The organism is Pantoea sp. X-Soil-OKNW-713 (genome assembly GCF_059730685.1).
Genome location: NZ_AP035996.1, coordinates 1 through 57,671, shown reverse-complemented (window position 1 = coordinate 57,671; position 57,671 = coordinate 1). Strand labels below are relative to the sequence as shown.

The 57,671-nt window shown below is 54.3% G+C and carries 49 protein-coding genes (1 of these 49 running past the window's edge); 17 read left to right on the top strand and 32 right to left on the bottom strand.

From position 1 onward, the window contains the following. Positions 1–556, bottom strand: the 5' portion of a protein-coding gene (locus tag AC6I8R_RS20750; RefSeq protein WP_415173536.1) for a helix-turn-helix transcriptional regulator. Its footprint begins 269 nt before the window's first position; only the first 556 of its 825 coding nucleotides appear in the window; it begins with the start codon at positions 554–556; its stop codon lies beyond the left edge, outside the window. A gap of 104 nt (positions 557–660) precedes the next feature. On the opposite strand from AC6I8R_RS20750, the gene AC6I8R_RS20745 reads away from it, so the two are divergent. Further along, positions 661–1,548, top strand: a complete 888-nt coding sequence (locus AC6I8R_RS20745) for an SDR family oxidoreductase (RefSeq protein WP_497832800.1) — start codon at positions 661–663, stop codon at positions 1,546–1,548. 272 nt (positions 1,549–1,820) lie between these two features. Beyond that, entirely contained in the window at positions 1,821–2,804 is a 984-nt protein-coding gene (locus AC6I8R_RS20740; protein ID WP_497831829.1) for an IS110 family RNA-guided transposase, read from the top strand. A gap of 28 nt (positions 2,805–2,832) precedes the next feature. On the opposite strand, the gene AC6I8R_RS20735 is transcribed toward AC6I8R_RS20740, so the two are convergent. From AC6I8R_RS20735 to AC6I8R_RS20715, 5 genes are all read right to left on the bottom strand, one after another. Next, positions 2,833–3,654 (bottom strand): Cof-type HAD-IIB family hydrolase, encoded by an 822-nt coding sequence (locus tag AC6I8R_RS20735; RefSeq protein ID WP_208725964.1) that lies wholly within the window; start codon positions 3,652–3,654, stop codon positions 2,833–2,835. Positions 3,655–3,991: 337 nt separating this feature from the next. After that, positions 3,992–4,693, bottom strand: a complete 702-nt coding sequence (gene biuH / locus AC6I8R_RS20730) for a biuret amidohydrolase (protein ID WP_415173538.1) — start codon at positions 4,691–4,693, stop codon at positions 3,992–3,994. Beyond that, positions 4,686–5,996, bottom strand: coding sequence for a purine-cytosine permease family protein (locus AC6I8R_RS20725; RefSeq protein WP_208725966.1), 1,311 nt, complete (start codon positions 5,994–5,996; stop codon positions 4,686–4,688). The genes biuH and AC6I8R_RS20725 overlap by 8 nt, the downstream gene beginning before the upstream one ends. After that, the gene (locus AC6I8R_RS20720) at positions 5,989–7,437 is read right to left on the bottom strand and encodes an amidase (RefSeq protein ID WP_497832799.1); all 1,449 of its coding nucleotides are present in this window, start codon (positions 7,435–7,437) and stop codon (positions 5,989–5,991) included. The genes AC6I8R_RS20725 and AC6I8R_RS20720 overlap by 8 nt, the downstream gene beginning before the upstream one ends. Before the next feature lie 218 nt (positions 7,438–7,655). Then, positions 7,656–8,576 (bottom strand): LysR family transcriptional regulator, encoded by a 921-nt coding sequence (locus AC6I8R_RS20715; protein WP_208725968.1) that lies wholly within the window; start codon positions 8,574–8,576, stop codon positions 7,656–7,658. A 112-nt stretch (positions 8,577–8,688) separates the two neighbouring features. On the opposite strand from AC6I8R_RS20715, the gene AC6I8R_RS20710 reads away from it, so the two are divergent. The 5 genes from AC6I8R_RS20710 (at position 8,689) to AC6I8R_RS20690 (ending at position 14,736) form a co-directional block, all read left to right on the top strand. Next, entirely contained in the window at positions 8,689–9,834 is a 1,146-nt protein-coding gene (locus tag AC6I8R_RS20710; RefSeq protein ID WP_497832798.1) for a M20 family metallopeptidase, read from the top strand. Next, the gene (locus tag AC6I8R_RS20705; protein ID WP_497832797.1) at positions 9,831–11,228 is read left to right on the top strand and encodes a YfcC family protein; all 1,398 of its coding nucleotides are present in this window, start codon (positions 9,831–9,833) and stop codon (positions 11,226–11,228) included. Before AC6I8R_RS20710 ends, AC6I8R_RS20705 begins: the two co-directional genes overlap by 4 nt. A 233-nt stretch (positions 11,229–11,461) precedes the next feature. Further along, positions 11,462–12,724 (top strand): DUF1479 domain-containing protein, encoded by a 1,263-nt coding sequence (locus AC6I8R_RS20700; RefSeq protein ID WP_208725971.1) that lies wholly within the window; start codon positions 11,462–11,464, stop codon positions 12,722–12,724. Positions 12,725–12,802: 78 nt separating this feature from the next. Beyond that, positions 12,803–13,555 (top strand): DeoR family transcriptional regulator, encoded by a 753-nt coding sequence (locus AC6I8R_RS20695; RefSeq protein ID WP_415173244.1) that lies wholly within the window; start codon positions 12,803–12,805, stop codon positions 13,553–13,555. An 83-nt stretch (positions 13,556–13,638) separates the two neighbouring features. Beyond that, positions 13,639–14,736, top strand: a complete 1,098-nt coding sequence (locus AC6I8R_RS20690; RefSeq protein ID WP_415173245.1) for an NADH:flavin oxidoreductase/NADH oxidase — start codon at positions 13,639–13,641, stop codon at positions 14,734–14,736. An 81-nt stretch (positions 14,737–14,817) separates the two neighbouring features. On the opposite strand, the gene AC6I8R_RS20685 is transcribed toward AC6I8R_RS20690, so the two are convergent. Then, a complete protein-coding gene (locus AC6I8R_RS20685; protein ID WP_497832796.1) occupies positions 14,818–16,203 on the bottom strand; it encodes an aminotransferase-like domain-containing protein in 1,386 nt (461 codons plus the stop codon). A 116-nt stretch (positions 16,204–16,319) separates the two neighbouring features. On the opposite strand from AC6I8R_RS20685, the gene AC6I8R_RS20680 reads away from it, so the two are divergent. Next, complete coding sequence (locus AC6I8R_RS20680) at positions 16,320–17,183, top strand: DMT family transporter (RefSeq protein ID WP_497832795.1); 864 nt, start codon at positions 16,320–16,322, stop codon at positions 17,181–17,183. A gap of 60 nt (positions 17,184–17,243) precedes the next feature. On the opposite strand, the gene AC6I8R_RS20675 is transcribed toward AC6I8R_RS20680, so the two are convergent. Both AC6I8R_RS20675 and AC6I8R_RS20670 read right to left on the bottom strand, forming a co-directional pair. Further along, the gene (locus AC6I8R_RS20675) at positions 17,244–18,350 is read right to left on the bottom strand and encodes an ABC transporter substrate-binding protein (protein ID WP_497832794.1); all 1,107 of its coding nucleotides are present in this window, start codon (positions 18,348–18,350) and stop codon (positions 17,244–17,246) included. A gap of 119 nt (positions 18,351–18,469) precedes the next feature. Beyond that, on the bottom strand, positions 18,470–19,222 hold the full coding sequence (locus AC6I8R_RS20670) for an IclR family transcriptional regulator (RefSeq protein WP_415173249.1): 753 nt from the start codon (positions 19,220–19,222) through the stop codon (positions 18,470–18,472). 404 nt (positions 19,223–19,626) lie between these two features. Here AC6I8R_RS20670 and AC6I8R_RS20665 point away from each other — a divergent pair, with 404 nt between their 5' ends. The 6 genes from AC6I8R_RS20665 to AC6I8R_RS20640 all read left to right on the top strand — a co-directional run bounded on the left by AC6I8R_RS20665 (position 19,627) and on the right by AC6I8R_RS20640 (position 24,399). Further along, positions 19,627–20,019, top strand: a complete 393-nt coding sequence (locus AC6I8R_RS20665) for a RidA family protein (protein ID WP_497832793.1) — start codon at positions 19,627–19,629, stop codon at positions 20,017–20,019. Between the two features lie 110 nt (positions 20,020–20,129). Continuing rightward, a complete protein-coding gene (locus AC6I8R_RS20660) occupies positions 20,130–20,954 on the top strand; it encodes an ABC transporter substrate-binding protein (protein WP_415173250.1) in 825 nt (274 codons plus the stop codon). A gap of 49 nt (positions 20,955–21,003) precedes the next feature. Further along, positions 21,004–21,741, top strand: coding sequence for an amino acid ABC transporter permease (locus AC6I8R_RS20655; RefSeq protein WP_497832792.1), 738 nt, complete (start codon positions 21,004–21,006; stop codon positions 21,739–21,741). Continuing rightward, positions 21,738–22,382, top strand: a complete 645-nt coding sequence (locus AC6I8R_RS20650; RefSeq protein WP_208725981.1) for an amino acid ABC transporter permease — start codon at positions 21,738–21,740, stop codon at positions 22,380–22,382. Before AC6I8R_RS20655 ends, AC6I8R_RS20650 begins: the two co-directional genes overlap by 4 nt. After that, positions 22,379–23,116 (top strand): amino acid ABC transporter ATP-binding protein, encoded by a 738-nt coding sequence (locus AC6I8R_RS20645; RefSeq protein WP_208725982.1) that lies wholly within the window; start codon positions 22,379–22,381, stop codon positions 23,114–23,116. The genes AC6I8R_RS20650 and AC6I8R_RS20645 overlap by 4 nt, the downstream gene beginning before the upstream one ends. A gap of 11 nt (positions 23,117–23,127) precedes the next feature. Then, on the top strand, positions 23,128–24,399 hold the full coding sequence (locus AC6I8R_RS20640; protein ID WP_497832791.1) for an alanine racemase: 1,272 nt from the start codon (positions 23,128–23,130) through the stop codon (positions 24,397–24,399). A 149-nt stretch (positions 24,400–24,548) separates the two neighbouring features. Here AC6I8R_RS20640 and AC6I8R_RS20635 read toward each other — a convergent pair whose 3' ends face one another. The 3 genes from AC6I8R_RS20635 to AC6I8R_RS20625 form a co-directional block, all read right to left on the bottom strand. Then, a complete protein-coding gene (locus AC6I8R_RS20635) occupies positions 24,549–24,779 on the bottom strand; it encodes a hypothetical protein (protein ID WP_415173254.1) in 231 nt (76 codons plus the stop codon). Positions 24,780–24,880: 101 nt separating this feature from the next. Then, positions 24,881–25,933 (bottom strand): NAD(P)-dependent alcohol dehydrogenase, encoded by a 1,053-nt coding sequence (locus AC6I8R_RS20630; protein ID WP_497833052.1) that lies wholly within the window; start codon positions 25,931–25,933, stop codon positions 24,881–24,883. A gap of 109 nt (positions 25,934–26,042) precedes the next feature. Then, a complete protein-coding gene (locus tag AC6I8R_RS20625; RefSeq protein WP_497832790.1) occupies positions 26,043–26,876 on the bottom strand; it encodes an SDR family oxidoreductase in 834 nt (277 codons plus the stop codon). Positions 26,877–27,008: 132 nt separating this feature from the next. On the opposite strand from AC6I8R_RS20625, the gene AC6I8R_RS20620 reads away from it, so the two are divergent. After that, positions 27,009–27,950 carry a LysR family transcriptional regulator gene (locus tag AC6I8R_RS20620; RefSeq protein WP_497832789.1) on the top strand — a complete coding sequence of 314 codons (942 nt, stop codon included), beginning with the start codon at positions 27,009–27,011 and terminating at the stop codon, positions 27,948–27,950. Here AC6I8R_RS20620 and AC6I8R_RS20615 read toward each other — a convergent pair. The 7 genes from AC6I8R_RS20615 to AC6I8R_RS20585 form a co-directional block, all read right to left on the bottom strand. After that, positions 27,928–29,325: a hypothetical protein gene (locus AC6I8R_RS20615; protein WP_497832788.1), complete on the bottom strand. Its 1,398-nt coding sequence runs from the start codon at positions 29,323–29,325 to the stop codon at positions 27,928–27,930. The genes AC6I8R_RS20620 and AC6I8R_RS20615 overlap by 23 nt on opposite strands. Beyond that, a complete protein-coding gene (locus AC6I8R_RS20610; protein WP_415173259.1) occupies positions 29,322–29,585 on the bottom strand; it encodes a PAAR domain-containing protein in 264 nt (87 codons plus the stop codon). The genes AC6I8R_RS20615 and AC6I8R_RS20610 overlap by 4 nt, the downstream gene beginning before the upstream one ends. 48 nt (positions 29,586–29,633) lie before the next feature. Further along, on the bottom strand, positions 29,634–30,380 hold the full coding sequence (locus tag AC6I8R_RS20605; RefSeq protein ID WP_497833051.1) for a T6SS immunity protein Tli3 family protein: 747 nt from the start codon (positions 30,378–30,380) through the stop codon (positions 29,634–29,636). Positions 30,381–30,433: 53 nt separating this feature from the next. Next, complete coding sequence (locus tag AC6I8R_RS20600; RefSeq protein ID WP_497832787.1) at positions 30,434–32,527, bottom strand: T6SS effector phospholipase Tle3 domain-containing protein; 2,094 nt, start codon at positions 32,525–32,527, stop codon at positions 30,434–30,436. After that, positions 32,524–35,049 (bottom strand): type VI secretion system Vgr family protein, encoded by a 2,526-nt coding sequence (locus AC6I8R_RS20595; protein WP_497832786.1) that lies wholly within the window; start codon positions 35,047–35,049, stop codon positions 32,524–32,526. Before AC6I8R_RS20595 ends, AC6I8R_RS20600 begins: the two co-directional genes overlap by 4 nt. A gap of 125 nt (positions 35,050–35,174) precedes the next feature. Continuing rightward, positions 35,175–35,867, bottom strand: coding sequence for an aspartate/glutamate racemase family protein (locus tag AC6I8R_RS20590; protein WP_497832785.1), 693 nt, complete (start codon positions 35,865–35,867; stop codon positions 35,175–35,177). Then, positions 35,864–37,915, bottom strand: coding sequence for an FUSC family protein (locus tag AC6I8R_RS20585; protein WP_497832784.1), 2,052 nt, complete (start codon positions 37,913–37,915; stop codon positions 35,864–35,866). The genes AC6I8R_RS20590 and AC6I8R_RS20585 overlap by 4 nt, the downstream gene beginning before the upstream one ends. A gap of 262 nt (positions 37,916–38,177) precedes the next feature. On the opposite strand from AC6I8R_RS20585, the gene AC6I8R_RS20580 reads away from it, so the two are divergent. Then, positions 38,178–39,125, top strand: a complete 948-nt coding sequence (locus AC6I8R_RS20580; RefSeq protein ID WP_497833050.1) for a sulfonate ABC transporter substrate-binding protein — start codon at positions 38,178–38,180, stop codon at positions 39,123–39,125. Positions 39,126–39,235: 110 nt separating this feature from the next. Here the strand turns inward: AC6I8R_RS20580 and AC6I8R_RS20575 are convergent, their stop codons facing one another. The 8 genes from AC6I8R_RS20575 to ssuD form a co-directional block, all read right to left on the bottom strand. Beyond that, on the bottom strand, positions 39,236–40,447 hold the full coding sequence (locus AC6I8R_RS20575) for an acyl-CoA dehydrogenase family protein (RefSeq protein WP_497832783.1): 1,212 nt from the start codon (positions 40,445–40,447) through the stop codon (positions 39,236–39,238). A 3-nt stretch (positions 40,448–40,450) separates the two neighbouring features. Continuing rightward, on the bottom strand, positions 40,451–41,884 hold the full coding sequence (locus tag AC6I8R_RS20570; protein WP_208726097.1) for an MFS transporter: 1,434 nt from the start codon (positions 41,882–41,884) through the stop codon (positions 40,451–40,453). A gap of 175 nt (positions 41,885–42,059) precedes the next feature. Continuing rightward, the gene (locus tag AC6I8R_RS20565; protein ID WP_497832782.1) at positions 42,060–42,935 is read right to left on the bottom strand and encodes a MetQ/NlpA family ABC transporter substrate-binding protein; all 876 of its coding nucleotides are present in this window, start codon (positions 42,933–42,935) and stop codon (positions 42,060–42,062) included. Further along, on the bottom strand, positions 42,932–43,630 hold the full coding sequence (locus AC6I8R_RS20560; RefSeq protein ID WP_208726093.1) for a methionine ABC transporter permease: 699 nt from the start codon (positions 43,628–43,630) through the stop codon (positions 42,932–42,934). The genes AC6I8R_RS20565 and AC6I8R_RS20560 overlap by 4 nt, the downstream gene beginning before the upstream one ends. Next, positions 43,627–44,646, bottom strand: coding sequence for a methionine ABC transporter ATP-binding protein (locus AC6I8R_RS20555; RefSeq protein WP_497832781.1), 1,020 nt, complete (start codon positions 44,644–44,646; stop codon positions 43,627–43,629). The genes AC6I8R_RS20560 and AC6I8R_RS20555 overlap by 4 nt, the downstream gene beginning before the upstream one ends. After that, complete coding sequence (locus AC6I8R_RS20550) at positions 44,643–46,034, bottom strand: LLM class flavin-dependent oxidoreductase (protein ID WP_497832780.1); 1,392 nt, start codon at positions 46,032–46,034, stop codon at positions 44,643–44,645. Before AC6I8R_RS20550 ends, AC6I8R_RS20555 begins: the two co-directional genes overlap by 4 nt. A 77-nt stretch (positions 46,035–46,111) precedes the next feature. Next, a complete protein-coding gene (locus tag AC6I8R_RS20545) occupies positions 46,112–47,548 on the bottom strand; it encodes an FAD/NAD(P)-binding protein (protein ID WP_415173270.1) in 1,437 nt (478 codons plus the stop codon). Continuing rightward, positions 47,548–48,720: an FMNH2-dependent alkanesulfonate monooxygenase gene (gene ssuD, locus AC6I8R_RS20540; RefSeq protein ID WP_208726087.1), complete on the bottom strand. Its 1,173-nt coding sequence runs from the start codon at positions 48,718–48,720 to the stop codon at positions 47,548–47,550. The genes AC6I8R_RS20545 and ssuD overlap by 1 nt, the downstream gene beginning before the upstream one ends. Positions 48,721–48,993: 273 nt before the next feature. Between ssuD and AC6I8R_RS20535 the strand changes: the two genes are divergently transcribed. Continuing rightward, positions 48,994–50,928, top strand: coding sequence for an aliphatic sulfonate ABC transporter substrate-binding protein (locus tag AC6I8R_RS20535; protein WP_497832779.1), 1,935 nt, complete (start codon positions 48,994–48,996; stop codon positions 50,926–50,928). On the opposite strand, the gene AC6I8R_RS20530 is transcribed toward AC6I8R_RS20535, so the two are convergent. The 5 genes from AC6I8R_RS20530 to AC6I8R_RS20510 form a co-directional block, all read right to left on the bottom strand. Further along, complete coding sequence (locus AC6I8R_RS20530; RefSeq protein ID WP_415173272.1) at positions 50,917–51,204, bottom strand: hypothetical protein; 288 nt, start codon at positions 51,202–51,204, stop codon at positions 50,917–50,919. The two genes, AC6I8R_RS20535 and AC6I8R_RS20530, sit on opposite strands and share 12 nt — an antisense overlap. Positions 51,205–51,378: 174 nt before the next feature. Beyond that, entirely contained in the window at positions 51,379–52,350 is a 972-nt protein-coding gene (locus AC6I8R_RS20525) for a ParB family protein (protein WP_415173273.1), read from the bottom strand. A 7-nt stretch (positions 52,351–52,357) separates the two neighbouring features. After that, a complete protein-coding gene (locus AC6I8R_RS20520; protein WP_415173274.1) occupies positions 52,358–53,557 on the bottom strand; it encodes an AAA family ATPase in 1,200 nt (399 codons plus the stop codon). Positions 53,558–54,380: 823 nt separating this feature from the next. Further along, a complete protein-coding gene (locus tag AC6I8R_RS20515; RefSeq protein WP_497831829.1) occupies positions 54,381–55,364 on the bottom strand; it encodes an IS110 family RNA-guided transposase in 984 nt (327 codons plus the stop codon). 1,334 nt (positions 55,365–56,698) lie between these two features. Continuing rightward, positions 56,699–57,628 (bottom strand): RepB family plasmid replication initiator protein, encoded by a 930-nt coding sequence (locus AC6I8R_RS20510; protein ID WP_208726072.1) that lies wholly within the window; start codon positions 57,626–57,628, stop codon positions 56,699–56,701. Positions 57,629–57,671 lie beyond the last annotated feature (43 nt).

Sequence of the window (57,671 nt, the reverse complement as noted above, 5' to 3'; positions counted from 1 at the left end):
CATCGGCGCGGAAGTTCGCCACCAGGTCGCGCGTGACCTTCTCCCACTCGGGTAAGCGCTTTTTCATCTGTTCATCGCGAAACATCATTAGCAAGATATTGCGCTGCTCGGGTGGCAGTTGCGCATAATCGACAAAAACTTTGGTGGCCGCCCGATTCCACGCCACCACCTGCCATTCGGCGGTTTTCACCAGCGCCGGAGTGCCCGGCATGCTGTCCAGCACCCGTTGCAACGAAGGAGATACGCTCACTCCGCCCTGCCAACTGACGCCAGGCAGACGATTCTGCGCCAGTAAAAACAGGTGATCGCGCTCGGCGGCACTCAACTCCAGTGCCTTCGCTAACCTTTCCAGCACCACTTCAGACGGCGCACCGCCTCTGCCCTGTTCCAGCCAGGTATACCAGGTGGTGCTGACGCAGGCGCGTACCGCCACTTCTTCCCGGCGCAAACCCGGGGTACGACGGCGCTGCATCGGAAAGCCGAGTCGGGCTGCATCCAGCCGCTGGCGGCGTTCACGCAGATAATTGCCCAGCAGATTGTCGTCTTGCATCGTCATGGTGTTTATCCTGTTAGTCCCGATACCCGTATAAGCTCACGACTGTTCACCCGATCGCTGGCTTTTATCATAGTGCCTGTTAACAGCCTGTGAGGAGCACGAATATGCGAATTTTTGTGACCGGGGCGAGCGGCTTTGTTGGCTCAGCCATTGTGAAAAAACTGCACGCGCGTGGTCACGCGGTGCTGGGGCTGGCGCGCAGTGAGGCGTCAGCAGAGAAATTACACCTGCAAGGTGTGACGGTGTTACGCGGCGATCTGGAAGATATAGCCAGCCTGCGCGCCGCCGTGCGCCAGAGTGACGGCGTGATCCATGCCGGTTATATCCATGACTTCAGCCGCATGGATCACGCAGCCGCAGTTGATCAGCAGGCGATTCTGGCGATGGGCGAGGAACTGGCCGGTTCCGATCGACCATTGATTGTGACCTCCGGCACCGCCCTGGTGGCACCGGGACGGTTGGCGACTGAGCAGGATCAACCGGTGGCAGGCGCGCATCCGCGTTCTGCTTCCAACGTAGCGGCACTGGCGCTGGCGGAAAAAGGGGTGCGCGTGGCGCTGGTCCGCTTACCGCCCACGGTGCATGGCGCTGGCGATCACGGTTTTGTGCCGATGCTGATTAACCTGGCAAAGGAAAAAGGCGCGGCGTTTTACGTGGATAGTGGCGAGAACCGCTGGCCTGCGGTCAATCGCTTTGACGCTGCCGAGCTGTTTTGCCTGGCGGCAGAGCAGGCGCAAGCGGGAGCGATTTTGCATGCGGTGCAGGAAGAAGGCATCCCCTTCCGCCAGATTGCGGAAACCATTGCCGCCGGATTAACGCTACCGGTAAAAAGCCTGACGTTGCAGGAGGCACAGGAAGCGCTGGGCTGGATGGCGCGCTTCGCCGCCACCGACAATCCGACCTCCAGCAGTTGGACGCGCCAGACTTTTAACTGGCAGCCAGACGGGCCGGGATTGTTGCAGGACATACGCGAAACAGATTATTTTCTCTAGCCATTCTGCATCGTAGCGGCGCGATTTATCGCGCGTTTTAACACCAAAGGTAAATCGCGCCGCTTGTATCTTGAAGTTGTAACTGGTTAGCTACCCGTTACACGAAACGGAGGCAGCTTGTCGCGCCGCTTAAGACCCGATCTTGTGCCGTAGCTTAAAGCCCTCCGTTTCTCCTTTCACGCCAGCATCTACTCTGAACGGTAACCAGAAGCTCTGACTTCGTATGTACAAGGCAAGATGGCGTGATGGTTCATGTGAAAGGGAGCTGTCTTATGATTTATCTCGGTATTGATGTCAGTAAAAACAAACTCGACCTCTGCCTGTTGCCCGGCAACGGGAAAAAGAAAACCAAAACCCTCAAAAATCATCCCGACGCCGACCGGGAGATAAATGACTGGTTACTCAGGCAAAAATGCCATCCTGAACAGGTGATGGTGGTGCTCGAAGCGACCGGCATTTATCACGAAAACGTCGCCTTCGGTCTTCATGAAAATACCCCCGTTACAGTCTGCATCAGCAATCCTCAGCGGGTCAGGGAGTTCGCCCGTGGAATGGCTATCCTGACTAAAAACGACTCCGTTGATGCTTACATCCTGGCCCGTTATGGCGAGCTGAAACAGCCTGATGCCTGGGTGCCACCCTCCCCGGAGGTCCGTAAACTTCGGGAGCTGGTGCGTCTGCGGGACTCACTTCAGGCTGATGTCCAGCGGGCGGAGAACCGACTGGAAAAGGCTCATTCAACCCGCACAGCGCCTGAAATCATTGACTCGCTGGAGAGAACCCTGAAAGCCCACAGGGACGAGCTGAAGCGTATTGAAGCGCTCATCTCAGACCACACAGATAATCATCCGGGTCTGAAGGAAGACCGTGAGCTGCTGGAATCGATAAAAGGAATAGGCAGCGTGGTGGGCACGACAATGCTGTCGGTGCTGCGCTCGTGTCCGTTCCGGAGTGCTTCACAGGTCGCTGCGTGGCTGGGTGTGGTACCGGTGGAAAAAACGTCCGGTAGCTCAGTCAGGGGGCGTGCGCGGATGTCAAAAACAGGCCCGGCAGACGTAAGGGCGAAACTGTATATGGCGGCGATCGTAGCGATCAGGTGGAATGCCCCGGCGAAGGCGCTGTACCAGAGGCTAATCGCGAAGGGCAAAGCCAGCAAGGCCGCGCTTGGAGCGGTGATGCGCAAGCTGGTTCATCAGTGCTTCGGGGTGCTGAAAACGCGGATGAAGTGGGATGAAAATTACGCAGCTACCGCTTGACGTTCAAGACGGTAGCTACGGTTAGCTGTTAGGCGAACGGAAATTCACGCGCCAGCAGACGCGCAATCACATTCAGCGCGCCCTCATCATTGTTGCTTTCGGTTTTATAACGCGACACCGCGCTGACTGGCGCGGCGGCATTCGCCATAGCAAAGCTGTAGCATGCCTGGCGCAGCATTTCGAGGTCGTTAGCACTGTCGCCAATCGCCAGCACCTCACAATCATCAATACCCCATTTCTCCTGCAACAGCGCGATACCATGCGCCTTATGGCAGCCGGGGATAATCAAATCGACAAAGCCAAAGCCACTGGAAACCGGGTGCATGATGTTTTCAATCGCATTCAGTTGCGTGTGCAGACGTTCCAGCAACGCCTCGACACCTTCATGCGCCAGATTGAGCGAAAACTTGAAGATGGTGTCGTCGATATCATAAAGATTGTCGCGTTTTTCCAGACGATGGTAATGGTTGGCGAGCATCGCCATCACCTCATCCGGCATCGAGGTATGTACATAGGCGCCGTTACGGCCACACACCACGGTACTGATCTCCGGCTCTTTTGCCAGAATATCGAGGATCTGATGCACCGCTGCCGGTGCCAGCTCTCCGCAGAATATCTCTTCGTTGCTGTCGGTTACCCAGGCACCGTTTTCAGCCACAAAGGCAATTTCGTTTTTGATTTCAGGAAAATAGCGCAGCAGCTGATAATATTGATTGCCGCTGGCGACCACGAAACGGATGCCCTTCTCTTTCAGCAACGCGTACTGACGCAAAAAGCGTTGTTTGTTGTACTGCTTGTTGTCATCCAGAAATGTGCCATCCATATCCACCGCAATCATTTTCACTGCCATAGTGCTCTCCTGTAACTGTGTGCCGTCAAATCCATCCGGCTTCAAAGGTTTTATTCAGCTTACTCGCGGTGTGGATTAATGAGAATGTGAATTATCGGATTTTTATCCCCTAAATAATTAAGGTTGCAGGAAGGCGGCAAGCGAGCGAAGCCCCAGGAGCCTACTGTAGTAGGTGACTGGGGTGAGCAAGCGTAGCCAACGCACCTGCGGCCTTAATTATGACGGGGATACCGCTTTCAGAGATTTCCAGACCAATTATTACTGTAATTGGCCGCCTTTTTCCCTGATCCAGCTACAGATTCCGGCGAGGGCGTTGGTATCACACCCTCGCCCGACATCAGGCCGCAGCGCTCTCGCCCCGCAATCCTGCCAGCAGCGTCTGCGAGCTGGCTACCGCACCAAAGATGCCGCCCTGCATATGGATCATGCTTAAAGCAGCTTCATGATGTTTACGTTCCGTTGCGGCACAACAATCCGCCAACACCAGACATTCAAAGCCACGGTCATTGGCTTCACGTAACGTGGTATGCACACAAACATCGGTGGTGATGCCGCTGATGATCAGATTGCGAATGCCGCGACTACGCAGAATTAACTCCAGGTCGGTGGCATAGAAGGAGCCTTTACCGGGTTTATCAATGATCACCTCATCGGGCAGCGGTGCCAGTTCGGGAATGATCTCCCAGCCCGGCTCGCCACGTACCAGAATGCGGCCACAGGGGCCGGGCGCACCAATCTCAGCCTGCATACGCTTTGAACGCCAGCGTTTGTTGGCTGGCAGATCGCTGAGGTCCGGGCGATGCCCTTCGCGCGTGTGAATGATGGGAAAGCCCAGCGCACGCATGGTTGCCAGTACCTGCTGCAATGGCACGATAGGGGCGCGCGTCAGGGCGATGTCGTAACCCATGCTGTCAACATAACCGCCTTTACCACAAAAATCGGTTTGCATATCGATGATCATCAACGCCGTATCGCGTGGGCTGAAGCGGCCATCAAACGGCCAGGCATAGGGCGTGGAATCAATGGCATAGTCAGGCATTTTCTTTCTCCAGATTCTGTACGCTGACGGGGCGCTGCATTTTCACAATCAGGGTATAGCTGATGGCCGCGGTCACCAGCCCAATCACCGCTTCACCAAACTGCGGGAAGGCAACATGCGCCAGCACCGCACACAGGCTGCCAATTGCCCAGGCGGCAAAAGCGCTGCCGCGCAGACGGCGAGTCGGGCGTTTTTCACTGACTTTCGCCATGAAGATCAAATCAACAATCATGACCGCGCCAAAAGGTGGCACCACGATGCCGAGCAGACTGAGCCATTCAAGGAAGTAAGACCACACGCCCGCCAGCGCCAGCACGCCGCCAATGGCACCGAGGATCAGCGTCCAGAGTCGCATTTTGCTGCTGAACAGATGACTAAAGCCCACCGCGCCGTTGTACAGGCAATGAGTGCAGACCGAACCGAGATTGATAAACACAAACAGGAAGGCAACCGTCGAGAGTAAGACGCCGTGGCCCATCAGCATCGGCAGGAAATTACCGCCGTTGCTCGCCGGATCAACCGCCGCCCCTACCGCCACAATCACCACACCAAACAGGTACGAGATCACATTCGCCAGCGGGAAGGCCGAGAACGCGGCGATGACCGCCGAGCGTCCATCTTTGGACCAGCGCGTGAAATCTGCCGTCATGGTGCCGGAATCGGCAAAGCCTGCCACCACCATCGTGACCGCCGTGCCCATACTCATCGCCCCGGCGGCGCTGGCACTACCCTGCCACTGCGTGAGGGTGCTGAAATCATGGTTTTCCGCAATCAGCCACAATGCCACCAGCCCGAGCACCACAAACAACGGTGCGGCGATCATTCCCAGCACCGAAAGCGCCCGCACCCCGAGAAAAGTGACGCCGGTATACAGCACCATCGCGAACGCGGTCACCGCCAACGCATTCCAGCCGAAGGTCTGATTAATCACCGTTCCGGTCAGGCCGGTCTGAAAGGCGTACCAGCCAATCACCACCGTCGACAGGAAACCGGACACCAGAATGTAGCCTTTGGTGCCAAAGGTTCGTTTTGCCTGGAGCGCAAAGTTCATGCCGGTGTTACCGGCAAACCAACTCAGCGCACCCACATAAGCAAACAACACCAGATTGCCCAGCAGGATGGCAATCAGCGCAGGCCAGAAGCCGAGATGCCAGGTGATGATGCCGCCAAATAACGCATTGGTTAAGATCATCGGAAAACCAAACCACACCGCCGAAACGGAACGCGTTGAATGGCGATGGCTGAGGGGAACAGGTTCGTGTTCGAATTCCTGCTCCAGCGCAGGGGAAGATTTATCACTCATGGACGACTCCGGTAACAGCAGGATAGAAATGATTCCAGGGTTGAATGCGCTCAAAAGCGGCACTTGCCGCCAGCACCAGGCCATCGTCCAGATGACGACCTACAATCTGCATGCCAATCGGTAACCCGCTGGCGGTGAAGCCTGCCGGGACGGATGCCGCCGGTTGGCCGGTAAAATTGAAAGGAAAACAGAAAGAGAGCCAGTGGTCGCTGCGAACCATGCGACCATCAATGATCTCCGGGCCTTGCATGCCCAACGGGAACGGAGGTGTGGCTAACGTGGGCGTCAGCAGCAGGTCGTACCCCTGCATAAAGCGCCACAGTTGATTACTGAGTTTTTTGCGCGCCACCAGCGCATCGGTGAAGGTTTCCGCCTGCCAGTTATGTTGCAGCATGGCAGACAGATGGGGAGACATGCGCGACCCCAGTTGCGTACGCAGGTCTCGCATGCCATTCAGGTCGCTTTCCAGTGCCACCAGCGCTGAAAAAGCGGCAACTTCATCGTCGATCGCCGGGTTAACCTCTTCCAGCTCTGCCCCGAGTTCGCGAGCAAAGCGACGCGCGGCGGAAGTCACAACGTCGCGCACTTCAGCGTCGACCGCCACATAGCCAAAGTCCACGCTAAAGGCGATACGTAAGCCCCGCAGCGGTTTGTCCAGCGCTTGCAGCCAGTCCACGTCACTACAGGGAATGGAGTGTCGGTCACGCATATCCGGGCCAGCCATCACCGACATCATCAGCGCGGCATCTCGCACGCTGCGCGTCATCGGCCCGATATGTTCCAGCGACTCCCAACTGGAAACGCCCGGATAGCGTTCGTCACGGCAACCGGGCCACAACGGCACCCGCCCCATCGACGCTTTTAAGCCATAGACGCCGCAATGCGCGGCCGGAATACGTACCGATCCCCCACCATCGCTGCCTAACGCGACAGGACAGAGCCGGGCCGCCAGTGCGGCTCCCGAACCGGCGCTGGAACCACCGGGAGTTTTGCTCAGGTCCCACGGATTGCGCGGTGACGGGAACAGCGGATTGTGCCCGACACCGCTATAACCAAATTCCGGCGCGGTGGTTTTCCCCAACAACACCGCATCTGCCGCCAGCAGGCGCTCGACAGTGATGTCATCTTCATCCGGGATAAAATCGGCATAGGCGGCGGAACCGGACGTGGTTTTTACTCCGGCAGTGCAAATCAAGTCCTTCACCGCCAAAGGCACCCCGGCCAGCGCGCCGAGGGGTTCCCCTTTCAGCCGTCTGCTGTCAATCGCGCTGGCCTGTGCCAACGCCCTCTCCGGCACCAGGGTACAAAAAGCCTGCACTTGCGGTTCCCGCTGCGCCAGGCGATCAAACGCCGCTTGCGTTAGTTCGCGTGCTGAAACCTCACCGTTGCGCACCAATGACGCCAGCAACGTTGCATCGCCATCCAGTAACTCATCAAACATGACTTTCTCCGGGATAATCGGGGTTACCCGGAGTCAGTGCAGATCGCGTGCCACATTGCGCAGCCAGAACGGCGACAAAACCAGAAAGTCAGTCAGGATACGGGCTTGGATACAAGATCGAATTCTTATAACAAACGCTTGTTAGCATTATTGCTAGCAATGCACTAAAACGGCGCGTGGGTTGCGGCAAAACCGGGCACTGGAGTGCGATGCGAAGATCATTCCTTCACCTCTGACTCATAGAAGAAGTTACACAACAACTGCCAGAGATAGCTGGCTGCCGGGGTGAAACGATGATCGACGCTGCGCAGTAAATGACACTGGCTTTCGCGCGCGATACGGTGATCGATGGGTATCGCGCGTAATCCCTGCTCCAGCAAGGCGCGCGGTACCGCCTGTTGGGTCATAAATGCGATCCCTAACCCGGCCTGACACAGCGACAGCGCACTGGAAAACAGGTTGCAGCAGTATGCCGGTGCCAGCACCTGTCCTTCACTTTTGAAGATGGCGCTGAGATAACGTTGCAGACCAAAGGTGTCGCTCATGGCGATCAGACGGTGCTGCGTCAACTCCGCCACGCTGATTGACGAGTAACGGGCAATCGGGTGGTCCGGCGTCACAATGGCGCAGATTGGCCCGCGCGTAAAACTATGACTTTTTAGCCCTGGCGGCCCGGCAGTACCAAAACCAACCGCCATATCCACCTCACCGCGCATAATCAGGTCAACGGTGGTTTGCATATCCCCCGAACTGATATCGATAAATACGCCCGGCCAGGCAACGGAGAACTCCTGCAAAACATGGTTAACCACCTCTTCCACCATGCCCTGGCCTATGCGCAACGTGACCGACCCACCGCGCATATGCCGCATATCCCGCAGTTGCCGCTCCAGCAGTTTGCGGCGCTGCGTGGTTTGCGCATAATCCTCGGCCAGCAACTTACCGGCCTCCGTGAGCACCACATTGCGCCCGCGCCGCTCCAGCAGCGGCAATTGCAGGCTCCGTTCGAGCAACGATAGCTGGCGGCTGACTACCGATGGGTTGATCCCGAGCGCATCTGCTGCACGACGGATACCGCCCTGCATCCCTACTTCATATAAATAACTTATCGCTTTCTCGGGATAAGCGGCATTTGTCATAAGATAAGCCTATCTGTTGCTTTCAGGTCAACAATTCTAGCATTCCCAGTTCATTTTTAACCGCTGACTTTTCTGCGCATACTGCCGTCTGGACTAAGGCAGGAAAACATAAATGAACCATATAAAAAATTACTTACAGCAACACGCCGACGAGATTCTGGGTGATATCAAGCGACTGGTACAGGCGGAATCACCTTCACTCGACAAAGCCGCCGTTGACCGTTGTGGCGAAGTGCTACAGGGTATTTTTCAGCAGCGCCTGGGGATCAGTGCTGAAGTCGATCATCAACCGAGCTACGGCAACCATTTGCGTTTTGCGCTGGGTGAACATGGCCCGCAAACCACCGTGATCGGCCATTTTGATACCGTCTGGGATCATGGCGAGTTAGCGCTGCGCGAAGAGGATGGCAAATTCTATGGCCCTGGCGTGCTGGATATGAAAGCCGGGCTGGTACAGGCCATTTGGGCGGTGCGCGCGCTGGTGCAACTCAATCTATTGACCGATCAACGCATTGTGTTCCTGTGCAACAGCGATGAAGAAGTGGGTAGCCCCAGCTCCAGCGACTGGATTGGTCGCCACGCGATGGGTTCAGAGCAGGTGCTGGTGGTGGAACCGGCGGAAGTCGGCAGCGGCGCGCTGAAGGTTGCGCGCAAAGGCACCGGACGTTATGACGTGGTGATCACCGGTCTGGCTGCCCATGCGGGCAACAACCCGGAAGAGGGCGTCAGCGCCGTGCAGGAGATGGCACATCAAATCCACGCCCTGCACGCCCTGAATGACCCGGCGCGCGGCACCACGGTGAATGTCGGCATCGCCAATGGCGGCAGCCGCATTAACGTAGTGGCTGACCATGCCGAATTGGGTATTGATACGCGTGTCACCAGTGAAGAAGAAGCGCAACGCATTCATGCCGCCATCAGCAACCTGCAAGCGGTGATGCCAGGGATCACCCTGAAAGTGACCGGTGAGCAGGGACGACCGCCAATGCGCCAAACCCCGGCTTCTGGCTTGCTGCTGGAACGGGCACAACGCGTCGCTCAGCAACTCGGATTTGCCGTTGAAGGCAAATCCGTCGGCGGCGGCAGTGATGGCAACTTCACCGCTGCATTGGGGCTGCCGACGCTGGATGGCCTCGGCGCGACTGGCCGGGGTATCCACGCGCGTCATGAACACATCAATATTGCCGATATCGTACCGCGTGCCGCTCTGGTTGCCGGTATTATCCTCAGCGACAGCACAGCAGGTGACGCAGCATGAGTCAGGTAAACATTGCGCCATCCGCCAGCGTGTCGGCAGCCCGTCCTGCGGGACAAAGCCCGTATCTGCTGCTGTTTATTATGCTGGTGGTGGCGGCTGTCGCCACCTGGCTGATCCCGGCTGGCGCATTCGATTACGAAACCCGCGAGGGGATTAAATTTGCGGTGAAAGGCAGCCTGCATGCTGTGCCGCAGTCCGGTGTGTATCCGCTGGAGATCTTCACTGCGATTGCCGATGGCATGGTGAAAGCCGCACCGATTATCTTTTTGATTTTGTTCACCGGTGGTGTGCTGGCGGTGGTGGAGTCAACCGGGGCGATTAAAACCGCACTGAACTCCCTCGCCCGCAGTACCCGCCTGAGCGATACCCGCATCATCCTGATCTTCGGTGTGATTTTCGCCATTCTCGGCACCACGGGTGCGGTGATCAATGCGGTGGTGGCTTTCGTTCCCATCGGTTTGCTGGTGGCGCGTTCGCTGGGATTGTCGCCGATCCTTGGCGCATCGCTGGTGTATCTCTCCTGCGCCGCCGGGTTTAACGTCTCGGTATTAGGTCCGGCCACCACCGGGCTGACGCAGCATCTGGCACAACTGCCGATTTTTTCCGGCATGCTGCTGCGCGGGCTGACTTTTTTGCTGTTTGCGTTTAGCGCGATGGGGTATTTGATCTGGTCAGTACGCAAGGCACGTAAGGCCGGTGAGCTACGTCCCAAACAGACGGAGACGCAGGATGCCACACTGGTGGTGACACCGCGACATAAGTTGATTCTGGTGACCTGTGCGCTGGCGCTGATTATTTTTATCAGCGGTGCCGTCAGACTGCATTGGGGCACCAATGAAATGTCGGCCATGTTTGTCTTGCTGGCGATTGTCGTCGGATTGATTGGTCGTATGTCCGGCACCGATATCGCCAACACCTTCCTTTCCGGCTGCTCTGGTCTGGTAAAGGGCGGGTTTATCGTCGGTCTGGCGGGCGCGGTTTCACTGGTGCTGCAACAGGGTCATGTACTCGATCCTATCGTGGGGTTCCTGACCGATTTGCTGGCCCCGGTGCCGCAAAAGGTCGCGGCCATTGGCATGTTTATCAGCGCAGCATTGATTCACTTTGGTATCTCATCTGGTTCCGGCGAATCGGCGGTGCTGATCCCGATCTTCTCACCGCTGGGCGATAACCTCGGCCTGACCCGCCAGGTCACAGTGCAAACGGTGTTGCTGGGCGAAGGCATCGTGAATTGCATCAGTCCGACGTCGGGCGTGTTGATGGCGGTGCTGGCGACCGCCGGTATCCCGTTCGGCAAGTGGCTACGTTTTATTGCGCCGCTGATTGCAGTGTGGTTTGCCATTTGCGTGGTGATGCTGCTGATCGGTGTCTCAATCAAGTGGGGACCATTCTGATTTTATAATCCGCAACAAGCGTAACGGCGTGATTTATCACGCCGTTTTTTTTTGCCCGCTTTGGTGAAAGACTGCGCGATAAATCGCGCCGCTACGGATTACCCACCTTCTGGCTACCCTCAGATCAACTCACACTACATTTCACTGTTGCGGTTTTGTTATTTTCGCTGCATATTACGAATGAAAGTTAAAACTAATTCATTCGAAACCTTGTACCCGGATCAGGAGTTGCTATGAACATGCCTTTTACTGCGGTAACCCTCCCAGAAGATCACAAGGCGAAAATCCGCCTGATGAAACAACAACTCAGAAAACAAATTGGCGATGTCGAAGGTTTATTCCTTCAAGTGAAAGCCAAAATCAACCAGGCCATTGCGCAGGCGAAGGAAGATGAAGCACAACGCGGCACGGCCTGGCCGATGGTGAACTGGCGAGATATCGCAGAGAAGAATGTCTCTCAGGAACAAATCGACTTTATCAAACGTCGTGGCTGCGTGGTGGTGAAACAAAACTTTGCCCGCGAGGAAGCGCTGGCGTGGGATAAAGCGATGCTCGATTATCTTGAGCTGAACGATTTTGATCGTCAGTATCGTGGTCCGGGTGACAGTTTCTTTGGCAGCCTCGAGGCTTCCAGGCCGGAAATTTATCCCATCTACTGGTCCAAATCGCAGATGGAAGCCCGCCAAAGTGAAGGGATCTCGCTAACACAATCGTTCCTGAACCGGCTGTGGAAATTTCAGTCTGGCGACGTGACCTGGTTTGACCCGGATGTCAGCATCATTTATCCCGACCGCATCCGCCGTCGTCTGCCCGGCACCACCTCCAAAGGGCTAGGTGCCCACACCGATTCCGGTGCGCTGGAGCGTTGGCTGCTGCCCGCTTATCAGCAGGTATTCAGCAAAATCTTCAATAACCAGTTTGCAGATTACGACCCCTGGGATGCCGCCCATCGTACCGACGTCAATGAATATGATGTGGCGAATACCACCAAATGTTCCGCCTTCCGTACGTTCCAGGGCTGGACGGCGCTTTCGGATATGGAAGCCGGTCAGGGATTGCTGCATGTGGTGCCGGTGCCGGAAGCAATGGCGTATGTGCTATTGCGTCCGTTGCTCAGTGATGTACCGGAAGATGAACTGTGCGGCGTGGCACCCGGTAAAGTGCTGCCAATCTCTGAGCGTTGGCATCCCGATTTGATTGAGGGCTTGTGCTCCATTCCGCCGTTGCAGGCAGGTGACTCGGTCTGGTGGCATTGCGATGTGATCCACGCCGTGGCCCCGGTTGAAGACCAACAGGGCTGGGGAAATGTGATGTATATTCCCGCCGCGCCGTTGTGCGATAAGAATCTGCGCTATGCCGAAAAAGTCGCGAATGCGCTGGACTTCGGTATCTCGCCCCCCGATTTCCCACGCGAAGACTATGAACGCGACTGGCAGCAACGTTTCACCACCGCAGACCTGAACGCCATCGGCAGACGTAGCCTGGGGTTAGCCTGACTGCCATCCGCCCGGTGCTGCCGGGCGGGTTTCTGTTACACTGCCGACATTATCCTAACCGTGCCAAAGCCTGATGCGATGAATAGCCGACACCAACAGATTATCCAAGTGGTAAATGAAAGGGGCAGCGTCACAGTTAACGAACTTTCGCAGTTAACCGGCGTTTCCGAAGTGACCATCCGCCAGGACCTTAACGCGCTGGAGCGCGAGAATTTCCTGCGCCGCGTTCACGGCTCCGCCGTCGCGCCCGACAGCGATGATGTGGGCGCGCGCATGCGCACCCGTTACAAAATCAAACAGGCGATCGCCGAACGTGCCGCCTCGCTCGTCAATGACGGGGAAGCCATTTTCATTGAAGGCGGCAGCACCAACGCCCTGCTGGCGCGCTGTCTGGCTAACCGCAAAGATTTAACCATCATTACCGTTAGCCACTATATCGCCCAGGTGCTACGCGACTCGCAATGCGAGGTGATTATCCTCGGCGGCCAATACCAGAAAAGCAGCGAATCGGTGGTTGGCTCACTGACGCGTTTCTGTATCCAGCACATCAATTTCCATAAAGCTTTTCTTGGCGTCGATGGCTGGCATGCGGAAACCGGTTTTACTGGCCGGGATATGATGCGCTGTGATGTGATCAATGCAGTGATGGCAAAGCAGACCTACACCATCGCCATAACCGATTCCTCTAAATTTGGCGTGATCCATCCCTACCCCAGCTCACCGGAACACCCGTTTGACGCGGTGATAACCGATGACGGCATTCCTGCCGCCGCGCGGGAAAATCTGTCTGAAGCCGGGGTGCGGTTAGAACTGGTGGCACAACCTGAGTAACCTGGCAACGCACAAATTGATCGTTGCCCGGCCCTGGGATAAGCGCATCATGTCCTCCTTTGGCCTAAAACCAGGATCAACACATGAGCAAATTGTTTAGTCCCATCAAACTGGGTTCACTTGCACTGGATAACCGCATTGTGATTGCCCCAATGTGCCAGTACTCGGCACAAGAAGGCTGTGCCACCGCATGGCATCGTATCCATCTGGGACAACTGGCGTTTTCTGGTGCCGGGTTATTGATCGTCGAAGCCACCGCCGTAGAAGCACAAGGACGCATTTCACCGCAGGATCTCGGTTTGTGGGATGACACAACGGAACAGGCCTTGCAGACGGTAGTGAACGATGTTCGTCAGTACGCCGATATTCGCCTTGGGATTCAGCTCAGTCATGCGGGACGCAAAGCGTCAACCTTCGCGCCCTGGCAGGGCGGTACGCAAATTCCGCTGGAGCAACAAGGCTGGCAAACCGTCGCACCTTCCGCCATCCCGATGCATGAAGGTGAGCACCCACCGACTCCCCTGACCCATTCTGACCTTGCTCGCATTAAACAATCCTTCGTTGCCAGTGCCCTGCGCGCGGTACGCATTGGCTTTGAGCTGATTGAACTTCATGCCGCCCACGGTTATCTGCTGCACCAGTTCCTGTCGCCGCTTGCAAACCAGCGAGAAGATGAATACGGCGGTAGCCTGGAAAATCGTATGCGCTTCCCGCTGGAAGTGCTGGAAGCGGTGCGTGCGGCCGTGCCTGATCATGTGGCCGTCGGCGTCAGGATCTCCGCTACCGACTGGGTCGAAGGTGGCTGGGATGTGAAGCAATCCGCTGAGTTCTGTCAGAAAATTGAAGCGCTTGGCTCAGCGTATGTGCATGTTTCCAGTGGAGGTTTGTCAGCACAGCAGAAAATTACCGTATCGGCGGGTTATCAGGTGCCGTTTGCCCGTGAGTTGCGCAAAATCACCCGTATGCCGGTGATCGCCGTCGGACTGATCACCGAACCACGCATGGCGGAAGATCTGTTACAGGACGGCGACGCCGACCTGGTGGCCCTGGCGCGTGGCATTCTTTATGATCCGCGCTGGCCGTGGCATGCCGCAGCCGAGTTAGGTGCCAGCGTGCATGTGCCGCCCCAATATCTGCGTTCAGAACCACATGGGGTCAAAGGCAGCATCAAAGCCCGTTAAGCCTCCCCTGTCCGTAGCGGCGCGATTTATCGTGCGGATTTTTCTCGCATCGCGCACGAAATTGCGCGATAAATCGCGCCGCTACGACTGCATTACGTCCTTAAGGACACGATAAATCCGCTCATCGCCGCACTGCGAGACATTAAAGCGTAAAAATCGGTCACAGCTCCCCGACTGGCTAAAGGTGTTGCCGGGCGCGAGTACCACGCCCTGCCTCAGACAAGCGCGTGAAAACTCGGCGGCATCCAACCCTTCCGGCAGTTCACACCATAAAAACAGCCCGCTTTGTGGCACCAGCCACGGGCGAATACCCAGTTCCCCGAGCCGTTGCATGACCTGCTGCCGGTTATCGGCGAGCCGCTGCTTTATCGTCTCCATATGGCGTCGATAGCCGCTATCTTTGAGCACGTTCAGCAACAGATCAGCCGCCAGTCGGCCACTGCTGAAGCCGGTGGCAATTTTCATATCGATAAGTTTTTCCACCCAGGCCGGTTTGGCAGCGATATAACCGCAACGCACTGAGGCTGAAACCGTTTTCGAGAAGCTGCCAATCACCATCACCCGTGCAAAACCATCCAACGCCGCCAGACGTGGCGCGGTGTGCGTCTCCAGATCGGCAAAAATATCGTCTTCGACAATCACCAGATCCGAGTTTTCGGCGATTTTTAGCAGACGATGGGCGGTGGCCGGGGATAGCGTGCCACCCGTTGGGTTATGAATGCCCGAGTTGGTGATATACAGCCGTGGCGCATGCTGCGTTAATGCCTGCTGAAACGCCGCCAAATCGGGTCCCTGGAGTGTCCAGGGAATGCCAACCACCTTCACGCGCTGCGCCCTGAGCAGGGCATGGAAGTTAAAATAGCAGGGATCATCCACCAGCACGGTGTCGCCTGGCTCCAGTAGAAAACGACAGATCAGATCAATGGAGTGTGTACCGGAGTCGGTCAGCAACAGTTGGTCGGGCGTGGCGGAAAGTCCATAGGCTGCCAGACGCCGGGTCAACAGTTGGCGCAGTTCCGGGCTACCTGCCGGAACGGCATAGTCAGTCAGCAGCGCGCTTTCGCTGCGTGCCGCCTTGCGTAGCGCTCGCCGGATACCCTCTTCATACATCCACTCTGGCGGCATCCAGCCACATCCCGGTTTTGGCCTGTCCGGTGCGGCGTCCAACGCCTGACGCGTAATCCACAGCGGATCAACATCGCGCTCCACGGTCGGTGCCAACTGTGCCAAATCGAGCGGCGCAATCGGTCCTGAGACGAAGAAACCTGCACCGGGACGCGAAACAATCACGCTTTCGGCTTCCAGCCGGTCATAAGCCTCCACCACCGTCGAAACGGATACCCCGGCAGATTGGGCACGCGCACGCACTGAAGGCAGGCGGCTGCCTGGGGTCAAGGCCCTTGAGGCGATCTGCTGACGGATATCGTCCATCAATTGTTCGATACGGGTTTTGTTGCGCAAGGTCATCCCCCCAGCTGTACCGCTCAGTTAACCAGTACAGTTTCTTTAAATTGTACTGGATTGTATCTGTTATCGTCCCGGAAATCAGTGGTTAACTGCGCAATATTAACGAAGGAGGGATCATGAAAATTGCATTAAACGGTTGGCTGAGTGGTTTTATTGGGGTGATGATTTTTGCCGGTTCGCTGCCTGCCACACGCGCCGCCATCGGCGGATTTGATCCGTTATTTCTTACCTGCGCACGCGCCACTATTGCGGCGCTGTTGGGTGGCGCGTTGTTGATGGTGCTGCGCCAGAAACGTCCTGCTCTGACGGATATCCCGGCTCTGGCGATAACCGCGCTGGGCGTGGTGGTCGGTTTTCCGCTGCTGACCGCATTGGCCGTACAGCATATCTCCTCTGCACGTTCGATGGTGTTTCTCGGGCTTTTGCCGATGTCGACCGCCATTTTTGCCGTGCTGCGCGGCGGCGAACGGCCACGCCCGGTATTCTGGCTGTTTTCCCTGGCGGGCAGCGCCATTATTGCGGGCTATGCGCTGGGCGGAACGGCGGGAAACATGATGGCCGGTGATGGGTTAATGATTGCCGCCATCATTTTCTGTGGCTTGGGTTATGCCGAAGGGGCAAAACTATCACGACGGCTGGGTGGCTGGCAGGTGATCAGTTGGGCATTGCTGGTGGCCGTTCCGATGATGTTACCCGCCGCGATTTACACCGCACCTGCCACCTTTAGCGGCATTGCCATGCCCGCGTGGTTAGGGTTTGCTTACGTATCGGTATTTAGCATGCTGATAGGTTTTATCTTCTGGTATCACGGCCTGGCGAAAGGTGGTATTGCGGCGGTGGGACAACTGCAACTGATACAGCCCTTTATGGGGTTTGCGCTGGCGGCTTTGCTGCTACACGAATCGATCAGTTGGACCATGCTGGCGGTGGCAGGCGCCACCATTATGTGTGTGTTTGGCGCTAAGCGGTATGCGTCATAGCGTAGCGGCGCGATTTATCGTGCGCGGATACGGGCGATAAATCATGCCGCTACCTGTCCGTTATTGGTTCTGCGGATAACTCAGGGTTATCGCATCATCCGGCAGTTTGGTGAAGTCTCTGATAAGGGTGTGGAAATCAGCTACCGGATGGAGATCGCTAAACTGTTGCGGATAGAGGTCTTTCGCCAGAATTTCCATGCCAATGATGTTGTAAGGATGGTTATAGAAATGGTGATACACCCCATACACCCGGCCCTGCTTCACTGGCTCGATCTGCGCCAGCCCGGTACGACTCAGCAGTTTCTGGAAGGTCACACCCACATCTTTCGGATCGACACCGTAGCCAAACGGCAGCACGTTAGCGTTCGGGCGTTTGGAACCGGTCATGATGTAGACATCGGGTTTCATGGCGATAATTTTTTCCAGCGCCACAAAGCCTGAATTGCCCGGCAGCAGCGCAGAGCCGATATTTTTGCCACCGACCGCTTCAACCAAGCCACCCCAACCGTTGTGTCCGTGGGTAAAACAGCAGTTGTCGCTGTTACCGGCGATCGGCTCAATAAATACCGTAGGCTTATTTTTAACGTTATCAATGACCTGCGTCATCTTCTGCATATGCTGCTGGTAGAAATCGGTATAGGCTTTCGCCTCTTTTTCACGGTTCAGAATTTTACCCAGCAACGTCACGCTTGGCGCGGTGTTCTGTGCCGGATGCAGTTCGTAATCGACAAAAACGACCGGGATATGCAGGTTATTGAGGGTATCCAGCACACCTGATTGCTTCAACGCCGGTTTTGCACGTAGCTGGGCAATCATCAGATCCGGTTTTTGCGCCAGTACGCTCTCCAGATTGACCTGTCCCTGATCGTTAAAACCCATATCAACGATTTTTGTCGCTTCCGGCCAACGGCCTTTCAGCATGTCCCAGGTTTGGGTGTCCTGTTTTTTCGGCAGGTTGTTCCAGGCAACCACGCGTTTGAACGGGTCATCACGATCCAGCAACGCCAGTGTCAGGACGTCGCGGCCATCCTGCAAAATAATGTGTTGCGGTTCGTGATTGATGGTCTGGGTGTGACCATCCATATCGGTGACACTCAGCGGATAGGTGGTGGCGCAGGCCGCCGTTGAAGCCAACAACCCCATAGCCAGTAACAGGCGCGTTTTCATCGCAAACTCCGTGATAAAAAGAATAGTTATTATTATCAATAACCTTAACACAACCTTAAGTTGCAAAAATAAACTGCACATCAATAGGTTGTGCCGGAGTGCGAGGAAAATGCACCAACTCAGGTGAAATCCGATAATTTTTGCCCGGAAACGATCAATTCTTTCAACAGCATCTGACGCCGTTCTTCTGGCGTATCGCGACTCACCATAAAGCAGATCGCCGCCACCGCCTGCCCGCTACGCGAACGAATCGGCGCGGCCATACAGCAGGTAAAACTCTCGGATAACCCTTCGGTCAGGCAATAGCCCAACTGTCCGGCACGATGGATATCTTCGAGGAAGGCCTGTTTGTCGAGGATTTGCCCGTTCGCCAGACGGTAGTCCTCTTCCGGGATGAGATCGAGAATGGCGCTATCCGACCAGTTACTGAGCAGCAAACGGCCGGTAGCGGTCCAGGTGATCGGTACCCGCACCCCGATATCAGACGTGATTTTGAATGGGTGGGCGTTGCTTTCCGACAACACCACGGTGTACTTATTCCCCTCCAGCATACAGAGCTGCACCGTTTCACCATGACGGGCCACGATCTCAACCATTAGCTGATGAGCACGACGGATAAGATCGTTATGCGCCATGTAGTCCGCACCGTAATAGTGCATTTCGCGGCCAAAGAACACGGCTCCGTCGGCATCCAGCTCCACCAGCCCGGCCTCACTCAACAGGCTGACTAATTCATAGACGCTGGAACGCGGCGCACCGGTGGCGTCGATCAAATCACGCATCGCCATAGGCTGACGGGCGGTATGCAACTGGCGAAAAATGTCGATAACCCGGTCAACGCCGCGCGCACGCGATGGCTTTTCGTCCGGCATAAGCAAATTCTCCTGATGCAGTCGGGCGGTCGCGCCAGACAGTAAAAAAGAAAAGCATCATACACCCAGCGCCGACGTTAACCCATCCCCGTTAATTAAAATTTTAATGTCTGACTTTATATTTCTTTGTTCTATTTTGGTGCCTCATTTTAGCGCATGGCAGTCAGATCATTTTTTTAAATCACGAGAATGGTCACATTTCCATTTGGAAATTTTCCTCCTCTCTTTTTTATTTTGCGATCGCGACGACATCACAAAAAATTAAATCCCTGGCGACATATTGCAAAAGTAAAAATCCTGTGCAAATCTTGCCCTATCCGATATTGCAGATAGCAGTCCGATATATCAGACAGTTGTCATGCAGTGCAAATTGGCATTATCAGAACAAAAAGGAGCAGCGTTGCATGACGATCACACGTTATGGCATTGAAGGCGGCACGGGTACCGGTGGGCAAAAACTGCCGTTCGCACGGGCAGTTGAGGCCGATGGCTGGCTGTATATCTCGGGCCAGACACCGATGCGTGAAGGCGAAGTGGTGGAAGGTGGCATCATCGAGCAGACTCGTCTGGCCTTTGATAACTGCCTGTCTATCATGCGCGAGGCGGGTTATACGGTGGAGGATGTGGTACACGTCACGGCGGTGTTAACCGACGCACGTTACTTCAGTTCATTTAATAAAGTTTTCAGCGAGATATTTACCGGAAATCCTCCGGCGCGGATTTGTAGCGTGCAGGATTTAGTCGTCGACTGCAAAGTGGAAGTGGATATGAAATGCTTCCGCGCCGATCGAAAATAATATTATTCACCTGATTATAAACTGCGTTTTTATTTACCCGCCCACACCAGGGCAGTTCGTTAATAACTGATGCTTTTCATGTCGTCTCCATTAAATAAGCGAGCAAAACAATGAATGCAACTTCGTTAAAAATCATCGGCGGAGCGCTGGTCATGCTGGCCGTTGCCGGTTGTACCCCCACGGAAGAGAAAAAAGAGGCGGGAGCAGCACCCCAATCGGCGCTGCAAACCGTATTGCAACGCGGCACGTTGCGCGTGGGTGATTGCCTGAGTTTCGCCCCTTTCGGCTTTTACGATAAAGACGGCAATCCTGATGGTTATGACGTCGATTTGGCGAAAGCCCTGGCAAAAGAGATGGGGGTGAAGCTGGAGATGGTAAACACCACCAGCGCCAACCGCATCCCTAACCTGCAAACCAACAAAGTGGACGTGGTGTTCTGTAACTTCACCCGCAACCTGGAACGTGCCAAAGAGATTGGCTTCACCAATCCGTATGTGGTGGCGAGCGAAGCGATGCTGGTACGTAAAGAGAGCGGCATCAAGTCGGCGCATGACATGGCCGGTAAAACCATCGCCACGGTGAAAGGTTCAACCAACGGTGACGAAGTGCGCAGCATGGGCATTGACGTGAAAATTCAGGAGTACGACTCCTCACAGGCCGCCATTCTGGCGGTGAAGCAGGGTCAGGCCGATGCGATGATCGAGGATAACAACTTCCTCGCTTACCAGGCCAAGCTCGATCCGACGCTGACCGTCACCAACGAAGCGCTGGTGCCGCTGGAGTACAACGCCTTTGGCGTGAAACAGGGTGACCAGGTGTGGTTGAACTACCTCAACGAGTTCCTGTTTGAGATCAACGCCTCCGGTGAGAATGCCACGCTGTACCAAAAATGGTTTGGCGATAAGCCGCGTTACCCACTGAACCCGCAATTCTGATTGCCTGCGGCGCAGCAGCACGGGCTGCGCCGCAAGAAGGAGCCCATCCATGAGTTATCAATGGCTAACCCTGTGGAATTATGGCGAGACTTTTCTGGCCGCCGCCTGGCTGACACTACAGGTCACCCTTCTCGCTTTTATGCTGGCGGTCGCACTTGGATTGCTGGCCGCTCTGGCGAAAGCCACCACGTTAGCCCCACTACGCTGGCTGAGTCACTGCTATGTCGAATTCATCCGCAATACGCCAGTGTTGCTGCAAATCTTCATCATCTTTTTCGGTCTGCCTTCACTCGGTATCACCATGAGCGCCTTTACCGCTGGCGTGCTGGCACTGGGGATTAACGTCGGGGCCTATCTGTCGGAAACATTTCGCGCCGGGATACAGTCGGTGCCCAAAGGGCAACTGGAAGCCGCATGGATTTTGGGTATTCCACGCCATCAGGTGTTTTTAAGCGTGGTATTGCCGCAGGCGGCGCGCGCCGTGTGGCCTGCCATTATCAACAATCTGATTCAGCTATTGCTCGGTACGTCGCTGTTGTCGGCAATTGCGCTGCCGGAACTTACCGGTACCGCCACGGTGATCAACGCCCGTACCTTGCTGTACATCCAGACCTTCAGTGTGGTGGCGCTGGTGTATCTGCTGTTAAGTAATCTGTTTTCCTGGCTTGGTAACCTGGTGGGACGGCGCATGTTTCATCCGCCGCTGGTGACAAAGGTAAAAAAGTCCGCCTGGTGGTGGGCAAAAAAATGGCTGACTAATCCACTGAAACGGGAGAATGCGCTATGAGCGACTTGATCATCAGCTCGTTGCCGCTGTTGCTGAAGGGGCTGGGTATTACCCTGCTGCTTTCTGTCGCCGCCATTATTGGCAGCACCCTGCTCGGCCTGCTCGCCGCCGTGTTGCGAACCAGTCGTGTGCCGGTCGCCCGACAAATTGCCGTGTTGTACACCGAGCTGTTTCGCGGTACGCCGGTGTTGATCACCCTGATGTTTATCTACTTTGGCGTGGCTTATTTTGGCTATGAAATCAATCTGTTTGCTGCGGGTATTCTCGGTCTGAGTATTTACCAGGGAGCCTACATCGCCGAAGTGTTTCGTGCCGGGATTGAAGCGGTACCCAGGGGGCAATGGGAAGTGTCGTGGATTCTCGGCCTGTCAAAACGCCAGACCTTTCTTAGCGTGATTTTGCCGCAGACACGCGGCATCGTCTTGCCGCCGCTGGTGGGACAGTATCTGTCCCTGATTAAGGACACCTCGATCGTTAGCATGATCGGCATGTCGGAACTGATGCACCAGGGCCAGGCCATTGTCGATCGTATCGGCCAGCCGGTGGTGATTTATGGTCTGGTGGCCGTGTTGTATTTCGTTGTCTGCTTTCCCCTTTCTCGTTGGGTTCAACATCATCAAACCAGGAGCCAGTTATCATGAGCAAATCCGCCATTACGCTGAGCCGTATCACTAAATCGTTTGGCAGCACGCAGGTGCTGAAAGAGATCAGCCTGGATGTCTCGCCCGGCGAAGTGCTGGTGCTGATTGGCGCGTCCGGTTCGGGCAAAAGCACCGTGTTACGCATCATGAGTGGGCTGGAAACCGCTGACGGCGGTGAAATCTGGGTTAACGATGTGCCGCTGCACGACACTAAACGCAGTCGGGAAATTTGTGGTCATGTTGGCATGGTGTTCCAGCAGTTCAACCTGTTTCCCCACAAAACCGCACTCGGTAACGTGACGCTGGCGCTGATTAAGGCGCAAAAATTGTCCGAAGCCGAAGCCAATAAACGTGGCATGGCGGCCCTGACGCGTGTCGGACTGGCGGAGCGCGCCCATCATTATCCGGCGCAGCTCTCCGGTGGACAGCAGCAACGTGTGGCGATTGCCCGTGCGCTGGCGGTAGAGCCAAAAATTATGTTTTTTGATGAGGCCACTTCGGCGCTCGACCCCGAGTTAGTCGGTGAAGTGATGGAGGTGATGCGCAGTCTGGCGCGTGAAGGCATGACCATGGTGGTGGTCACTCACGAGATGGGCTTTGCGCGCAAAACCGCTGACCGCGTCGTGTTTATGGATCAGGGCGTGATCGCTGAACAGGGATCGCCCGAGCAGATTTTTGTTCATCCGCAAAATCCCCGTACCCAGCAGTTTTTATCACGCGTGCTTGAGCATTGATCGGAGGCGTTATGTCGATTCATTTTCCGTTGGTGGCGGATGGCCTGCTGGATGCGCAACAACCCGCGCCACGCTTTAAATCCGTGGCTGGTCGTGGTGATACGCCGTTGCCGGCTGGCACCCCGGTGTTTGCCAGCGATCAGGTGTTTTCCCCGCTGATGCTGATGAAGCAGTCAGCGCTGGAGAATAATTTGCGGCAACTGGCAGATTTTTGTCGCGAGCAGGGCGTAATGCTGGCGGCACACGGCAAAACCTCGATGTCTCCGGCCATCCTGCGCCGGGCGATTACGGAAGGTGGGGCGTGGGGATTAAGCGCCGCAACCCCGGCGCAGGTGCGCGCACTGCGTCAGTTCGGCATTCGTAACGTCTTTCTTGCCAATCAACTGGTCGACCCCGCGGGTATCCGCTGGATTGGCGAGTGGCAAAAGCAACATCCAGACCACGGCTTTCTTTGCTATGTCGATTCAATGCAAGGGGTGCGTTTACTGGAGCAACATCTTGGCGACAGTCGCATCGCCGTGCTGCTGGAGATGTCGGTGAGCGGCGGGCGCACCGGTTGCCGCTCAACATCTGTGGCACTGGAAATCGCCACCGCGATTGCCGCCAGCCCTGCCCTGCAACTGGTGGGCGTAGCGGGCTATGAAGGCGCGCTGGGAGCCGGACGCGATACCGTCGGTATCGCCAGAGTGCACGATTATTGTCAGATGCTGATCGCCACGGCGGCGCTGCTGGCAGAGAAGCAGTTGTTCAGCAGCGACACCATTATTCTCAGCGCCGGTGGCGGTGCCTGGTTTGATGTGGTCAGCTCCTGTTTCACCGAAGCCCGGTTGCCGCTACCGGTCACGCCGCTGATTCGCTCGGGTGCCTATATGGCGCACGATAACGGATTGTATGCCCGCATCACCCCGTTTGCCCAATCGGGCAGCCAGCATCATTTTGCCGCCGCGCTGGAAGTCTGGGGGCGGGTGTTATCGCGTCCTGAGCCTGGCCTGGCATTTGTTGATTTCGGCCGCCGTGATGTGCCATTCGACCAGGACTTGCCGAATCCGCTGTGGGTGCGAGATGTCGATGGCAGCGCGCCTCGCGTGGCTGCTGGCATGCGTATCAGCGAGGTAAATGATCAACATGCTTATTTGTTGTTGCCAGAGGAGGATGCGCTGAAGCCCGGTGACTGGGTGGGCTGTGGCATTTCACATCCCTGTACCGCGTTTGATAAATGGCGGTACTTACCGCTGGTCGATGACGATTATTGCGTCACAGATTCACTGGAAACAGCATTCTGAGTGATTTTTCGTCAACCGCCAGAGCAGATTCTGGCGGTACAACTCACTTACGATTGATCAGCCCCAGCACGATGACCACCGACAACGCGACCAATCCCGCAAATTATAAGCAAGATACCAATCGGGGCATTGATTAAAAAACCAGCACGTCAGCAAATGAGATCTGCCACGATACCGCCAACCACTAATCCGATACTGGTCGAAAGACCAATACACAATGAGGAGAGCGTGAAAAGCGCTAACCCTGCCACCAGCAGATGACGACGATCCAAGACTGAGTTATCAATGACAATCATGGTATAGCTGACCAGGATAATTGCCAGGATAATATTCGAATAAGAAACTGACGCGGTCGTTGACGGCGAAGCACTATCGCTCATGGTAAATGCTCATTTGTTAGCGAGTTAACGGTGGAGTATTAGCAGAGGTGTGATGTAGAAGAGGGGAGTAACCGGGCAAACCACTGCCCGGTTAAACATGGTCAGTTTAATGTGGACATATCGATCACAAATCGATATTTAACATCACCTTTTTCCAGGCGTTCAAAAGCTTCATTCACCTGATCGGCCGTAATCATTTCAATGTCGGCGGTGATGTTGTGTTCGGCGCAGAACGCCAGCATTTCCTGGGTTTCATCAATCCCACCGATATTTGAACCGGCAAAACTTCTGCGTCCTTTAACAACGTTAAATGCGCCGATCTCAATGGGTTCTGGCGGTAAACCGACCAACACCACGGTGCCATCAATCGCTAACTGTTGCAGATACGCATTGATATCGTGTTTGCCTGATACGGTATCGATGATCAGATCGACTTTACCGGCAAATTTTTTCATTTGGTCAGCATCTGACGTCAACACCGCCTCATGTGCCCCTAAGCGTTTAGCATCCGCCACTTTCGCCTGCGATGTGGTGTACACCACAACCTGTGCGCCCATCGCACGGGCAATTTTAATTGCCACATGTCCTAATCCACCAATACCCAGCACGCCGACCACTTTTCCCGGACCCGCCTGCCAATGTTTTAAGGGTGAATAGACGGTAATGCCCGCACACAACAAGGGGGCTGCCGCAGCCATATCGTCAAAATGCGGCATTTTCAGGGTGTAACGCTCTTTACACACATAGGTTTGGGCAAAACCACCCAACGTCATACCACCAAGATGTTTATCCGGCGTGTTAAAGGAAAGCGTGGTGCCATGTGCGCAGAATTGTTGCAGATCGCGTTCGCAGGCCGGGCAGGTTCCGCATGAATCGACAATGCAGCCCACGGCAGCAAAATCACCCACGTTGAATTTTTTAACTTCTGAACCTACGGCAGTCACCCGACCCACAATTTCATGTCCGGGCACCATCGGATAGTGGCTGGCACCGAAATCATTTTTCACCTGATGAAGGTCAGAATGGCAAATTCCGCAGTAGAGGATTTCCATCTCAACATCATCGGACAACAAGCCGCGACGCTGAATGCTAAACACCTGTAAGGGATGGGTGGATGAATCCGTGCCAATCGCTTTAATGGATTTGATCATGATTTCCCCGATGACAACTTGAGTGATAAGGGATCATACTGGCTGGCGCCAGCATGATTAAGCCAGCCAGAGATATTGAGGATATGAATCACATTCATGAAATTCCCCCCTCTCATCCCGGCGTTTGCAGTTTCCCGGCTCGCATCGCCGCAATCACGCCACCATCAATCAACAGATCGCTTCCGGTGACAAACCCGGCATCCGGCCCCAGCAGGAAAGAGGCGGCAATCGCAATTTCCTCCGGAGGTGCCATGCGTTTCACTGCGGAGGCATCCACCATGGCACGATAAATATCACCAATTTCCGAGTTGAGTTCATGCAATGCCAGCGGTGTCACCACCACACCCGGACTGATGGCGTTCACGCGGGCACCCTTCTCACCCCAACTGACGGCAGATGCCTGAACGCGCAGATGGTTGGCACGCTTCGCCAACATGTAGGCCACAAGCGTGTTCGGGACAGCGTCCTGTTGCAGGAAGGGTAGCGCCAGCAATTCTTCGGTTGGCGTATAGGCTAATGCATGGTCCTGTTCTGCGGATAGCGCAGGCATCATATGACCGGCCATGCTGGAGATAATCAACCCGGCACCGCCCGCGGCGATGACCGTTTCGAACACCTCAAACACCAGCGCTGCACCATAGAGATCCACTTCCAGCACTTTTTCTACCGGTGCCATATTGGGCGACAAGCCTGCCGTATTGATGACCTGCATCACCTTGCCGAGCGAGGAAGCACGAGCCGCCAACTTTTCCACCGACTCACGCGAGGTCACGTCAACATCCTGTGTCTCGACGCTATAACCCGACGCATTAAGTTGATCTGCTGCCTGTTGTAGAGTTTGTGGGTTGAAATCAGCCAGCAGCAAGGTTTTGCCAAAACCCTGACGGCGGGCAATCGCCTGACCAATGCCACCAGCGCCAATAATTACCACGATATCTTTCGTCATGTTGACCTCACAATCATTTGAATGGGGTGATCGCCCGACCAGGCGGTTCAATCGATGAGCGAAAGTCTATACGCGGCGGATTCAGGTGATAAGATGCTTAATAGTTAATGAACTTAGATCTGAGATTTATAAATGCTGCGAGATGAGCTGGGTGACCTGGCTGCTTTTTTAGTAGTGGCTGAGGAAATGAGTTTCACGCGTGCCGCCGCGAGGCTCTCAACCTCACAGCCTGCGTTGAGCCAAACTGTCCGACGTCTGGAAGAGAGGTTAGGCGTACGGCTGTTGATTCGTAACACCCGTAATATGGCTGTCACCGAAGCCGGTGAACAGCTGTTGAATACCTTGCGCCCGGCGTTTAGCGATATCGACAATCGTTTGCAATCACTGAGCCAGTTTCGCGATAAACCTGCTGGCACCGTACGCATCACCGCTGGTCAACACGCCGCAGATACCCTGATTTGGCCCGCCATTAATGAGGTGTTGCACACCTACCCCGATATTAAAATCGAGCTATCGCTGGATTCCGCGTTGACGGATATCGTCAGTGAACGCTTTGATGCCGGAATTCGTCTGGGTGAACGGGTAGAACAGGATATGATTGCCGCTCGTATCGGCCCCGAGTTACGTATGGCTGTGGTGGGCACACCTGACTATTTCGCCCGCCATCCAGCCCCTGCGTCGCCTCACGATTTACCTCAGCATCCCTGCATCAATATCCGCCTCCCCAGTTCCGGTGGCATCTACGCCTGGGAATTCACTCAGGGAGAACGCGAGCTTAACGTTCGCGTCAATGGGCCGTTTATTGTCAACAATCTCAGCGCGGCGCTGAAGGCTGCACAAGCCGGAGTGGGCCTGGCGATGGTGATGGAAGACATGGTGGAAACCCAGTTGGCAGAAGGTCAGTTAGTGCGGGTGTTGGCAGAATGGTGCGCACCTTTCGCCGGTTATCATATTTATTACCCCAGCCGTCGCCTGCTCTCTCCGGCGTTTCAGGTGTTATTACAGACGTTACGTCGGAGAAATGCAGCTGAAGAAAAACCACGCTGGCCGGTTATCGACGGTAATAATCAATGATCCGTTCTCTGTGGCGACGCGCAATATTTAAGCCCTGGGTAAAAATCCCCAGGGCAAGTAACAACATGCCTGCTGGCATGATAAACAGGTATATAAACGCATCGTCCTGAGTCTCTTTGGGCAAAGAGAAGCGAATCAACAAGATTTCAAGACCGATGAGCGAAATGAGCGTAATAATCTTGAATATTCCATGAAGTATCTGTAGCCAATTATTGCCATCATCTGTGGGTGAGTTGATACGTTCTCCAGACATCATCGCCACGTTAATTTGCTGTTTTTCGCCCTGTTGCGTTGCGAGTAATTGCCCCCGTTGCCCATGACGTATCGCCTGCGCCGCCCACTCCAGCATCAGCCACCGATAACCCGGCGTCCAGGTTGCAGCAACCGGTAAACGGTGCCAGTTATGCTCTGGTATGCCACTCAGTGTTTCGTTGAAGGCATCCTTGAGCAAATGCAAACCTTCACCCTGCAAATTCCCGCTCCATATGTGGCGTAAATTGGCTGGCACCACCTGCTTTGCGGCGAATAAGATATCCAGGTATTTCTCGACCTGATGCTGGTGGCAGTTGAGGCTGCGAAAACACCACACCGGCATCCGGGTGTCAGGTGATGGGCAGTGATGGGCAAATAACAGCGCCGTTGCGTATTCACAGAATGCGTCGTCATTAGCCCCCTGCAACTCCATGATAATCAGCAAACGCGAATCACAAAAATAGGTCATGATCCATTCTTCCAGCATCGAACATTGTGGCAGCGCCTGGAGCAAATGGAGGGTCGGTTTTTGCAGTAATGTGTGGTTATGTATGATGGCGCTGGCATCCTGCTGGGTTGGTTGATCGGCGTTGCGGATGTATAGCCAGACTTCCGGCCTGTTAAGCGTTGCAATATCGAGTTGGTCTAACAAATGGGTTAAAATCTGTTGCGTGCGACTCAACCCCATATCTTCATCAACGCCGACACTGAGTTTACGCGGAATATCTTTAAGCGGCGGCATTTCCCCTTCCAGGCGAAGCATTTTAAGGGCCGCATCTTCCACCGGAAAAAGCGAGCTATGTTCAGCCAGTCGGATACCGGCTGAGGCGTGGTTAATCCACCAATTACGCTGCTCAATATAACTTTTTTCCATCATGTCGGCCCAAAACTGACTGACACTGTGGAAAAGCAAGATAAGGGTGTAAATCAAAGCGCCTGCAAGTAACGGGACCACCAGCATCCAGATTATCTTCAGCTTTGTGGATGCCCCCGGTTCTAACACCAGCGCGCTGATAATCGCAATAATAATTCCCGGCAAAATAGAGAAGGATAAGCTGATCAGGCCAGGGGAGCGCAGATCGTCTGGCCAATAAGGTTCAGGGAGGGGTTTCCAGATATTCATGATTCAACAGCCCCTGCGCCAGGTAATGAAGAAACGAACGAACAGCCGCATTTAGCCTGGTACGCCTCTGTCACCACATTCCGGCCATTCATGGTCCATCCAGGATGGCCCTCGTCAGCCCTGGTTTTACCATGAATGGTGCAACGGGCGCTGTCGCCCAATAACATAACGGGTTTGCCATCAAACATTTCACCGGTCGCATCAGTCACGCTTCCACCGTGCGATAATTTGTCTCCGAGACGGATAACGCCTTTTATCATGTGCTTAATCCTTTAATGTCCATTATTTATTGTGCACCGGGTAAATAATCAGAGCCCGGCATTCAGGTCGCATTTCATATTAGTCCAGCCATGATAGTTTTTAACTTCGGGTATGCGGTCGGGCAGGTTCTGGAAGTTGGTGTAATACTGGTTTACCGAGCGATGTAAAATACGCGGGTCGATATATTCCCTGCCCCATAATGATGTATCCAGGCCTTCAGCCGGACGTATGGCATAGATATGGTGTGCTATTTTCCTCCCTCTGAACTCCACAACATAGTCCACACCTGTTCCGCCAGGTTGCAGACGCGGATCGTCAAAAGGCAGCGACGACATATAAATGCGTCCCTGTTTGGTGAGGAGAAAACCCTGATCGTTGACGACGGTCAGGGACTGGATATTGTCATAACCGGGCGCATTTGAACCATTGTCTTCTTCACCATTTATTGAGGTTGTTTGCCAGGTTCTTCCATAATCTTTTGAAATGGTCATTACACCAATCATACCCCAACCGGGTATGGCAATATAACGCTCTGAGGGATGAATATAGGGTTTGGTAAAAATACGGTAACCCCATTCATGCACTTCACTCCTGATCCCCCGTTTCTGGTCCACAAACCACAAGGCCCCTTCACAGTTAAATCCCTGTAATTCCAGCCAGCGATGGCCATCAAAACGGTACACCACCTGTACCGGCTTCTGCTGAGGTTTTAACAAGTGATTCTTGCACCCGCCTAGAATCAACAAAACAACAACCAGCATCATCGAGGTAAATCCTTTTACATATTTTCGCATCATTAAAACACCATCTTGTGGTTTGTTGAGGGAGGACCCAAATAATTGACCGATTACGGCATATCCCACTGAGGTAACGGGATCTCTTTATGGTGAAATTTTCCAGGTCGAGCCGGATCAATTTTGGTTGCAGGCTGGTACTCATTCACGACACCAAATTCACCGTCTGGTAAAACTCCATCAGGTTTGTTCATGAATTTTTTGGTTTTATCCAAGTCCAGCTGACCGGTGATGTAATATGACTTAGCAAACTCATTCGGATTATATTTATGCCGCCAGTCGGCCAACTTTCTTAGCCGCAGCCAGAATTCCGGATCCTCAAATGCCATACAGTTACCAATGGCGAGGTCATACGCCACCGCTTTTTCCTGCACGTTCGGGTCCATCACAATGGCCGAATGCTGGCTGAATTTTACCGGATCGCCATATTTCGCCATCTCTTCAATTTCCTGGTCGGTTTTATTCCGCAATAACCGATATTCCATACGCTGCTGAGAACCAATAACCCGGCCGCCAGTAAACTGCGTTTTGTAAAAATAATTCACCGCACTCAATTCATTTTCAGTGAGTACATGCCCTGGTTGCATAAAATAGGCGTGTAATTCGAGCACCGGACGGGTTTCTTTTACCTGCCACACGCCCTCGTGGGCACGGGCGGAATAATCGATATAGCGATCCTCTCCCGCAATACCGGTTTTAAACTTCATCTCCCCTTCATTGCTGCTGCCCATCATGGTCAGTTCAAACACCTGTGGCAGCGCTTCGGCATTGATGGTTACACCGCTGTGATGCGGATAGGTCGCGTTGGTGGCCCAACCGTCATAGCGGAAATCCCCTTCTTGCCAGGCAGGTTTCTCAAACGGCTGACCCGTCGGGTTGCCTCCGGTGGTATAGCGCTGGCAAAACGCCCGCTGATAAAGGTTCTCCATCCCGGCGGCTAGCTGGTCAGGGATCCCGCGCCAGCCAAAACCCTGCACGCTCTGGAGCGATACGATGCCATCGTCCGGGCAGAAGTAATTGTACACCCGACCATAATTGTTACGGCTGTAGCGCGGGTCGCTGTGCCACTGATGTTTGCGCGCCAGCGTACCGTCGTTCATCATCGCCTGCACAAAGTCCGGGTGATAGCGCCCGGCAGGATCATATTTGGGGTTAGTCGCCATCAGCCGGCAAAAGTTACGCAGGGTTTCCTGACGGGCTTTTGCGGTCTGCTGGCGGCCTGGGAGCTGGTTTTCCAGAAAACGCGGTGCCAGCGAATAAGGGGAATGGCAGAGGATGGTGCAGTCAGCCACTGCATATTGGGGGTCCTGCTGTCTTACCAGCATATTGGCCAGCATGGTGATAATGGTGCCCTGGCTGTGCGCAACGATATTGATAGTATCAAGTTCAGTTGCCTTATTTTTTCTGATCTCCAGTATCAAATCCGCCAGCCGCTGCGCGGCAAAGAACTGATAAATGCGGTGCGGATTGCCGTAAATCGGGTGCGTATAATCCCCCCCGTTCAGCTTGCGGCTGTAAACGCCCGCCATCCAGATCGCGCCGCCGTTGGCGCCCGGTCCGAGCATATCCGGGATGCAGGTGGTGGCATTGGCAAAAGTACCACCCCCTTTGGCGACGGCCAGATCCAGCACGTTACCGTAGTTATCGTTGCAGAATGCGCGCATTTCCGGGTTAAGTTTTTTCAGGCCTTTCGGATCATTCTCCTGGAAGGCGTCATAAGGCAGCAACGATTCCAGCCCGAGTTTTTTGACCGCGTCACGATAACGCTGCTGGTCGTTGTCATACGTTTCCCGATCTACCGGGCGATATCCCCAGTAAAACGGGATCACTGGCGAGCGACCGCTTTGGGTGACGCGCCGCGCGGCACCTCTCAGGTCGGTTACGCCGCTCATCTCCCCCCATTCATGCGGATGCATATCCGTGCGCGCCAGCCGGGTATTCAGCCCGGCGACAATCCCCTGCTCCTGTGTCTCGTAGGCATCACCGATATCGTTGACGCCATGCACCAGAATAACGATGCAGGGTAACGGGCTGCCGACCGCAAAATCCTGGGTAGTCATCGCTCCCCCAGTCTCACGATCCACACCAATAACAGTCCCGAGTACCGGGTTGTTGAACGCAGCGTTCGCGTGCTTTTCCTTGCTCATGGTTTTGCCTCCCTGACTAACGTAATTTCCAGCTGTTCTGTTTCCGCCAAATCCAGTAACGGCGAACAACCATTGGCATCCGTGGTTCCTTCAATCACGCCGCCATCCGAAGTGGTTACCCGAAAGGTTTGATGCAGCAGCGGATGCTTGCGGTCGCCATCACGGTACAGCCTGACCCTGCGCACCAGCTGGGTATCTGCAAATACCGGATCCACAATCTTTGCCATCTCACCTTGTTGATAACTGAGCGTCGGTGATTTCTGTTCAATGTATTTTGGCGAAAAAATTTCAACGCCCCCGCCGGGATGGATACGGATCCCACCGCCGCCGCAGTGGAGAAATAACCCCTTTTTCGCGCTGATTTGCACTTCGCCGTTCACGCTGGTCAGTTGCATATTCTGATCCGCCAGCGCGCTTAGTTTGCCTCGTTGGGCCTGTAAGCTAATGTGGCCGGACGCGGCAATCAGTTTGATCCCCACACGACGTACAAATGCAGAGATCCCTTGTCCGGCCGCCAGAGACAGGGTTTTAAAGATATTCACGCTGCCGTTATTGCTGGCGGTAATCACCGCATCCTGCCCGGCGGAAAGTTGCAGGCTTTCCGGCGTGGCCTGCACCAGTCCGGCATCGGCCCAGGCAACAATCCCCGCTTTATTCAACCCGGCCAGTGACTGGTTGAGTTGTTGCTGTGGCGCGGTATCCACTGCATCAGCTCCGGCCTGACCTGCACTCCCTTGCAGGCTATAAGCCAGGCTCAGCGCCTGCTCCAGATGGCGGATGGTTGCGGCCATCTCAAGCTGGCTGCCATTAACATTCGGCTCTGCAGCAGTGGTCAGGAGAATCCCCTCCCCTGCTCTGACGGATGCATGGTGCCGAGTACGGAGTTCAGCACCCGCACCGCGAGCTTGACGCTTGCTGTCCACCAGATGGCCGATATTGAGCTGCGTTTTACCAAATTCGCTTGCCAGCTTGATATGCTCACGCCCTTTCTCATCCTCCATCCGCAGTTTGTTTTTTCCAAAAGTACGGATGACGTTGCGTGTGCTATTGAGATCATTGACCAGGTCAGGATTGATAACATCATGCAGGACATGCGCAATGTAGGGACGTTCCGGATCACCACCTTCAAAGGCAATCGCGACTTCGGTGTTATCCAGTAGCGGGAAATGCACGCCAAAACGGTCCCCCGCGTAGATTCGCGCCAGACGCACCGGCATACTCTCCTGCCCCTTAACCCATTCATCCAGGTCGAAGCTGAATTTAACCCGGTAGCGCCCCTGGCGATCGGGGCGCGCCAGAGTGTCATTAAGATGAAGGCCGGAGATTCGCGCCGGTACCGTGCCCGCAATAACGGGACGCGCGATCCGTTCGGGTCGCCACGCCACGCGTGCGCTGAAGGGAATGCCGCTTAACTCAGCCAGGAAAGGCGTATTACGACCTCCACGACAGTTCAGGCTCACCACCAGCATGCCATCTGCAAAAGAGCTGGGATGTTCCCCGATAATTCCCACCACCCTACCGGGTAACAGCGCGGGATCATCAACCTGTGCGGCGAGCCGGATGCGCTGACATAAATGGCGCTCATGACGAATACGGGCGAAAAACCAGGCCGTTTCGGCTTCGCCACCCTGCATACTTGCCCAGCGATCGCCTTCGCCGTGATGAATATCGGCGTAATGGTAATCACGGCCGCGAGTGAAAGGCGCTTCATTCCCCATATCCGCAGAGGATTCCAGGGCGGTGAGGCGTTGGATGCGGTAGTCATAGTCGCGGGTGTGAACCGCCGCAGGCACCACCGACGCAGAGCTGGTCATGTTGCGGATGGTCAGGTGCTGCCCCGACATACCAGCCTGGGGTAACGCGATGATTTTATGACCCAAAATGTACCGTGACGGCATATCGCCAAAAACCATGACCGTTAAATGGCTGGTCGTTTCATGTGGCTCAAAGCGAAACCAAATCCCCACTTCAGACAACAGACGCAGAATGAAATGCAAGTCGGTCTCCCCCCACTGGACAATCATTTCACGCTCGGGGTAAGTCCAGCACAGGCCATCCATATCGATTTCATAGCCATGCATACCGTGCGACTTGAGCACACGGCAAACCAGTTCAGGCACGGCGAGATTCTGAAAAATGGCAAAACGACGGGTATGAGCGAGCAAAGAGAGGGGATGTTCAAGCGTGATTTCGTATAGCGCTTCATCGCGGCTGGCAGCGACACGCGACATACCGGTTATCACACCATTGATTTCGCGTTGTTCTTGCCATTGAGCCTCGGGGGGATTGCCATCTGTGGGAGCGCGGATCCTGAACGAGGCCTTTTTCATCACCAGAGTATCAGGCGGGATATCACGATTTTCAGAGCAAAAACGGATAGCATAACGCCACGGTTGGCTGAGTGCCTCCTCCCCCGTAAACGATTCAACATCGGCATAAACATCTTTATTTTCAAAGCATAACAGGTAACGATTGTGCGAACTCTTCCGATCATCCTCACGAAAATTTGTGTTAGTTAACATGCTTTCTCTCCCTGAAAGTCAGTTCACAACATTTAATTTCGGGAGAGAATAGTCAACACAGGTGATTTAGTGAACAAATACCTGTCAGTTTTGCGGCATAACACCAATTTTGGCGGGCGGCTTTGCTACGACAACGCGACCTTCACCGCATCCTGGGCATGAATCAGCGTGGTATCGAACAGCGGCACGCTGGCATCCTCCGGCTTCACCAGCAAGGTGATCTCCGTGCAGCCGAGAATAATGGCTTCCGCCCCGTCAGCCACCAGCTGCGCAATAATCTCGCGATAACGCGCGCGTGACTCATCACGAATGATCCCCAGACACAGCTCCTGATAAATGATGTCATGCACCACCTTGCGCTGCGCTGTGGCGGGCACCCGCACCTCAATACCGTACTCCTGTTGCAGGCGTCCTTTGTAGAACGCCTGTTCCATAGTAAAGGCCGTCGCCAGTAATCCGACGCGTTTCACGCCTGACTGACGGATACGCTCTGCCGTAGCATCAGCAATATGCAGCAGCGGAATATTTACCGCCGCCGTTATTTGCCCGGCAACCTTATGCATGGTGTTGGTACAGAGCACGATAAAATCCGCCCCACCCCGCTCAAGGCTGGCTGCCGCTGCCGCCAGAATCTCTCCGGCTTTTTGCCACTCACCGGCAACCTGTAATTGCTCGATTTCGTGAAAATCAACGCTGTACATCAGGCTGCGTGCCGAGTGCAATCCACCCAACTGCTGCTTCACCTGTTCATTGATGATGCGATAATAGAGCGCCGTCGATTCCCAGCTCATTCCGCCAATCAGGCCGATCAGTTTCATTCTGTGTCCTTTATCCTTTCCGGCCAGCGTGCCGTCGGAAACAACGATAACCGAATATTGAACAAATGGAACAGTGGAGCAAATAACGCGCGTTCCTGCATGGCACCCGCTTCCAGGCCGAGTAATAAATGATTCAGCTCCATCAGCAAGGCTGGCTGCGGCTGCGTCTGCAATGATTTCAGGCGCAGCTTAAGGAACTGGCTTAACTCATGGAACATTGCGCCGCTATCGATGTGATGCGTCGCCAGCAGCGCCTGATGCCGTACGTAAAAGTCATAGCAATTGGCTCCCAGCCAGGCTTCCGCAATCAGGTTGCCACCGGACACCAGATCCGGCACCGGATCAACCCGCTTACGTGGCAGGATCACGTTGACCTTATCCAGCGTACGAGCCACGAACTGCTGTCGCATCGACATCGTCACGCCATCCAGCCGCATCGCGGTGATAAATTGCAGCAGCTCACGAATGCCCTTACGTACCGCGCGCTTCGCCGTCCAGGAGGGACGTTTATTACGAATTAAGGCGGTGATCACCACACCAAACACAATCCCTACCATCGTCGACAGCACCGCATTCACTATAAGCAGTAAGTCAGGTTTGAAGTGGTGACTCATCCCGATAAAACCCGGTATTTGGGTCGCCACAATCAGGCCAATCAGGTTGGTGGAGGGATTGGCAATCACCAGCCCCAGCGCCAGTAAACCTGGAGCCAGACAGATCACCAAGGCTTCAAACGTCACCGCCTGTGGAATGAGAAAGACGATATACATCAGGCTGATCGCCACCGCGATGATCACCCCCTTAAGGAACAGCTTCATCGGGGCAATCGGGCTATCCATACCGGCAAAGAATGAGCAAAGTACCGCCGCCATCATCGGCGCAGTCGAACCATCGACCCAGCCGCTGCCAATCCAAAACAGGCAGGTGGCGAAGGTGGCGATAAAGGCGGTGAAGGAGGAGAGTAACAATAAGCCTTTGTCGATATGGCGGTGGCTGCGCACCACGGTTTTCCCCGGTTTCACCGTGGGTGTCCACTCACTGACACGCTCACTGACGCTGTGGTAGGCATTGGCAATACGGACAAAATTCAGCAAGCGCTCCAGCAATCCCAGCAGCAAAATGCTTTCTTCGCTGTTAAGCCGGCCCTCCTCCCACGCCAGTTTGAGTTGTTCCTGCGCCGCCAGCAGATGGTCATGCACCGGTTGGTCTTCTGCACCGTTCAGCCAGACGAGAAATTGCTGAAACGCCTGCGCCACATACTCGGGGAAAAGAATTTGCTGCTGTGCCAGCAAGTTAAGCCGTGACTCAATCGCCGTTAGCGTCGGGATCAGATATGAAAGATGTTGATACTGCACGCTTACCAGACGCACCAGACGGCGCGCCGCATCGCCTTCATAAACACAGTGAGTAATCAGCGTCTCCACATTGAGGGGATAGTTAGCCATCTGAATCAGGATGCCTTCCCGCTCAAGCGCCTTATCGTTGGGTGTCGACGTCACCAGTTCGCTGCATAGCTTGCGCGCATTTTGATACCACTGGCTGACACTCTGCTCCAGCAGATGGCGCATTGATACCGGCATGATCAGACGATGCACCAGGCTGCTGCACACAATGGCGACGGTGATTTCCTCGATACGTGAAATCACCGTGTAGGTGATCGATGCCGGTGATGTGACATCGGGAAATCCCATAATGGCGGCGCTGTAGCCCGCCAGCATAAAGACATAACTTTTTGGCGTCCGGTCATGCAGCGAGAGAAAGAGACACACCGCCACCCACAGCGAGATGCACAGGCTGAACAGTATTGGTTCCTGTACCGTCATTGGGTAGATCAACAGCGTGAATACCCCGCCCAGCACCGTTCCCATAAAGCGGAAGATGGATTTGGACACCGTCGAAGCAGAATAGAGCTGCGAGGCGACATACACGGTGGTCAGCGACCAGGCCGGTTTATCGAGATTGAGTTCCAGAGCAATGTAAAAAGCCAGAAAGGCGGCAAGACAAGTTTTGGCAGAAAACAGCACTGCACTTTGAGAAAGCCACTTCATAAAGCAAAAAAGACCTTGAGCAGGCACGGATAAGCGTATCCTGGCAGAAGCCTGGGAGGAAGGCATTTTGATTTGTTATACAAATTATTACCGTGCTAATTATATGGGCATCTATGGAAATTTCAGCCGCCATTTTCACCCGACAACTGATTACAGTGAATGCCGCAAAATTTGAAATAAAGTTATAAGCGATCGAAAATCGTTATTTATTGGTTATATATGCGCTTTGCTATGGTGGTAAAAAAACCACGCGAGAACAATGATGAAACGTAAAACGCATTTATTAAGCACGCTGGCGTTAAGCCTTGGTCTGCTTTCCGCGCACAGCTTTGCTGCCAACCCGGAAACCGTCAACATCGGTTATCAGAAAGCCAATATCTTTGCGTTGCTGAAATATCGCGGCACGCTGGATGAAACCCTGAAAAAGGAAGGCATTAACGTTCGCTGGATTGAGTTTCCTGCCGGGCCGCAAATGCTGGAAGGTCTGAATGTCGGTAGCATCGACCTGGCGGCGACCGGAGACGCCCCTCCCGCTTTTGCTCAGGCGGCAAAGGCCGATCTGATCTATCTCGCCCACTCCCCTGCTAACCCGAAAACCGAAGCCATCGTGGTGCCGCAAGATTCCCCGATTCACAACGTTGCCGATCTCAAAGGAAAGCGAGTAGGTCTGAATAAGGGTTCGGACGTCAATTATCTGCTGGTTAAAGCGCTGGAAGATGCCGGGCTGAACTATAAAGACATCACTCCAGTGTACCTGCCACCGGCTGATGCTCGCGCAGCCTTCCAGAAGGGTGCCATTGACGCCTGGGTTATCTGGGACCCGTTCCTCGCCGAAGTTGAAGCACACACCGGCGCACGCCAGGTACGCAATGCCGAAGGTTTAGTGCCGCATTACACCTTCTACCTTGCCAGCCGTCGTTTTGCTGAGGAACATCCGCAAACCGCAAAACAGGTAGTGGATGAGTTAAGTAAACTGAGTGACTGGGCTAACCACCATCAGGACGATGCCGCCGCCATTCTGTCAAAATCGACCGGACTGGATAAGGCCATCTGGCAAACCACGCTGGCGCGTCTGCCGTATGGTGCACAACGCATGACGCCGCAGGTGTTTGATGAACAGCAGGCGCTGGCGGATACCTTTACGCGCGTTGGGTTGTTGCCGGTGAAGGTGGATGTACGCAGCGCCACCTGGTCGCAGGATAAGCAATAAACTCTACATCGTAGCGGCGCAATTTATCGCGCATTTTGTCAGCCAAAAGGTCAAAAGAGCGCGATAAATCGTGCCGCTACGGACAAAAGGGGCGCTTCACGCCCCCCCATTCATTCTCCCCTGCCGATCTGCCAGATGGCGGTTGGCGCTGTACCATTTACCTGCCAGTCACCGATATCACGCGCTTTGTAGATCACCGGATTATGCGATGCCACGGTGCGTGCATTACGCCAGTGACGATCCAATGCTTTGCTTAAGCGAGTATCAGAAGCGCCTAACGCATTAAATAACTCAGTCGCGGCACGCGGCACCAGTTCGCTGGCGATCACCTGTGCCTGCCCGGCTTCCGCTTCTGCCAGGTCATTCACCTGTTTGAGATAAACCTCGTCACCGCTGATATGGGCCTCATATGCTGATTGCAGTGAATGTGCGGCACGGATCACCGTCGCCTCCACGGCAAAGGCGAGGCTGGTCACTTCGCCCACCACCTGCAACACCTGCACATCCTGGCGTGAGGCACTGCCGTTGCTGTGACTGTAGATACGCTGGCGTGCCTTTACCCCCTGTGCCGCATCACGCGCGGCAGCTCGCGCAATCCCGGCCAGCGTCGCCAGCAGCACATGCTGGTAGAACGCGGTCTGGTAACGGAAACGCTCGGCAAAATCGAACACATGATCCTGCTCAACGTGAGCATTAGCGAAACGGGTGGTGCCGCTACCGGTCAGACGCTGGCCGAAGCCATCCCAGTCATCTTCACGGCTGACGCCGGGTTGATGCGTGTTGACCAGCGCTATCACATCCCCCTGATTGTCATTGCGCCGCGCATAGACATCAATCCAGTCGGCAAACAGGGTGCCGGTGCTATAAAACTTCTCGCCGTTCAGCGTCCAGCCCTTTTCACCTGGCGTGACGCGGGTGACGACATCCCCCAGTTTCACCGTACCAATCTCAGTCCAACCACTCCCCACCAGCTCACCATCAATAAAACGCCGGAACCAGCCATCGCGCGCCGGGCTGTCCGGCTGATTGAGACGATCTTCGACGAAAGCAAAATGCGCGCGCAGCGCCTGCGGCAGATTCGAATCGGCCTCAGCCAGTTCAGTCAACAATTGGAACAGCTGCGGCAGCGAAGCGCCCCAACCGCCTTTTTCCTGCGGAATCCGCACCGTGCCAAAGCCCGCTTCTTTCAGCCAGGTCAGCGGTTCATCCGGCAACGTACGATGACGCTCACGGTCGGCTGCACCTGTGGCGATGCGTTCAAACACCGGGCGGAAATGTGCGGCCAGCCGCGTATAGTCAGTACCTGTAGCTAATAAGGTCATGGTTCACTCCTGATGGGAAAGATCATCGATATCGTGGCGGGTTGGCTCGTGACGCACCGCCAGCAGGAAGAAAATCGGGATGATGGCGCTGAGCGAAACCACCCAGAACATGTTGGTGCCGAGCGAGGCCTGAAGAATCGGCAGAATAAACAGCGCTAACGCACTACCGATACCCGACAGTGCACGGCTAAATCCGACGCCGGTAGCGCGAATCGACGTGGGATATGACAGCGCCGGATAGACCATCAGCTGCGCGCCGGGGCCAAATCCTTCCGCAAACAGCCACAGACCGAGCATCAACACCGCAAACACAATGCCTGCCAGCGCTTCGGGATGACCAATCAAGGCCAGTGCGATCAGTGCGACAAACTGCAAGGCAAATCCGGCAATCGCCACATGGCGCGACGGATATTTCCACGCCAGGCGCATCCCCAGCAGGCCGCCGGTAAAAGCAAACAACGCATTCAGGCCCAGCGAGGCGGAAATGGTTTCAAACACCCCAGCCCCGAGGAACTGGGCCAGAATGGATGGCAGGAAGAAGGCGATGGCGGTGTATTCAAACGAGATGCAGATATTCATCACCCCGGCGACGATGGTGCGTTCACGCCACGGCTTCTGGAACAGCACGCGGAAACTGACTTTCGGTGCCGCCGAGGCCGGGGGCGTTTCGGGTTCCGCTTCATGAGCATGGATGCCGTAGGAATCACGCAGGATGCGCACCGCCGATTTCAGATCCCCCTGATTAGCCGCCCATAACGGGGATTCATTCATAAATTTGCTGCGCACCGCGATAATCAGCAGTGCAGGCACCGCGCCAAACAGCAACGAAGCTCGCCACAGCCAGTCGAGGTGTTCTTTCGGGAGCAGAAAGTAGAGAGCAAAGATCAGCAGGAAGCAGAGCGTCGAGGCGGCATACCACATCGGGCACCACGCAGCGAGACGCGCGGCTTTGTTGCCTTTCCCGGCAAATTTGGAGAATTCGGCCAGGTAGGACATCGCGACCGGCAGATCAATCCCCACGCCAATCCCCATCAGGAAACGGGCACCAATCAGTACCCAGACGTTGGGCGCTAATCCGGCGGCGATCGCCGACACCACGAAAAACAGCATGTCGGCCATAAATACCGAGTAGCGGCCATATTTGTCGGTAAGCCAGCCGCCGATCAGGTTGCCAACGATAGTGCCAACCATAATCGATGACGTGACCAGCCCGGTAATAAACGGCGAGATCTGGAATTCACGTACCACATCATCGATGCCGTAGGAAAGCGTGGTGAGATCGTAGGCGTCAAGAAAGACGCCGCCAAGCGCAAGAAACACAATCATGCGGGCATAGTTGTTTTTCTCACTGCGGGTATTGATCAGGCGCGCAACGTCGCTGACCGAACGGACCGGTTGCGAAACCGGCAGGGTGTTTTCTAAAGGGAGTGTGCTCATACCGCCTCACGGTGTTATTTGTTATGCAGGTGAGGTTGTTATAAGCGTTAACCGGACAGGACCAAAACAACAAATAGTAATATTTATTTGTTTTAAATCAATAAGATAAATAAATTAAAACACAAAAACCCAGGCACGCAGAACATGCCCGGGTGTATCAGCCATCGGCAGAGAATTAGTCGGCAGAAACCGGCACCAGAACCCCTTTTACCAGCGGATCATCCGTGGTCTTCAACCATTGTTGCAGGCGCGGATCGGAGAAGGCTTGTTTCAGCTTTGCGATATTTTCCTGTGACAGATAAGGCGTACCGATCACCAGTTGCGATGCAAAGGTGCGCGGCGCAGGCGGGAACAGAATGCCTTTGTCACGCGGCACTTTTCCGGCATCAAACTGCGACACGTAACCAATGGCGGCATCCACCGAGTTCAGCGCACGCGGCATTGTCAGCAAATCCAGCTCCTTAAACACAAAGTCATGTGGATTACCGGTGATGTTTTTTAGTTTTGCCGTGCGTGGTTCCACGTTGGGATCGAGGGTGATTAATCCCTGACGCGCCAGTAGCCACAGCGCCTGGCCCTGGTTTGCGCCATCATCCGGCACCACAATGGTGGCTCCCTGCGGCAGCGCATCCACTGAACGGTAGCGGTCGGAGTAGATACCAAAGGCCCACTGGAACAGCGGTAACGTTGGCGTTAGCGCAAAATTATTCGCGTCCACCACCTGTTTCAGCCACCACTGATGCTGATATACCGTTGCCGCGTATTGTCCCTCTGCCACGGCGCGGTCAGCCTGCACCGGGTCTTGCACCCCGACCGCTTCCAGTTTCAGACCGTAATCCGCTGCGATATGTTCATTCACATACTCAATCAGCTTCTGCTCACCGGCCATCGCCGGTTCATAGTGAATTTTTAAGGTGGTGCCAAACACGACCGCCTGCGGTTGCTGGCTACGCCAGAACCAGGCCGCAGCGGCGGCGGCAACGACCACTATAATCAGCAGCAGCCACGGCCAGCGTCGGGTTTTACGTAACTCAAATTCTTGTGTTGTCATAGCGAAGTCCCCTGAGGATGACGTAAAGCGGTAACCAAACGATCACCGAGAAACTGAATGGTTTGAATTAAGGCGACCAGTACCACGATGGTGGCGATCATGATGTGATTGTCGAAACGTTGATAGCCATACACCACGGCCAGATAGCCAATGCCACCAGCACCGATGGTGCCGGCAATCGCCGAGTATTCGATCATGGAGATCAGATTGAGGGTGATGGCGGCGACAATCGCTGGCAGTGCTTCGCTGAGTTGTGCCTGGCGGATGATTTGCCAGCGCGAACCCCCACAGACCAGCCCCACAGCGGTGACCTCCCCTGGTAACTCACGCAGGGCGTTATCCACCAGCCGTCCGAAGAACGGAATACCGGCGGCAATCATGGGCACCACCGCAGCCGGAATGCCGATAGTGGTGCCGGTTAACCAGAAGGTGAACGGGATAATCGCGGCCATCAACACCAGGAACGGTAGCGAGCGTCCCATGTTCACAATCCAGCTCAACACCCGGTTCACGCCCCGATGGGGAAACAACCCGCGTGCGGAGGTGTTAAACAACACCACGCCCACCACCCCGCCGCAGGTCACGACAAACAACATCACGATACCGACCATCAACACCGTTTCACCCAAAGCGGGTAGCATCAACGTGGGTATTTCCTTCCAGGGTGTATCCTGGCTCATGACGGAGACGCTCATACCGCCTCCTTCAGCAACGGCGCACCCGCAGTGACGCGGCCAATCAACCCCAGTTGTTCCAGCTGCATCAGCAACTGCGGCAAAGGAACACGTTCACGCTGGAAGTGAATGCCAACCTGCAAGCGTCCCAGTTGCAGGCCATTCACCTGCTCGATATGCGCTCCCAGCAGATCAATACGCAGCGCAAATTGCTGACTCAGGCGAGTCAGCCAGTCACTGGCGACCGGCACATCGGTGCGGTAGCTCAGTTGAAGAACCAACTCTGACGAGGCCGGTTGTGGCGCCAGCGGCAGAAGTTGTTGTGCCAGGCGGGAATCAGGCTGCGCCAACAACTGCTTCACCACGCCGTAATGCACAATTTGCCCGTCACGAATTTCCGCCACCGCATCTGCCGCACGGCGTACCGCGTCCATTTCATGGGTAATTAACACAATCGCCAGCCGGTACTCGTCACGTAATTTACGCAACAGGTCGAGGATGGTGACGGTGGCCTCGGGGTCAAGCCCGGATGTCGCTTCATCAGCCAGCAATACTGATGGCCGCAGCGCCAGCGCGCGGGCAATGCCAATGCGCTGACGTTGTCCACCAGAAAGCTGTGCCGGGAACGCCGAGGCTTTATGGCTCAGCCCGACGTGCTCCAGCAACTCCCCTACCCTCGCGGAGATGTCGCGTTCCACCACGCCAAGATAGCGCAGCGGCAAGGCGACATTTTCCCAGGCGGATTTGCGCTGCAACAACGCCGACGATTGAAACACGGTGCCGATCGCGCGTCGCTCGCGGCGCAGCACTTCACCGCTCAGTCGGGAAAGGTCGTGACCGTTGACGCGGATGCTTCCGGCACTCGGTTGTTCCAGCAGGCTAATGCATTTTGCCAGCGTCGACTTCCCTGCCCCGCTCGGTCCCACCACCGCCGTGATGTTGCCAGGCTGTACCTCAAGGTTGATAGATTTCAGCACGTCGGTCACGCGTCCGTCAGGTGCGCGATAGTGCTTACTCAATGCCTCGATCTCGATCATATGACCTCCTGCGGCACCGTCTGCACGCGATAACCCGCGCCAGGATGGGGTGCCTGCAACTGTGGCCCGGCGTGGAATAACTTCTCGCGCAGCGTGCCACTGGCGTACTCTTTCTTAAATACGCCCCGCTTCTGCAATTCCGGGATCAGCAGCTCGACCACATCTTCGAAGGTTTCATGCGTCAGCGCGTAGGCAAGGTTAAAGCCATCGACATCGGTTTCCTCCACCCAGCTTTGCAACTCATCAGCTACCGTTGCGGCGCTTCCCACCAGTAGCGGGCCAAAGCCACCGATGCCGACCCAATCGGCCAGCGCAGCTACGGTCCATTGACGGTCAGGATCGGCGGTAGAGAAGGTTTCCACTGCTGACTGGATGGCGTTGGTGTGCAGATACTTCAGCACCTGATCCGGCTGATACTGGCCGAAATCGATGCCGGTCCAACCCGATACCAGTGCCAGCGCACCTTCGTAGCTCACCCAGCTTTTGTATTCCTGCCACTTCGCCTGTGCTGCTTTATCCGTTTCTCCGACGATGACCGTTTGCAGATTGAAAATCAGAATGCTGCGTGGATCGCGTCCCGCTTCTGCCGCGCGGCGGCGGATATCTGCCACGGTTTTTTTCAGCAGCACTTTGGACGGTGCCGCAACAAATACGCATTCGGCATGTTCGGCAGCGAACTGCTTACCGCGGCTGGATGCCCCCGCCTGATACAACACCGGCGTACGCTGCGGTGACGGTTCGCACAGATGAATCCCCGGTACGCTGAAGAAAGTACCCTGATGATTGATCGGATGGATTTTACTGGGATCGCTGAAGATACGGCGCTCACGGTCACGCAACACCGCATCTGCTTCCCAACTGCCTTCCAGCAGTTTGTACACCACCTGGAGGTACTCATCGGCATAGTCGTAACGGCTGTCGTGATCGGTTTGCGCTTTGTGCCCGATATTGCGCGCGCCACTCTCCAGATACGAGGTGACAATGTTCCAGCCAATACGCCCTTTCGTCAGGTGGTCAAGCGTCGAGAGACGCCGGGCAAACGGATAAGGATGTTCAAACGACAGCGAGGCAGTCAGTCCAAATCCCAGATGCTCGGTCACCAGCGCCATCGGCGTGATCAACGCCAACGGATCGTTCACTGGAACCTGCGTAGCCTGACGAATGGCAGCATCACCGTTACCGTTAAGCACATCGTAGATGCCTAATACATCAGCGATAAATAACCCATCAAATTTGCCGCGCTCCAGCAAACGTGCTAAATCGACCCAATATTCCAGGTCCTTGTACTGCCACGAGCGGTCGCGCGGATGCGCCCACAACCCCGGTGACTGGTGTCCGACACAGTTCATATCAAAAGCATTCAGGCGTATTTCACGTTGCGATGGCATAGCAATCTCCATAGCGAGGCCGTGATCGCTGTGCGACCCGGCGTTCGTCAGTTAATTTTTAGGGGAATGTTGGGAAATCAGGGTGCTAAAGGGGGACATCGCTCCGCATGTTTGATATGCAGCGACAGGAGAATTTGGCGTGCCACCTCAGCGGCATGATCGGCAACCTGCGGCAATCCCATCAGTTCGCCAAAACGCGCCCTGGCGGCTGGGCCAACCACAAATACATTTTGGTTTGGCTGACCGGACCGCGTCAGCGTGTGGGAATGGCGATCGACGTCAATACCAAAACCTAACGCATCGGCGCGGATGATGCCTTGTTGACTGAGCGACAGCAGCAACGGTTGGCTGGCAGTTAACGCTTCATGGCCGGGCCCTGTGGTGACGATAAGATGGTCGAGCGGGTGGTGTTCTGTCGCCCCGTCACGGGTATGCAACGTAATATCAAGCTGGTCGCCACGGGATGCGATGGCCGCGAGACGGGCCGCCAGCACACGCAGCGTTCCCGCCTGTTGGCGTTGCGTGATCTCCGACGCCACCTGCGGCGCAATGCGATAACGATGCACATCCCACCACGACCGCAAATGACGGACAAAACGCTGTTGTTCACGCAACGACAGCGACTGCCAGATACTTTGTCCCTGCGCGCGCACTTCATCCAGCACACGCTGCCACGGCAATTGCTGCTCTGCGGCGCGCGCGACCTCCGCCCGAATATGATGCAACCACAGACGCGTGCTGGGTTGGGGGTGCGGTGCCAGCGTCCATTCGGGCCATTCACCGCTCAGGTTGGCGCGTGACAGCTGCCCACGCCGGGAGAAGGCTAATAACGGGCCACGATGCTGTCGTGTTGCCAGTGAGGCCACCACATCGGCCATACTCAGACCGGTGCCGATAATCGCCACCGAGGCGTGGCTGTCGATGTTATCAAGCACGCCTGGCTGCCACGGATTGGCAATCAGGGCCGGGTGTGCGGAGAAAGGCAGGAGCGCCCTCGGCAGTGAAGGCGGCGGATGGCTGATTGCCAGTGCCAACACATTGCCTTCAAGCGTTTCACCGTTGCTCAGCAGCAACTGTTGCCCTTCCCAGGCGAGAGCGCTGGCCTGGATATGGCGTAAGGTCACCTGCGGGTGCTGTAGCGCAGCCTGGGCAAACTGTTCGGCGAGGTAACGGCCAAACATGCCACGCTGTGGATACACCGCGCCATCGGCACAATGGGCTACTGAATCCAGTGAACATTCCGGCTGCTGCCGATACCAGCGATCAAATGCGCCCTGCTCATCCCCGCTAAGTTGCATACGTGACGCCGGGACATTGATGCGATGCGCAGGTTCTTGCGTTGAATAGGCTACCCCTGCCCCCAGCGTCTGACGAGGTTCCACTACCGTAACGCGTAATGGCGCTGTCGCGTTACGGGCAAGATGAATCGCCAGCGCTGTGCCGCTGAATCCACCACCCACAATCATCACATGGGGTATCTGCATCGCCCGATCCTCACTGCGTGTCTTCAGCATCAACTGGCGCTCGCCTGTTTGGTTGGCCGTTTGTCACCACCAATGGTTTCACCAAACGGGCCGGTATTAACGCTGCGGGCGCGTTGTTGCTGCCCGTGCGCCAGCGGCAGCAACGGTAAGAGTAACTCTGCCACACGATGCGCTTCTTCGAGATGCGGATAGCCTGAAAGGATGAAGTTGGTCACGCCCAACGCCTGATATTCGCGAATGCGGGCAGCGACCTGCTCCGGACTGCCGACCAACGCCGTCCCTGCCCCACCACGAACCAGCCCTACTCCCGCCCACAGATTAGGAGCAATGTAGAGATTGTCACGCGAACCTTTGTGCAATGCGCTCATCCGCGCTTGCCCGGCTGAATCCATACGGGCAAAAATTTTCTGCGCCTGCGCAATCGTCTCTTCATCAAGGTGCGCAATCAGTTTATCTGCGGCCGCTTTGGCCTCTTCCTCCGTCTCACGCACGATGACATGCAAACGAATACCGTATTCCAGCTTACGTCCGTGTGCTTCTGCCCGCGCGCGTACTACCGCCAGCTTCTCTGCAACCTGCGCCGGGGGTTCACCCCAGGTGAGATAGGTATCAATTTGCTGTGCCGCAACATCAATGGCAGCATCGGATGAACCGCCAAAGTACAGCGGTGGACCATTTTCCTGTACCGGTGGGAACAATACCTCAGCACCTTCAACGTGAATATGCTGCCCCTTATAGTCAACCTTTTCGCCACGCAGCAGACGGCTGTAGACGTCCAGAAACTCTTTAGTCACCTCATAACGTTCACTGTGGCTGAGGAAAATGCCATCCCCTTTGTTTTCTACCGGGTCACCGCCGGTCACCACATTAATCAGCAGGCGACCGTCGGAGAGGCGGTCCAGCGTGCTGGCCATACGTGCGGCCAGGGTCGGTGGCTGCAATCCCGGACGCACCGCAACCAGATAGCGTAACCGCTTCGTTAACGGTGCCAGCGCCGAAGCCACCAGCCAGGAGTCCTCACAGCTTTTTCCCGTGGGGATCAGCACGCCATAAAACCCGAGGTTATCCGCCGCCAGTGCGACTTGCTGTAAGTAACCTAAATCAACCGGTCGCCCACCCTCCGTTGTGCCGAGGTAGCGCCCATCACCATGTGTAGGAAGGAACCAGAAGACATTGATGTTTTCATTTGAGGAATCGGCCATTATGCATTTCCTATATAACTTTATTAAAAAATGATCATTTCACTTCATTTATTTAGTTATATAGCCATTAGCGAAATGCGTGCCAGCTTCACATCTTCACGAAACGCCGATATATCAGTAGGTTGATGGTGTTTAGCGTTCTGTTATCTGTTGCATTCGCAACTTTGCTTCAACAGCATTTGCTGCATTTGCAACTTCTTATGCTTTTTTCCTGCTGTTCATAGTGAATGTGCTTGTATAGCGTGAGGATACGCTTGCACAAGGATATTCATCATGTTGACACCCTATGCTGATTTTGCGGATTCCCCCCGTTTAGTCGATCCAGCCTCTCGCGCATTTCAATCTTTACTCGACAAGTTTGCCCCAACGGATGCCACTGTGCTGATTGCGGGTGAAACCGGAACCGGTAAAGAAGTGGTAGCCCGCTATCTGCATCATCATAGTACTCGCCGACATGGCCCTTTCCTGGCGGTGAACTGCGGCGCATTAACGGAGAGTCTGGCAGAAGCCGAGTTGTTTGGGCATGAGAAAGGGGCGTTCACCGGTGCCACTCAGGCACATCCGGGCTGGTTTGAGTCGGCCCAGGGCGGCACGTTGTTACTGGATGAGATTGGAGAACTCAGTCTGCCATTGCAGGTAAAACTGCTGCGCGTATTGCAGGAACGCGAAATTACCCGTGTCGGTTCGCGCAAACCCATAAAAGTTGATGTCAGAGTGATTGCTGCAACTCACGTCGATCTGGCTCAGGCCATCCGGGAACGTCGGTTCCGTGAAGATCTGTTTTATCGTCTGAACATCGCTGTTGTCCCCTTACCTCCTTTACGGCAACGACGTGAAGACATACCCGTACTGGCACAACATTTTCTGGCGCTGTATTCACGCCGTCTGGGACGCCCGGCACGACATCTGTCTCCTGATGCGCTAGAAGCTCTGATGCAGTACAACTGGCCCGGCAACATCCGAGAACTGGAGAACACGCTACATAATGCGGTCCTGCTCAGTCGTGAGGAGACCTTAACCCCTGCGCAATTACGTCTTGCTGGTTACAGTGAACATCGGCTGAGTGATGTTCAGGACTCCACCCTTGATAGTTTTCTACGTCAGTATTTGACGACTGAATCAAATCAACTGTTCGATCGCGTGGTGCAAAGCCTGATTAATAACGCGCTGGAGCTTGCCGATAATAACCAAACCCAGGCAGCAACATTATTAGGTATTAGCCGCCATACTTTACGCACCCATCTGGCTAATCAGGGTGTCATTAAAGGACGTCGTAAAACCGTATCAGTCACCCCAGGCCAGGCTGTCTCAGCAGCGCAAGGAGAACGCGAACTCCGCATCGGATATCAAAAGTTTGGCAATCTTGGCGTATTAAAAGCACGCCAGAGCCTGGAACAATGCTTTGCACAGCAAGGCGTGAGTGTGCTCTGGAGTGAGTTTCCTGCTGGCCCACAACTGCTTTATGCTCTGCAAAACAACGAAATTGATTTTGGTACCACCGGTGAAGTACCGCCCATTTTTGCTCAGGCGAGCGGCAATGCGGTGACCTATATCGCCTGGGAACCGCCTGCACCAAGCAGCGTCGGCATCGTCGTCCCGCTTGAAAGTGATATCACGACATTGGCCGATCTAAGAGGAAAACGGATTTCAGTCAATAAAGGTTCAAACGTGCACTGGCTGTTGTTGCAGTTGCTGGATGAAGCAGGCATTGGTCTTGATGAGATAAAAGTGGTGTATGCACCGCCCAAATATCCGTTGACGATCAGTGATTATCTCTCCGTTGACGCATGGATGATGTGGGACCCGCTACTCAGCGCAGCAGAGAATAATCCGGCATTGCGCGTCATCGCTAATGGCGAAGGGCGTGTCAGCAATCATCAATTCTATCTGGCCCGTCGTGATTACGTTCAGCAGCATGATGATATCGTGCATCAGTTGGTGGAAGCGTTGCAACAGACCGGACAGTTTATCGATAGCCGCAGGCATCAGGCAGCGATGCTACTGGCGCAGGAGCTGGGTCTGGAAACCGATGCCGTCGAGCGCGCCTTATCACGTCGCAGCCATCAAACCCGATCAATGGCATTCGAGGTGATTAAACAGCAGCAGGCTATCGCCGACCGCTTTTATGCTCTGGGCTTAATCAACAAACCCGTTCGTGTCAGAGAGGCTGTCTGGCAGTTTTCTTCGGGGTTACGTTTACTGGCGTAATATCATCTGGCGAGCTGAGCGAGCAGGGCGCTCGGCAAAGTTATCCACCTTTTCTGTGGATAAACTATTGAATATCATCTGGCTAATGGAGGCATTGTCTGATGGCGACAGGTTGATGTGAGCTGCAACCCTGGCGATTTCAGGCTGAAATCGTTTTAAAAAAACGATGATATTCATAGAGATAATGATGAAATCGCTGTGGCGAAGCCCAATGATTTCATCTTTCCCATCGTGGCTATACGCCAAATCCAACCTTTTTCTGCTTTCTGTTGCCATCGGTTAATCCTGCACCAGGCCACCTGAATTCTATGGCGAAAAGACATTGCTGCGAGGCTGAAATTATGGCGATTTCAGCCTGAAATTTACCACGGCATTATCGGAATTTCATGAGGTTAGCGATGAAATCAGGCTGGCGAGGAGCAAAAAAAAACCGCCCGAAGGCGGCGTAGCTTACTGATTGAGGTATTTGTTGAGGGTTTCGTTTATCACCCGATCAAGTTCGTCCTGCAACTCTTTTGACTGGCGATTAAACTCATAGCTGAACATGCGACCTCGTGTTTTTTTACGCGCGAAACGGTCTTTGTCGGCAAAGGTCCAGAGGGCTGTAGCAACCACTTTATCTTTTGCCGGTGACTGTACCAGCGTCTGGCTTCCATTACGCACCAACCGTAAAATGCCGTTCTTCACTTCATCTTCCGCCAGCCCATCACGCGCACAGACGGTATCGACATCCATACCTATCGCATCAATCAGCGCCTCAACCGTCTGCCCGGTTTCCTGGAGCTTCTCATAAGCCTGCAACAGGGATTTATAGTCGGGATAGGTCAGTTCGGAATGATTGGGAAACAGCGTGATTAAATCTGCCGGAACACTCGCCGCCTGCAACGCACGGGTCACTTTAGCCTGCGACAATCCTTCACTCTGCGCGATTTCTTTTTGCGACAGGCCGCCGTCCTTCAGCGCCATCAGACGCATACCCACTTCACGCAGATTATGTTCGCGTGCAGTTTGAATATCCTGCGCCAGGCGACGGGCTTCTTCAGCACTGATAGCCGCATCAGTCACCAGGACGTCAAGGCCAGTTTTACAATGCAATGCCGCAGCACGACGCCGTGACCCATCAAGAATCTCGATGCGGTCATCACGCTGCACGCCAATTGCCGGAAAGAACTGCTGGAGTTTGATAGTACGGATAATGTCACGCAGTGATTCAGGAGTGAGTCCCGCCTGGTCGCGACCATTAGTTTCCATCACCACATAGGTTCTTTCTTCAATCTCTTTCGCTGCGATACGTTCCAGGGTGAACTGGGCGCGCTTACCTGTCGAAAGGATAAAAGTTTGAGAGTGGCCTTCTGATGTTTCTTCTGTTTGCAACGGTGTCTGGCTGAATGTTCTGCCAATCGTAATGCGTTTTGCGCTCATAGTAACCTCAGTTCAGGCGAATAAATTCAATACGGTCAAACACGGCTTTGGCGAAATCTTCCGCCGCTGAACGCGCATTCTTTAAGGCTTCGCTGCTGCCAACATAGGTAGAAGGATTGGCCGAAATAACGGTGTCAAAGGACTCACCACAGCGCTCAAAACCATCCAGTCGCGGCAGTGCCGCATCCAGCATGTCACCGCCAAAGATTTCTTTCGCGAGACTGTGGCATAACTTATGGTCGGCCTTATTGGACAACTTCGACATAAAGCCAATATTGCCTTGTAAGCGGCAGCTGGCCCCGGAATCTTCAATGATGCCAATCAGCTCCGGCAGGCGGGTCAAATACTTCAACGTAGAGTGAAAATCGACCTGGGCTGGTGGTACGGGTGTCATCAGCAAATCAGACGCCGCAATGGCGTTCTTCAGGAAAGCATCGAGATGCGGGCCACTATCAATAAAGATGAAGTCATAATCCTTCTTCAGCTTAACGATGACGTTCTCGTATAACACCGAATGTACATTGTGCTCAGGCAAATGCTCGGCGCAGAGTTCATCCCAGCGTGAAGCAATAAAGGCATCATCAATTGAAGCGGGCAGCACATCTACACCCGGGATGATGGAGGGTACAACAAACTCGTTCAACAGTTCTTCACGGCTGACATTCTGCAACATCGCCTGCGCGGCTGTAGCCTCCACCAGACCAACAGATCGTTCATGATTGAGAAACATGGTCGCGGAGGATTGCGGGTCGAGGTCAATAACCAGAATGCGTAAATCTTCAAACAGCAAATGCGGATGGGCGCGTAATGCGTGTGCCAAAGAAACGGTTGATACGGTTTTCGATACACCACCTTTCAGGTTGCCCACAAATAACGTGAAAGCATCTGCGTGGCGGTCACGGTACTTGGGTACACCACGATGGTGGTAAATATCGATGATGTTCTGAATTGACATGGCATATTTGGTTGAACTGCCCGCCGCGCGCTTATCAAAGGGATAGCCGTTTTCTTCCATCTCATTGACAGCATAATCAACACTGGCTCGCGTTAACTTTGGCAGTTTTGCCAGCGCTGCTTTCGCGTAAACCTGGTAAAAGGTGTTTTCCTGCAATTCTTCTTTCTGTGCCTGGATCTGTTCCGTCAGACTCATCAGCATTCTTTCAGAACGCTGAGCAACCTTCAGAACTTGCTTTTCATCGTTAGCCATAGTTGCTCCACATATGTAGGATTTATGACTTTATACCGAAATCCTGCACATCAGGCAAATATATCTCATCTACTCAGAAAGAATTGATACTGATGAAACTCCTTGAGGAAGCAAGGTGTTTGAAGGGATGTTCACTGTAATCAGTGCCGAAAAATTAGCCTCATCAGGCTGTTGTGTAAATCATGAGCTGAACGCTTTTCGAGCCATCTCGCAAACATTCACTGTAATCAGTGAAAAGAAGGGAAGATTGATTGAGTCTGATCGGGAACGATAAAAATCTCAGGAGCGGAGCAGGACATTAAGGTTCACTGTAGTCAGTAAGAGTTGTTGATATCGCCTGCAAAGATTCACTGCAATCAGCATTACATTCACTGTAATCAGTAAATGGAGGCAGAACATTCACTGTAATCAGTACTCATCTCCTGACCAAACTGGATTGTGGTAGTACCAAGGGGAAGTGACTGGCATAAACATTCACTGTAATCAGCAAAAAGCACTACTGATTTACGTTACACGGATAAATGTTCACTGTAATCAGTAACATCAGGCAAAGAAACACCAGGCTGTTCACTATAGTCAGTAGAACAATCGAACTACAGATGAAAACATTCACTGTAATCAGAAAATATTGCGCACCATTATTCAATATTCACTGTAATCAGCAGAACGCCAGTTCGCTCACCTGGAAAACGTTCACTGTAGTCAGTGAGTCACTTCAAATGCTGAATCGACGACCGGTTTGAAATTGAGAGCATAGTGCCTGCCAGTTAAATGCCACAGAATCCAGCGTGTTGACATCAATTCGTAGCTACCGTCTTGAACGTCAAGCGGTAGCTGCGTAATTTTCATCCCACTTCATCCGCGTTTTCAGCACCCCGAAGCACTGATGAACCAGCTTGCGCATCACCGCTCCAAGCGCAGCCTTGCTGGCTTTGCCCTTCGCGATTAGCCTCTGGTACAGCGCCTTCGCCGGGGCATTCCACCTGATCGCTACAATCGCCGCCATATACAGTTTCGCCCTTACGTCTGCCGGGCCTGTTTTTGACATCCGCGCACGCCCCCTGACTGAGCTACCGGACGTTTTTTCCACCGGTACCACACCCAGCCACGCAGCGACCTGTGAAGCACTCCGGAACGGACACGAGCGCAGCACCGACAGCATTGTCGTGCCCACCACGCTGCCTATTCCTTTTATCGATTCCAGCAGCTCACGGTCTTCCTTCAGACCCGGATGATTATCTGTGTGGTCTGAGATGAGCGCTTCAATACGCTTCAGCTCGTCCCTGTGGGCTTTCAGGGTTCTCTCCAGCGAGTCAATGATTTCAGGCGCTGTGCGGGTTGAATGAGCCTTTTCCAGTCGGTTCTCCGCCCGCTGGACATCAGCCTGAAGTGAGTCCCGCAGACGCACCAGCTCCCGAAGTTTACGGACCTCCGGGGAGGGTGGCACCCAGGCATCAGGCTGTTTCAGCTCGCCATAACGGGCCAGGATGTAAGCATCAACGGAGTCGTTTTTAGTCAGGATAGCCATTCCACGGGCGAACTCCCTGACCCGCTGAGGATTGCTGATGCAGACTGTAACGGGGGTATTTTCATGAAGACCGAAGGCGACGTTTTCGTGATAAATGCCGGTCGCTTCGAGCACCACCATCACCTGTTCAGGATGGCATTTTTGCCTGAGTAACCAGTCATTTATCTCCCGGTCGGCGTCGGGATGATTTTTGAGGGTTTTGGTTTTCTTTTTCCCGTTGCCGGGCAACAGGCAGAGGTCGAGTTTGTTTTTACTGACATCAATACCGAGATAAATCATAAGACAGCTCCCTTTCACATGAACCATCACGCCATCTTGCCTTGTACATACGAAGTCAGAGCTTCTGGTTACCGTTCAGAGTAGATGCTGGCGTGAAAGGAGAAACGGAGGGCTTTAAGCTACGACACAAGATCGAGTCTTAAGCGGCGCGACAAGCTGCCTCCGTTTCGTGTAACGGGTAGCTAACCAGTTACAACTTCAAGATACAAGCGGCGCGATTTATCACACGAACGGGAAGGTAGCGCGATAAATCGTGCCGCTACGGAATGTGCCTTGAGTTAATCGTGTTATGAAACAGGAAACAGAGGGAGCAGGGAGCAGGGAGCAGGGAGCAGGTGAATAATAACATTCACTGTAATCAGTAAAATCGCGCGGGTGATTTGCCGGGCGAGAACAACATCGTTACCTGATACCTCATACAAAGATTCACTGTAATCAGTAGATAGGAAGTGGGTAAAAGTCATCACAGATGTTCACTGTAATCAGTATCCAATGGCGAGCCTGTCACAACATAACGTTCACTATATTCAGTAACGCAACCCCGGCTTAAGAGACTAACGTTCACTGTAATCAGAAAGAGGGAGCAACAAAGACCAGGTTGGATCATTCACTGTAATCAGTAAGAGGTAGCCAGATAGAACGTGAGCAAGGTTCACTGTACTCAGTAAAACGCTCAGAATAAGTGCGGGTTGTTCAAAAGGGGAGCGAATCCGGAACGAATTTAAGCCAGGATTCACTGTAATCGGTGACAGCGTGACGTTGGGCTTTGATGCAACATTTCGGGCGTAAGCTCTCCCTCAAATCGTCCACTGTAGTCAGTAAAATGGGGCAATCATTCACTGTAATCAGCAGACGTGACCAACCCTGTCACTTTTTATGCTCTGCAAAGTCGCAAACTACCGATTACAGTGAACCTTTCATAAAACCCCCAAGCAAATCATTTAAAATCAGCAAGATAAGTATAAACATTCACTGTAATCAGTACATGCGACAAGCAGCTTACATTCACTATAACGAGTAATGTCTGCCTTACTTCAAACGTTCACTGTAATCAGTATCCCCCTATAAGAAGGCCATATCTGAGGCGATTAAAAAATAAATGTAAGTGCTCACTATCAATTCAAGCCTTGTAATAAGTTTATCGAAAGCGAGAGCTATCAAAACTGTGTAGCAAAACGAAGTGTGATTGCTGATTACAGTGAACGTGACTGATTACAGTGAACAACAGGGCTGGCTACTGATTGCAGTGAATGATACGGGAGAGAGTCAGTGTCACTTTTACGCAAAAGTGACACTGCAACATGCGAATGGCTGACTACAGTGAACGTTGAAATTCAGTCTTCAAAATCCAAATCTTCCAGAGAATCGATACTCTCCAGATTGCTGATTCCGTCCAGTTTTGGGGTTCGACTGTGGATGATGAAAAACACTGAGCGCCCACGCTTCACCTCGGAATAGTCGAGATAACCAATCTCCTTCAACTGCTCCATCGCACGACGAACCACATGGTTTTGTGTCGTGGTTTTAGAACCCAGGTTCAAACGCATACGCAGACGCGCCAGCGAAATAGGGGCAGGGTTAGTTGGCAGACTCTCCAGATAGGTATACAGCGCCTGAGCAGATTCCTTACGCTTAAGCCGCGAGATAGCACGCAGTTGCAGCAGAACCTTATGATCGAAGTTATACAGTTCGAATAACTTAGGATCCGCCTGAATACGCACCACATCCTTCTCACGATCGTAATAGGCCGATTGCACCAAGTGGGTGTGATAAGCCTTACCATTACCTTCAAAGGAAAGGGTATTGGTGGCGATACGGCGTAATGAGGCGTCAAGACGCTTACGCAGGGCCGCTGAGGAGTTCGCCGAAGGAATGCCACACATTTTAACGAAATCAATAAACGGCAACGTCACCGTGTCGCCTTTTGACGGATAGCGTGAGAATGACTGGATGATCCCGGCCCAGGTTTTGAAATCGTTATCCATATCCAGCCTGGCACCGGTGATGGTAATCTTTTCATAGCCTTCAGCTTTCACCAACGAAAGGTTCTTCAGCTCTTTGGTCGCATCGGTGGAGGCCATTGCGCCTGATTTACCGCGTGCAGTTGACTTCAATGTCGGAACGAACAGTCCAAGGCGCATTAACGCCACCGGTTGTACGGTGTTATTTTTGTTAGGGTGGAGCTGAATAACTTCACCGCTGTTTTTTGTCACCGACAGAAAAGGTTCAAGTAACGCCTTGTTTTCACTCTCTTTATCTGCCATAGCCTGAGATCTTCATTCTGTGGATGAAAAGGATCGGTTTCTG

Excerpts from the sequence above, each read along its gene's own strand:
- AC6I8R_RS20745 (WP_497832800.1), top strand. The coding sequence starts at position 661 with ATGCGAATTTTTGTGACCGGGGCGAGCGGCTTTGTTGGCTCAGCCATT.
- AC6I8R_RS20740 (WP_497831829.1), top strand. The coding sequence starts at position 1,821 with ATGATTTATCTCGGTATTGATGTCAGTAAAAACAAACTCGACCTCTGC.
- AC6I8R_RS20735 (WP_208725964.1), bottom strand. The coding sequence starts at position 3,654 with ATGGCAGTGAAAATGATTGCGGTGGATATGGATGGCACATTTCTGGAT.
- biuH (WP_415173538.1), bottom strand. The coding sequence starts at position 4,693 with ATGCCTGACTATGCCATTGATTCCACGCCCTATGCCTGGCCGTTTGAT.
- AC6I8R_RS20725 (WP_208725966.1), bottom strand. The coding sequence starts at position 5,996 with ATGAGTGATAAATCTTCCCCTGCGCTGGAGCAGGAATTCGAACACGAA.
- AC6I8R_RS20720 (WP_497832799.1), bottom strand. The coding sequence starts at position 7,437 with ATGTTTGATGAGTTACTGGATGGCGATGCAACGTTGCTGGCGTCATTG.
- AC6I8R_RS20715 (WP_208725968.1), bottom strand. The coding sequence starts at position 8,576 with ATGACAAATGCCGCTTATCCCGAGAAAGCGATAAGTTATTTATATGAA.
- AC6I8R_RS20710 (WP_497832798.1), top strand. The coding sequence starts at position 8,689 with ATGAACCATATAAAAAATTACTTACAGCAACACGCCGACGAGATTCTG.
- AC6I8R_RS20705 (WP_497832797.1), top strand. The coding sequence starts at position 9,831 with ATGAGTCAGGTAAACATTGCGCCATCCGCCAGCGTGTCGGCAGCCCGT.
- AC6I8R_RS20700 (WP_208725971.1), top strand. The coding sequence starts at position 11,462 with ATGAACATGCCTTTTACTGCGGTAACCCTCCCAGAAGATCACAAGGCG.
- AC6I8R_RS20695 (WP_415173244.1), top strand. The coding sequence starts at position 12,803 with ATGAATAGCCGACACCAACAGATTATCCAAGTGGTAAATGAAAGGGGC.
- AC6I8R_RS20690 (WP_415173245.1), top strand. The coding sequence starts at position 13,639 with ATGAGCAAATTGTTTAGTCCCATCAAACTGGGTTCACTTGCACTGGAT.
- AC6I8R_RS20685 (WP_497832796.1), bottom strand. The coding sequence starts at position 16,203 with ATGACCTTGCGCAACAAAACCCGTATCGAACAATTGATGGACGATATC.
- AC6I8R_RS20680 (WP_497832795.1), top strand. The coding sequence starts at position 16,320 with ATGAAAATTGCATTAAACGGTTGGCTGAGTGGTTTTATTGGGGTGATG.
- AC6I8R_RS20675 (WP_497832794.1), bottom strand. The coding sequence starts at position 18,350 with ATGAAAACGCGCCTGTTACTGGCTATGGGGTTGTTGGCTTCAACGGCG.
- AC6I8R_RS20670 (WP_415173249.1), bottom strand. The coding sequence starts at position 19,222 with ATGCCGGACGAAAAGCCATCGCGTGCGCGCGGCGTTGACCGGGTTATC.
- AC6I8R_RS20665 (WP_497832793.1), top strand. The coding sequence starts at position 19,627 with ATGACGATCACACGTTATGGCATTGAAGGCGGCACGGGTACCGGTGGG.
- AC6I8R_RS20660 (WP_415173250.1), top strand. The coding sequence starts at position 20,130 with ATGAATGCAACTTCGTTAAAAATCATCGGCGGAGCGCTGGTCATGCTG.
- AC6I8R_RS20655 (WP_497832792.1), top strand. The coding sequence starts at position 21,004 with ATGAGTTATCAATGGCTAACCCTGTGGAATTATGGCGAGACTTTTCTG.
- AC6I8R_RS20650 (WP_208725981.1), top strand. The coding sequence starts at position 21,738 with ATGAGCGACTTGATCATCAGCTCGTTGCCGCTGTTGCTGAAGGGGCTG.
- AC6I8R_RS20645 (WP_208725982.1), top strand. The coding sequence starts at position 22,379 with ATGAGCAAATCCGCCATTACGCTGAGCCGTATCACTAAATCGTTTGGC.
- AC6I8R_RS20640 (WP_497832791.1), top strand. The coding sequence starts at position 23,128 with ATGTCGATTCATTTTCCGTTGGTGGCGGATGGCCTGCTGGATGCGCAA.
- AC6I8R_RS20635 (WP_415173254.1), bottom strand. The coding sequence starts at position 24,779 with ATGAGCGATAGTGCTTCGCCGTCAACGACCGCGTCAGTTTCTTATTCG.
- AC6I8R_RS20625 (WP_497832790.1), bottom strand. The coding sequence starts at position 26,876 with ATGACGAAAGATATCGTGGTAATTATTGGCGCTGGTGGCATTGGTCAG.
- AC6I8R_RS20620 (WP_497832789.1), top strand. The coding sequence starts at position 27,009 with ATGCTGCGAGATGAGCTGGGTGACCTGGCTGCTTTTTTAGTAGTGGCT.
- AC6I8R_RS20615 (WP_497832788.1), bottom strand. The coding sequence starts at position 29,325 with ATGAATATCTGGAAACCCCTCCCTGAACCTTATTGGCCAGACGATCTG.
- AC6I8R_RS20610 (WP_415173259.1), bottom strand. The coding sequence starts at position 29,585 with ATGATAAAAGGCGTTATCCGTCTCGGAGACAAATTATCGCACGGTGGA.
- AC6I8R_RS20605 (WP_497833051.1), bottom strand. The coding sequence starts at position 30,380 with ATGCGAAAATATGTAAAAGGATTTACCTCGATGATGCTGGTTGTTGTT.
- AC6I8R_RS20600 (WP_497832787.1), bottom strand. The coding sequence starts at position 32,527 with ATGAGCAAGGAAAAGCACGCGAACGCTGCGTTCAACAACCCGGTACTC.
- AC6I8R_RS20595 (WP_497832786.1), bottom strand. The coding sequence starts at position 35,049 with ATGTTAACTAACACAAATTTTCGTGAGGATGATCGGAAGAGTTCGCAC.
- AC6I8R_RS20590 (WP_497832785.1), bottom strand. The coding sequence starts at position 35,867 with ATGAAACTGATCGGCCTGATTGGCGGAATGAGCTGGGAATCGACGGCG.
- AC6I8R_RS20585 (WP_497832784.1), bottom strand. The coding sequence starts at position 37,915 with ATGAAGTGGCTTTCTCAAAGTGCAGTGCTGTTTTCTGCCAAAACTTGT.
- AC6I8R_RS20580 (WP_497833050.1), top strand. The coding sequence starts at position 38,178 with ATGAAACGTAAAACGCATTTATTAAGCACGCTGGCGTTAAGCCTTGGT.
- AC6I8R_RS20575 (WP_497832783.1), bottom strand. The coding sequence starts at position 40,447 with ATGACCTTATTAGCTACAGGTACTGACTATACGCGGCTGGCCGCACAT.
- AC6I8R_RS20570 (WP_208726097.1), bottom strand. The coding sequence starts at position 41,884 with ATGAGCACACTCCCTTTAGAAAACACCCTGCCGGTTTCGCAACCGGTC.
- AC6I8R_RS20565 (WP_497832782.1), bottom strand. The coding sequence starts at position 42,935 with ATGACAACACAAGAATTTGAGTTACGTAAAACCCGACGCTGGCCGTGG.
- AC6I8R_RS20560 (WP_208726093.1), bottom strand. The coding sequence starts at position 43,630 with ATGAGCGTCTCCGTCATGAGCCAGGATACACCCTGGAAGGAAATACCC.
- AC6I8R_RS20555 (WP_497832781.1), bottom strand. The coding sequence starts at position 44,646 with ATGATCGAGATCGAGGCATTGAGTAAGCACTATCGCGCACCTGACGGA.
- AC6I8R_RS20550 (WP_497832780.1), bottom strand. The coding sequence starts at position 46,034 with ATGCCATCGCAACGTGAAATACGCCTGAATGCTTTTGATATGAACTGT.
- AC6I8R_RS20545 (WP_415173270.1), bottom strand. The coding sequence starts at position 47,548 with ATGCTGAAGACACGCAGTGAGGATCGGGCGATGCAGATACCCCATGTG.
- ssuD (WP_208726087.1), bottom strand. The coding sequence starts at position 48,720 with ATGGCCGATTCCTCAAATGAAAACATCAATGTCTTCTGGTTCCTTCCT.
- AC6I8R_RS20535 (WP_497832779.1), top strand. The coding sequence starts at position 48,994 with ATGTTGACACCCTATGCTGATTTTGCGGATTCCCCCCGTTTAGTCGAT.
- AC6I8R_RS20530 (WP_415173272.1), bottom strand. The coding sequence starts at position 51,204 with ATGGCAACAGAAAGCAGAAAAAGGTTGGATTTGGCGTATAGCCACGAT.
- AC6I8R_RS20525 (WP_415173273.1), bottom strand. The coding sequence starts at position 52,350 with ATGAGCGCAAAACGCATTACGATTGGCAGAACATTCAGCCAGACACCG.
- AC6I8R_RS20520 (WP_415173274.1), bottom strand. The coding sequence starts at position 53,557 with ATGGCTAACGATGAAAAGCAAGTTCTGAAGGTTGCTCAGCGTTCTGAA.
- AC6I8R_RS20515 (WP_497831829.1), bottom strand. The coding sequence starts at position 55,364 with ATGATTTATCTCGGTATTGATGTCAGTAAAAACAAACTCGACCTCTGC.
- AC6I8R_RS20510 (WP_208726072.1), bottom strand. The coding sequence starts at position 57,628 with ATGGCAGATAAAGAGAGTGAAAACAAGGCGTTACTTGAACCTTTTCTG.